The 57,671-nt window shown below is 63.6% G+C and carries 48 protein-coding genes and 2 tRNA genes (2 of these 50 cut by a window edge); 39 read left to right on the forward strand and 11 right to left on the reverse strand.

Annotated features, from left to right (window positions below):
* From O0882_RS03625 to O0882_RS03650, 6 genes are all read left to right on the forward strand, one after another.
* Positions 1–1,596, forward strand: the 3' portion of a protein-coding gene (locus O0882_RS03625; RefSeq protein ID WP_289945415.1) for an Rne/Rng family ribonuclease. The gene continues 1,530 nt to the left of window position 1, outside the view; 1,596 of the gene's 3,126 nt are visible here — the last part of the coding sequence; its start codon lies off the left edge, out of view; its stop codon occupies positions 1,594–1,596.
* An 88-nt stretch (positions 1,597–1,684) separates the two neighbouring features.
* A complete protein-coding gene (gene chrA / locus O0882_RS03630; RefSeq protein ID WP_289945416.1) occupies positions 1,685–3,031 on the forward strand; it encodes a chromate efflux transporter in 1,347 nt (448 codons plus the stop codon).
* A 29-nt stretch (positions 3,032–3,060) separates the two neighbouring features.
* Positions 3,061–4,182, forward strand: coding sequence for a GTP 3',8-cyclase MoaA (gene moaA / locus O0882_RS03635; RefSeq protein WP_289945417.1), 1,122 nt, complete (start codon positions 3,061–3,063; stop codon positions 4,180–4,182).
* Positions 4,183–4,243: 61 nt separating this feature from the next.
* Positions 4,244–6,091, forward strand: coding sequence for a gephyrin-like molybdotransferase Glp (gene glp / locus O0882_RS03640; RefSeq protein WP_289945419.1), 1,848 nt, complete (start codon positions 4,244–4,246; stop codon positions 6,089–6,091).
* On the forward strand, positions 6,091–6,885 hold the full coding sequence (locus tag O0882_RS03645; RefSeq protein ID WP_289945421.1) for a hypothetical protein: 795 nt from the start codon (positions 6,091–6,093) through the stop codon (positions 6,883–6,885). The genes glp and O0882_RS03645 overlap by 1 nt, the downstream gene beginning before the upstream one ends.
* A gap of 292 nt (positions 6,886–7,177) precedes the next feature.
* Complete coding sequence (locus O0882_RS03650) at positions 7,178–8,092, forward strand: MHFG family PEP-CTERM protein (protein WP_289945422.1); 915 nt, start codon at positions 7,178–7,180, stop codon at positions 8,090–8,092.
* A gap of 12 nt (positions 8,093–8,104) precedes the next feature.
* On the opposite strand, the gene rmuC is transcribed toward O0882_RS03650, so the two are convergent.
* The gene (gene rmuC / locus O0882_RS03655) at positions 8,105–9,490 is read right to left on the reverse strand and encodes a DNA recombination protein RmuC (protein ID WP_289945423.1); all 1,386 of its coding nucleotides are present in this window, start codon (positions 9,488–9,490) and stop codon (positions 8,105–8,107) included.
* A gap of 5 nt (positions 9,491–9,495) precedes the next feature.
* The gene (locus tag O0882_RS03660) at positions 9,496–9,891 is read right to left on the reverse strand and encodes a group II truncated hemoglobin (RefSeq protein ID WP_034754244.1); all 396 of its coding nucleotides are present in this window, start codon (positions 9,889–9,891) and stop codon (positions 9,496–9,498) included.
* A 133-nt stretch (positions 9,892–10,024) separates the two neighbouring features.
* On the opposite strand from O0882_RS03660, the gene O0882_RS03665 reads away from it, so the two are divergent.
* The 3 genes from O0882_RS03665 to O0882_RS03675 are packed head-to-tail and all read left to right on the forward strand — an operon-like array spanning position 10,025 to position 12,175.
* Positions 10,025–11,290: an MFS transporter gene (locus tag O0882_RS03665; protein ID WP_289945424.1), complete on the forward strand. Its 1,266-nt coding sequence runs from the start codon at positions 10,025–10,027 to the stop codon at positions 11,288–11,290.
* 12 nt (positions 11,291–11,302) lie between these two features.
* Complete coding sequence (locus O0882_RS03670) at positions 11,303–11,650, forward strand: GIY-YIG nuclease family protein (RefSeq protein ID WP_289945425.1); 348 nt, start codon at positions 11,303–11,305, stop codon at positions 11,648–11,650.
* A 57-nt stretch (positions 11,651–11,707) separates the two neighbouring features.
* Positions 11,708–12,175: a MarR family winged helix-turn-helix transcriptional regulator gene (locus tag O0882_RS03675; protein ID WP_289945427.1), complete on the forward strand. Its 468-nt coding sequence runs from the start codon at positions 11,708–11,710 to the stop codon at positions 12,173–12,175.
* A gap of 10 nt (positions 12,176–12,185) precedes the next feature.
* Here the strand turns inward: O0882_RS03675 and cqsA are convergent, their stop codons facing one another.
* The gene (cqsA, locus tag O0882_RS03680; RefSeq protein ID WP_289945428.1) at positions 12,186–13,430 is read right to left on the reverse strand and encodes an alpha-hydroxyketone-type quorum-sensing autoinducer synthase; all 1,245 of its coding nucleotides are present in this window, start codon (positions 13,428–13,430) and stop codon (positions 12,186–12,188) included.
* A gap of 150 nt (positions 13,431–13,580) precedes the next feature.
* Between cqsA and O0882_RS03685 the strand changes: the two genes are divergently transcribed.
* Together O0882_RS03685 and O0882_RS03690 are read left to right on the forward strand one after the other, a co-directional pair.
* The gene (locus tag O0882_RS03685; RefSeq protein WP_289945430.1) at positions 13,581–14,900 is read left to right on the forward strand and encodes a HAMP domain-containing sensor histidine kinase; all 1,320 of its coding nucleotides are present in this window, start codon (positions 13,581–13,583) and stop codon (positions 14,898–14,900) included.
* A gap of 3 nt (positions 14,901–14,903) precedes the next feature.
* Positions 14,904–15,911, forward strand: coding sequence for a response regulator (locus tag O0882_RS03690; RefSeq protein ID WP_289945432.1), 1,008 nt, complete (start codon positions 14,904–14,906; stop codon positions 15,909–15,911).
* Between the two features lie 8 nt (positions 15,912–15,919).
* On the opposite strand, the gene O0882_RS03695 is transcribed toward O0882_RS03690, so the two are convergent.
* Positions 15,920–18,451: an FtsX-like permease family protein gene (locus tag O0882_RS03695; RefSeq protein ID WP_289945434.1), complete on the reverse strand. Its 2,532-nt coding sequence runs from the start codon at positions 18,449–18,451 to the stop codon at positions 15,920–15,922.
* Positions 18,452–18,474: 23 nt separating this feature from the next.
* Complete coding sequence (locus O0882_RS03700; RefSeq protein WP_289945436.1) at positions 18,475–19,506, reverse strand: adenosine deaminase; 1,032 nt, start codon at positions 19,504–19,506, stop codon at positions 18,475–18,477.
* A gap of 577 nt (positions 19,507–20,083) precedes the next feature.
* Between O0882_RS03700 and O0882_RS03705 the strand changes: the two genes are divergently transcribed.
* From O0882_RS03705 to O0882_RS03770, 14 genes are all read left to right on the forward strand, one after another.
* Positions 20,084–22,006: a PrkA family serine protein kinase gene (locus O0882_RS03705; RefSeq protein WP_071075815.1), complete on the forward strand. Its 1,923-nt coding sequence runs from the start codon at positions 20,084–20,086 to the stop codon at positions 22,004–22,006.
* 72 nt (positions 22,007–22,078) lie between these two features.
* Positions 22,079–23,347: a YeaH/YhbH family protein gene (locus O0882_RS03710; protein ID WP_289945444.1), complete on the forward strand. Its 1,269-nt coding sequence runs from the start codon at positions 22,079–22,081 to the stop codon at positions 23,345–23,347.
* Entirely contained in the window at positions 23,347–24,948 is a 1,602-nt protein-coding gene (locus tag O0882_RS03715) for a SpoVR family protein (protein WP_289945445.1), read from the forward strand. The genes O0882_RS03710 and O0882_RS03715 overlap by 1 nt, the downstream gene beginning before the upstream one ends.
* A 538-nt stretch (positions 24,949–25,486) precedes the next feature.
* Positions 25,487–26,143, forward strand: coding sequence for an energy transducer TonB (locus O0882_RS03720; protein WP_152250312.1), 657 nt, complete (start codon positions 25,487–25,489; stop codon positions 26,141–26,143).
* Between the two features lie 86 nt (positions 26,144–26,229).
* Positions 26,230–27,144, forward strand: coding sequence for a MotA/TolQ/ExbB proton channel family protein (locus O0882_RS03725; RefSeq protein WP_141170456.1), 915 nt, complete (start codon positions 26,230–26,232; stop codon positions 27,142–27,144).
* Between the two features lie 5 nt (positions 27,145–27,149).
* Positions 27,150–27,578 carry a biopolymer transporter ExbD gene (locus O0882_RS03730; protein ID WP_071075811.1) on the forward strand — a complete coding sequence of 143 codons (429 nt, stop codon included), beginning with the start codon at positions 27,150–27,152 and terminating at the stop codon, positions 27,576–27,578.
* A gap of 105 nt (positions 27,579–27,683) precedes the next feature.
* Positions 27,684–28,115 (forward strand): biopolymer transporter ExbD, encoded by a 432-nt coding sequence (locus tag O0882_RS03735; RefSeq protein ID WP_170840419.1) that lies wholly within the window; start codon positions 27,684–27,686, stop codon positions 28,113–28,115.
* Positions 28,116–28,193: 78 nt separating this feature from the next.
* Complete coding sequence (locus tag O0882_RS03740; RefSeq protein ID WP_289945452.1) at positions 28,194–29,405, forward strand: hypothetical protein; 1,212 nt, start codon at positions 28,194–28,196, stop codon at positions 29,403–29,405.
* Positions 29,406–29,646: 241 nt separating this feature from the next.
* A complete protein-coding gene (locus O0882_RS03745) occupies positions 29,647–30,618 on the forward strand; it encodes a bifunctional riboflavin kinase/FAD synthetase (RefSeq protein WP_289945453.1) in 972 nt (323 codons plus the stop codon).
* Between the two features lie 81 nt (positions 30,619–30,699).
* On the forward strand, positions 30,700–33,600 hold the full coding sequence (gene ileS, locus O0882_RS03750) for an isoleucine--tRNA ligase (RefSeq protein ID WP_289945455.1): 2,901 nt from the start codon (positions 30,700–30,702) through the stop codon (positions 33,598–33,600).
* Between the two features lie 84 nt (positions 33,601–33,684).
* Positions 33,685–34,194 (forward strand): signal peptidase II, encoded by a 510-nt coding sequence (gene lspA, locus O0882_RS03755; RefSeq protein WP_289945456.1) that lies wholly within the window; start codon positions 33,685–33,687, stop codon positions 34,192–34,194.
* A gap of 17 nt (positions 34,195–34,211) precedes the next feature.
* Positions 34,212–35,432 (forward strand): bifunctional phosphopantothenoylcysteine decarboxylase/phosphopantothenate--cysteine ligase CoaBC, encoded by a 1,221-nt coding sequence (coaBC, locus tag O0882_RS03760; RefSeq protein ID WP_071075806.1) that lies wholly within the window; start codon positions 34,212–34,214, stop codon positions 35,430–35,432.
* Positions 35,433–35,451: 19 nt separating this feature from the next.
* Positions 35,452–35,901: a dUTP diphosphatase gene (gene dut / locus O0882_RS03765; protein ID WP_289945458.1), complete on the forward strand. Its 450-nt coding sequence runs from the start codon at positions 35,452–35,454 to the stop codon at positions 35,899–35,901.
* A 10-nt stretch (positions 35,902–35,911) separates the two neighbouring features.
* Positions 35,912–37,015, forward strand: coding sequence for a M48 family metallopeptidase (locus O0882_RS03770; RefSeq protein ID WP_289945460.1), 1,104 nt, complete (start codon positions 35,912–35,914; stop codon positions 37,013–37,015).
* Between the two features lie 31 nt (positions 37,016–37,046).
* Here O0882_RS03770 and O0882_RS03775 read toward each other — a convergent pair whose 3' ends face one another.
* Positions 37,047–37,187, reverse strand: a complete 141-nt coding sequence (locus O0882_RS03775; protein ID WP_162835767.1) for a hypothetical protein — start codon at positions 37,185–37,187, stop codon at positions 37,047–37,049.
* A 98-nt stretch (positions 37,188–37,285) separates the two neighbouring features.
* Between O0882_RS03775 and O0882_RS03780 the strand changes: the two genes are divergently transcribed.
* The 5 genes from O0882_RS03780 (at position 37,286) to O0882_RS03800 (ending at position 41,041) form a co-directional block, all read left to right on the forward strand.
* Positions 37,286–38,293 (forward strand): XdhC family protein, encoded by a 1,008-nt coding sequence (locus O0882_RS03780; RefSeq protein WP_289945462.1) that lies wholly within the window; start codon positions 37,286–37,288, stop codon positions 38,291–38,293.
* A gap of 68 nt (positions 38,294–38,361) precedes the next feature.
* Positions 38,362–39,279, forward strand: a complete 918-nt coding sequence (locus tag O0882_RS03785) for a DNA-3-methyladenine glycosylase 2 (RefSeq protein ID WP_289945465.1) — start codon at positions 38,362–38,364, stop codon at positions 39,277–39,279.
* Between the two features lie 58 nt (positions 39,280–39,337).
* Positions 39,338–39,709, forward strand: a complete 372-nt coding sequence (locus O0882_RS03790) for a hypothetical protein (RefSeq protein WP_070289095.1) — start codon at positions 39,338–39,340, stop codon at positions 39,707–39,709.
* A 19-nt stretch (positions 39,710–39,728) separates the two neighbouring features.
* Positions 39,729–40,256: an RNA polymerase sigma factor gene (locus tag O0882_RS03795; protein WP_289945468.1), complete on the forward strand. Its 528-nt coding sequence runs from the start codon at positions 39,729–39,731 to the stop codon at positions 40,254–40,256.
* Positions 40,253–41,041, forward strand: coding sequence for an anti-sigma factor (locus O0882_RS03800; RefSeq protein ID WP_289945469.1), 789 nt, complete (start codon positions 40,253–40,255; stop codon positions 41,039–41,041). The genes O0882_RS03795 and O0882_RS03800 overlap by 4 nt, the downstream gene beginning before the upstream one ends.
* A 43-nt stretch (positions 41,042–41,084) precedes the next feature.
* Here the strand turns inward: O0882_RS03800 and mug are convergent, their stop codons facing one another.
* Positions 41,085–41,606 (reverse strand): G/U mismatch-specific DNA glycosylase, encoded by a 522-nt coding sequence (gene mug / locus O0882_RS03805; RefSeq protein WP_289945471.1) that lies wholly within the window; start codon positions 41,604–41,606, stop codon positions 41,085–41,087.
* 150 nt (positions 41,607–41,756) lie between these two features.
* Here mug and O0882_RS03810 point away from each other — a divergent pair, with 150 nt between their 5' ends.
* Complete coding sequence (locus O0882_RS03810) at positions 41,757–42,233, forward strand: (2Fe-2S)-binding protein (protein WP_099762444.1); 477 nt, start codon at positions 41,757–41,759, stop codon at positions 42,231–42,233.
* The gene (locus O0882_RS03815) at positions 42,230–44,539 is read left to right on the forward strand and encodes a xanthine dehydrogenase family protein molybdopterin-binding subunit (protein WP_289945472.1); all 2,310 of its coding nucleotides are present in this window, start codon (positions 42,230–42,232) and stop codon (positions 44,537–44,539) included. Before O0882_RS03810 ends, O0882_RS03815 begins: the two co-directional genes overlap by 4 nt.
* Here O0882_RS03815 and O0882_RS03820 read toward each other — a convergent pair.
* A complete protein-coding gene (locus O0882_RS03820; protein ID WP_289945473.1) occupies positions 44,536–45,714 on the reverse strand; it encodes an MFS transporter in 1,179 nt (392 codons plus the stop codon). The two genes, O0882_RS03815 and O0882_RS03820, sit on opposite strands and share 4 nt — an antisense overlap.
* A gap of 110 nt (positions 45,715–45,824) precedes the next feature.
* Here O0882_RS03820 and O0882_RS03825 point away from each other — a divergent pair, with 110 nt between their 5' ends.
* Positions 45,825–46,622, forward strand: coding sequence for a helix-turn-helix transcriptional regulator (locus O0882_RS03825; protein WP_289945475.1), 798 nt, complete (start codon positions 45,825–45,827; stop codon positions 46,620–46,622).
* Positions 46,623–46,669: 47 nt separating this feature from the next.
* On the opposite strand, the gene O0882_RS03830 is transcribed toward O0882_RS03825, so the two are convergent.
* Positions 46,670–46,746: transfer RNA gene (locus tag O0882_RS03830), tRNA-Met, on the reverse strand.
* A 142-nt stretch (positions 46,747–46,888) separates the two neighbouring features.
* Positions 46,889–46,965, reverse strand: a tRNA-Met gene (locus O0882_RS03835).
* A gap of 199 nt (positions 46,966–47,164) precedes the next feature.
* Here O0882_RS03835 and O0882_RS03840 point away from each other — a divergent pair.
* From O0882_RS03840 to O0882_RS03850, 3 genes are read left to right on the forward strand one after another with little or no spacing between them, the layout of a single operon-like run.
* On the forward strand, positions 47,165–47,743 hold the full coding sequence (locus tag O0882_RS03840; RefSeq protein ID WP_289945476.1) for an NUDIX hydrolase: 579 nt from the start codon (positions 47,165–47,167) through the stop codon (positions 47,741–47,743).
* A gap of 30 nt (positions 47,744–47,773) precedes the next feature.
* Positions 47,774–48,490 (forward strand): leucyl/phenylalanyl-tRNA--protein transferase, encoded by a 717-nt coding sequence (aat, locus tag O0882_RS03845; RefSeq protein WP_289945477.1) that lies wholly within the window; start codon positions 47,774–47,776, stop codon positions 48,488–48,490.
* Positions 48,491–48,550: 60 nt separating this feature from the next.
* Positions 48,551–49,273 carry an arginyltransferase gene (locus tag O0882_RS03850; protein WP_289945478.1) on the forward strand — a complete coding sequence of 241 codons (723 nt, stop codon included), beginning with the start codon at positions 48,551–48,553 and terminating at the stop codon, positions 49,271–49,273.
* 75 nt (positions 49,274–49,348) lie between these two features.
* Here O0882_RS03850 and O0882_RS03855 read toward each other — a convergent pair whose 3' ends face one another.
* Positions 49,349–52,660: a S41 family peptidase gene (locus tag O0882_RS03855; RefSeq protein ID WP_289945479.1), complete on the reverse strand. Its 3,312-nt coding sequence runs from the start codon at positions 52,658–52,660 to the stop codon at positions 49,349–49,351.
* A gap of 182 nt (positions 52,661–52,842) precedes the next feature.
* On the opposite strand from O0882_RS03855, the gene O0882_RS03860 reads away from it, so the two are divergent.
* The 3 genes from O0882_RS03860 to O0882_RS03870 form a co-directional block, all read left to right on the forward strand.
* Positions 52,843–53,892 carry a quinone-dependent dihydroorotate dehydrogenase gene (locus O0882_RS03860; protein WP_289945480.1) on the forward strand — a complete coding sequence of 350 codons (1,050 nt, stop codon included), beginning with the start codon at positions 52,843–52,845 and terminating at the stop codon, positions 53,890–53,892.
* Complete coding sequence (locus tag O0882_RS03865) at positions 53,892–54,938, forward strand: aldo/keto reductase (protein ID WP_289946816.1); 1,047 nt, start codon at positions 53,892–53,894, stop codon at positions 54,936–54,938. The genes O0882_RS03860 and O0882_RS03865 overlap by 1 nt, the downstream gene beginning before the upstream one ends.
* 295 nt (positions 54,939–55,233) lie before the next feature.
* Positions 55,234–57,671, forward strand: the 5' portion of a protein-coding gene (locus O0882_RS03870) for a TonB-dependent receptor (protein WP_289945481.1). Its footprint extends 10 nt past the window's final position; only the first 2,438 of its 2,448 coding nucleotides appear in the window; its start codon is at positions 55,234–55,236; the stop codon falls past the right edge of the window.

Genomic DNA, 57,671 nt, shown 5'->3' on the forward strand with positions numbered 1-57,671 from the left:
GCTTACAGCAAGCGCCAGAAGGAAGAAGCCAAGCCGCGCCAGGAAGCCGTCGTCAAGACGATCACCCCTGACCAGCCGGCACCGCTGGTCGAGCGCAAGCCTGTCGAAGCGAAACCAGCCCCGGTGGCCGCGCCTGCCGCACCACAAGGCCTGATCGCCAAGATCATCAGCTTCTTCACCGGCGCCCCGGCACCGGTGGCGCCAGCGCCCGCCCCTGTCACACCAGCCAAGCCGGCCGGCACCGACCGCGGCGACCGCAACAGCCGTGGCCCGCGTGGCCGTGGCCGCAACGGCAAGCCTGGCCGCGAAGAACGCGAACCGGGCCAGGGTCGCCCAGCCCAGGACGATGCAGCGAAAGAAGCGGAAGCACTGGAAAAAGCGGCCCGTCCGCCACGCCCACCGCGTCCGCCACGCGAACCGCGTGAAGCGGGCGAGGCAACGGCGGCACCACGCGAACGGGGCGAGCGCCCTGAACGCGCGGAACGTCCTGAGCGCGCAGAGCGCCCGGAACGCGCCGAACGTCCGCCACGCCAGCCACGCGAAGGCCGCGAGCCACGCATCGACAAGGCTGTTGTTGCTGAAGTGAAAGCGGATGAACTGGCCCTGGTTGGCGCTACCGCCAGCGCCGTCAATGTGGTCGTACCGTCAAGCGGTCCGGACGCTGATGCAGCACCAATGAGCTTGCTGAAAGCGCCGGTCAATGCCGGCCCTGAAGGCGAAGAGACGGAAAACGACGTGGAAGGCGAAGAACCGCGCCGCCGCCGTCGTCGTGGTGGCCGCAACCGCAACCGCCGCGACCGCGAAACGGGCGAGCTGATCGAATCGGCAAACGGCGAGAACGAAGGCCAGGACGCGCCAGTGATCAGCTTTACGGTTGCTCCGGCGCCGGAAGCCGCCGCTGATGCTACCCCGGTCGCCGTCGTGGCTGCCGCCGCTGTCGTCGCCGTCGCTGCGCCAGTGGAAGCTGCCGTCGTGGAAGTGGTCGAAGTGGTCGAAGTGGCCAAGGTGGTCGATATCGCCAAGGTCGAAGAAGCCGCTCCTGCCGCTGAAGCCGCGCCAGTTGCTGAAGTCATCGTGCCGCAAGCCCCTGTTGAGGCCGTCGTGGCTGCAGCGCAAGCTGAACCAGCCGCTGCCGAGCCAGCACCAGTTGCCGAGTACAGCTTTGCCGAGAAAGCGGAAGCCGCACCTGCACCTGCACCTGCTGAAATCATCGTCGAAGCCGTGCCAGTGGTGGAAGCCGCGCCTCTGGTCGAAGCCATCGCCGTGATCGAGGAAGCACCAGCAGCTGAAACGGCACCTGCCGTGGTGGAAGCCGCTCCGGTGGTTGCCGAAGTTGCTCCTGCTCCTGCTCCGGCGCCAGCACCTGTCGTCGCTCCAGCGCCGGCTCCTGCCGCGCCAGTCGCCGCGCCGCTGGACTTGAGCGCCGTGCTCGGTTCCGCCGGCCTGACCCTGGCAGCCACCGATCCGGAAAAACTGCGCCTGGCGCAGGAAGCCGCTGCCAAAGCAGTCGCTCCCGTGCGCAAGCCGCGCGAACGCAAGCCATTGCCGCCGCAATCGGATGAGCCGTTGATCCAGGTCAACACGCAACGTCCATAAGCGCGCCGGGTTCGCCCAGCCGCCAATGATGAAAGGGGGAGCTCAGGCTTCCCCTTTTTTATGTCCACTTTTTTGCCAGCCAGCCGCCATGCACGAGAACGCCAACCTGCCCCGTCCCGCCCCCGTCAGCCTGCGCAGCGCCTTCTGGTACTGGCTCAAGCTGGGCTGCGTCAGCTTTGGCGGCCCGGCCGGGCAAATCGCCATGATGCATGCGGAACTGGTGGAAAAGCGGCGCTGGATTTCCGAGCAGCGTTTCTTGCACGCCCTCAATTACTGCATGCTGCTGCCGGGGCCGGAAGCGACCCAATTGGCCATCTACATCGGCTGGCTGATGCACCGCACGCGCGGCGCCCTGGTGGCGGGCCTGCTGTTCCTGCTGCCCTCGCTGGGGGTGCTGATCGTCCTGTCCTGGCTCTACATGGCCTACGGCCACGTGGCCGCCATCGCCGGCATCCTGTACGGCATCAAGCCGGCCGTCGTCGCCATCGTGCTGGCGGCTGCCTGGCGCCTGGGCCGGCGCACCTTGCGCAGCCCCGGCCTGATGGCCATCGCGGCGGGCGCATTTATCGCCATCGCCGTGCTACGGCTGCCATTTCCGCTGATCGTGCTCGCCGCCGCCCTGCTGGGCATGGCGGGCGGGCGCTGGCTGCCGGCCCATTTTCAGGCCGGCGGCACGCAACATGGCGGCGCGGCCCGCTACGGCGCCGCCCTGATCGATGACGACACGCCCACGCCGGAGCACGCGCAGCTCAAATGGCCGCGCCTGCTGGCCACATGCGCACTGGGCCTGGCGCTGGCCTTCTTCGCCTGGCTGGGCCTGGCACTACTGGGCGGACGCGAGCAGCCGCTGGCGCAGATGGGCGTGTTTTTCAGCAAGGCCGCCCTGCTCACGTTCGGCGGCGCATATGCCGTGCTGCCCTACCTGGTGCAGGGCGCCGTCGACCATTACCACTGGATCACCAGCGCGCAGATGATGGATGGCCTGGCGCTGGGCGAAACGACGCCCGGCCCTCTGATCATGATCGTCGCCTTCATCGGTTTTGTGGGCGGCTGGAGCTATGCCGCAGGCATCGCCGGTGAACACCTGTGGCTGGCGGGCGTGTGCGGCGCGCTCGTCGCCAGCTGGTTCACCTTCCTGCCCTCGTTCATCTTCATCCTGGCCGGTGCGCCGCTGGTGGAAGCGTCGCGCGGCAATTTGCGCCTGAGCGCGCCCCTCACGGCCATCTCGGCGGCCGTGGTGGGCGTCATCGCCAGCCTGGCCCTGTTCTTTGGCCGCCATGTCTTCTGGCAAGAAAACCCGCTGCCCCACTGGGACTGGCTGGCGATGTTCATCGCACTGGCGGCCGGCGTGGCGCTGATCAGGTTTCAAATGGGAACCATCAAATTGCTGCTCGCCTGTGCCATCTTCGGCCTCGTGCTATCGTATCTGCCTTGACCGATTTAACGTAAGTGGTATCACCTTTCATGGCTGACAAGATTATCTACCTCGCCGAGGCCCGCAATGGGGCCTTGGTGATCCCCGCGCGGCTGGAAAGTCCCAGCGGTAACGTGGCCGACAGCCTGGGCCGGCCCCTGCACGACTTGCGCATCTCGATTACCGACCGCTGCAATTTCCGTTGCGTGTATTGCATGCCAAAGGACGTGTTCGACAAGAACCACGTGTATCTGCCGCACACGGATTTGCTGTCGTTCGAGGAAATCACGCGCGTGGCGCGCCTGTTCGTTGAACACGGCGTGGAAAAGATCCGCCTGACGGGCGGCGAACCGCTGCTGCGCAAAAATATCGAAAAGCTCATCGCCATGCTGGCCGCGCTGCGCACGCCGTCGGGCCAGCCGCTGGACCTGACCCTGACGACCAACGGTTCCTTGCTCGCCAGAAAGGCGCAAGCCCTGAAGGATGCGGGCCTGAACCGCGTCACCGTCTCGCTCGATTCGCTCGACGACGCCACCTTCAAGCGCATGAACGATGTCGACTTCGCCGTGGCCGACGTGCTGCACGGCATAGATGCGGCGCACCAGGCGGGACTCGGCCCCATCAAGATCAACATGGTCGTCAAGGCCGGCATGAACGAGCAGGAAATCGTGCCCATGGCGCGCCACTTCAAGGGCACGCCCTACATCTTGCGCTTCATCGAATACATGGACGTGGGCGCCTCGAACGGCTGGAACTTGCAGGAAGTCATCCCGTCCGCCGAGGTGGTGCGCCGCATCGGTACACACATGCCCTTGCTGCCCATCAACCCCAACTACACGGGCGAGACGGCGGCGCGCTGGCGCTATGCCGATGGCAGCGGCGAAATCGGCCTCATTTCCAGCGTCACGCAAGCGTTCTGCGCCGATTGCAGCCGCGCCCGCCTCTCGACCGAGGGCAAGCTGTACACCTGCCTGTTCGCCAGCAGCGGCCACGACTTGCGCAGCCTGCTGCGCGGCGGCCGCAGCGACGCGGAAATCTCCTCGGCCGTGGCGCAGCTGTGGCGTGGCCGCGCCGACCGCTATTCGCAATTGCGCACCAGCCAGACGGATTTGACGGGCACCACGCTTGAGCACGGTAAAAAGAAAGTGGAAATGTCGTACATCGGCGGCTGAATCAGGCGCGGCGCGCGCCTGCCGCTGCTACCATGGCGCATGCACCCACTTCCTACCTGACATGATCAACACACACGACATTACCGGCCTGATCCTGGCTGGCGGCCTCGGCACGCGCATGGGCCAGCGCGACAAGGGCATGCTGCACCTGCATGGCCAGCCTCTGGCCCGCCACGTACTGCAGCGCCTGGCGCCGCAAGTGGGCCAGCTGGCCATCAGCGTCCACGCCGATGCCGGCGATTACGCGCGCTTCGGCCTGCCCGTCTGGCCGGACGTACTGCCGGGCCAGCTGGGCCCGCTGGCAGGTCTACACAGCGGCATGCGGCACGCCAGCACGCCCTACCTGCTGAGCGTGCCGTGCGATTCGCCCCTGCTGCCGCCCGACCTGGCGGCGCGCCTGGCCGCCGGTTTGATCGACAACGAGGCCGACCTGGCCATCGCCGTCACCGAAGAGATCGACCCGGCGACGGGATCGACGGTGCGCCGCCCGCATCCCGTCTTCTGCCTCGTCAAAACTTCCGCCCTGCCCCAGCTCGACGCGTATCTGCGCAGCGGCGAGCGCCGCATGCGCACCTGGCATGGCCCCCTGAAGCTGGCCGAAGTAGTGTTCGAGGATGGCGCCGCGTTCGGCAACATCAATACCCCGGACGAGCTGGCCGCCCTGCAGGCGCAGGGCCTGTCCGTGCCGATGGCGCAAGCCATCCTGGCCGACAGCGTCGCGCCCGTCGCCGACATCGAGGAATTGCCGTTGCCGCAAGCGTTCGAGCGCATCCTGGCGGCCGACATCATCTCGCCCATCAGCGTGCCCGCGCACGACAATTCCGCCATGGATGGCTATGCGCTGCATGGGGCGGATCTGGGCGGCAGTGCGCCGCTGACCCTGGCCGTGGTCGACACCATCCTGGCCGGGCGTCCCGGCACGGTCAAAGTTGGCCGCGGCCAATGCGCGCGCATCATGACGGGTGCCGTCATGCCGGACGGCTGCGACAGCGTGGTGCCACAGGAACTGGTGCTGCAAGCCAATGAAACCAGCATCACGCTGGCGCCCGATAGCATCCGCCCCGGCGACAACCGCCGTTTCAAGGGGGAAGACTTGATGCAGGGCAAACCGGCCTTGCTGCAGGGCAAACGCCTGGGTCCGGCCGAACTGGGGCTGCTGGCCTCGCTGGGCATCGCCACCGTGCCCGTGCGCCGGCGCCTGCGCGTGGCCTTCTTTTCCACGGGCGACGAATTGCGCTCGATCGGCGAGCAACTCGACGCGGGCTGCATCTACGACAGCAACCGCTACACCCTGCTGGGCATGCTGAGCCGTTTGGGCTGCGAAGTGCTCGACATGGGCATCGTCAAGGATGATCCGCAAGCGCTGGAAGCGGCACTGCGCAGCGCCTGCGCCTCGGCCGACGTCATCATCACCTCGGGCGGCGTGTCCAGCGGCGCGGCCGATTTTACGCGCGAGATCCTGGCACGCCTCGGTGAAGTGGCCTTCTGGCAAATCAACATGCGCCCGGGCCGCCCCATGGCTTTTGGCCGGATTGCCAGCGAGGGCGACACGGCCTTGCTGCTGGGCCTGCCCGGCAACCCCGTGGCCGTGATGGCGGCGTTTTACTTCCTCGCCCGCCCCACCCTGCTGCGCCTGATGGGTGCCGATGCGGACACGGCCACCCTGCCGCTGCTGCAAGTGGCGGCACAAGCGACTATCCGCAAGAAACGGGGCCGCACCGAATACCAGCGCGGCATCGTCGAGCGGGGTGCGGACGGCCGCCAGCACGTGCGCGTGACGGGGGCGCAGGGCTCCGGCATCCTGCGTTCGATGACGCAAGCCAATTGCATGATCGTGCTGCATGAAGCGCAAGGCCACGTGGCCGCGGGCGACCTGGTCGATATCGTGCTGTTGCATGGATTGACCTGATGAAACCTCTGCTTCTGGCACTGGCCCTGCTGCCAGGCATGGCGGCGTACGCTGGCGAAGTCCACAGCAATGGCTACATGGTGCGCTTCGACGAGCGCATCGAAACGGCGCCGGGCGACTTGCATGGCGCCACCGTGGGCCGCATCAGCATCGTGCGCGCCGCCGATCAAGGTCTCGCGTGGCAGGAAAATACACCCTTGCAACCGGGCTGCGGCGCCATAGCGGCCGTCACCGTCCTCAACGACAGCTATGTGGCCCTGTGCGGCCACTTGGGCGGGCGCCATTACACGCACAAAATCATCTTCATGCAAGGCAACTCGCCCGCCATGGTGAGCGTGGACCAGTTCGATTCGCCCAGTGCCGTGCGCGTGGAGCGCGACGGATCACTGGCCATCGACGTCCTGCGGCGCGACCGCTTCCCTGACGAACTGACGGGTCCGCATTACTTTCCCACCGTGTACCGCATGCACCACGATGACGCCACGTTCGGTTTCGCCCCCAGCTTTGATGGCGATGCCGCCGAGCGCTACTGGCAGCACTATCGCGCCACGCGCCAGGCGGCGCCAGCGGCGGACGTACTGCCGGAACTGCTGGCCTCCCTGCTGGCCGCGCAGGCTGGCAAACAATCCATCTGCGCCGAACTGGCCACGCTCGCCGCGGATCTGCGGCAGGGGCAACAGTACGAACAGTACGATACGCAAGGCGCGTTCACCTTGATGCGCAAGTGGCTGCACAAGCTGCCCGCCATCGGCTATCCCGCCTTCGATACGCAAGCCTGCCCGGGCCGCATCTAGATCGTTTCACCGCCGCCTGCTGGCGGCGCATCCTTCAACACCCCACTCCCCTCTCAACCGGCCCGCCCAGCGCGGGCCGCTCGCATTGCCCCTTCGCAATCAATTGACCTGCACGGCAAGCGTTCGCCTATCGAGATTAAAATATTAATTATTTCTCAAAATAATATATAAATAAACACAACACTAATTGTAATTATTTTATTTATTTGTTGATGCTACAGTTTCTTCGATGATAACATTCGAACTCACATAAAAATTCAATTTTGATATTGTTTTCACGAGGAAACTAATAATGAGACACCATTCATGGATCGCAGGTGCCGGCATGCTGGGAGCGGCTTGCCTGCTTGGCATGTTGTCCCTGGCGTCGCTGCCCGCCTATGCCAAAGGGGCAGCACGGGCCGACGTGCTGGAGCATTGCAGCTGGAACCGCCCGGGCGCCGATCCGTTCATGGGAGATGTCGTTGCCGCAGTGGACAGGTACCCGGACATCGCGCCGCAGGTGCGCGAAGAATTGAAGGCGCGCATGCGCGCACGCCAGTATGATGAAATCGTCGTGATCAGCCGCGACGCCATCCGCGGCAAGGGCAATTACGATGCGCGCATCAGCGACATGCATTTCGGGCCGGGCCGCGTCTGCCGCAATGTCACGCGCTCAGGCTGGAGCGAGCAGATGCAGGAAAGGGGTCTTGTGTACTGCGTGCAGGGCGTTTGCATCCTCGTGCCCACCGTGTGCCGCAATGTCAGCCGCATCACGCGGGTGCCAGCGTCAGCGACGCCAGCCGCCGGAGCCGCTCCCGCTGGCGCCGCTCCCGTTGCCGCCGCGCCCGCCGCCCCGGAAGCAGCTGGCGTGCCCGTGATCGATAATCCCGACGCCTTGCGCGGCGGTTCCTTCACGGGTGCCGGCGCGCCGCTGGCCGTGGCGAGCACGCCCTTCCTGCCCTTCGATTATGTGCGTACCGCCGGCGGTATCACGCCATCAGCCGGCATGGGCGGCGGAGGTGGCGGAGGTGGCGGTGGTGGAAGCCTGCGGCCGGACCAGGGCAGCAGCATCATCGTGCCGCCCACCGTGATCCTGCCGACCCTGCCACCCACCGACCTGTCCGTCCTGCCGGCCGTGCCGGAACCGCACACCTGGGCCATGCTGCTGGCGGGATTGGCGCTGCTGGCCGGCGCCACGCTGCGCCGTCGGCCAGCGGCGACCTGAACGCCGAAGGCGCTATTCGCCGTCGGCCTCGGCGGACAGCCCCGCGTCCGCCGCACCCAGCAGCAAGGCGGCCGCCTCGCCCGGCAAGGCTTCCACGGATTTCAGTTTGCGCGCCATCTGCCGGCTGCGCACTTCCGCGCTTTCGATATTCTTCGCCGCCTTTTCCAGGGTCAGCCGGGTTTGCGACAGCACGTCGCCGAACTTGCCGAATTCCGTCTTGACGGCGCCCAGCACTTGCCACACTTCCGACGAGCGTTTTTCCAGCGCCAGGGTGCGGAAACCCATCTGCAGGCTGTTGAGCAAAGCCGTCAGGGTGGACGGTCCGGCGATGCTGACCCGGTGCAGGCGCTGCAATTCGTCGGCCAGTCCCGGCCGGCGCATCACTTCCGCATACAAGCCTTCCGTGGGCAGGAACAGGATGGCAAAGTCGGTGGTCAGCGGCGGCGCCAGGTATTTCTCGGCGATGGTTTTCGCCTCGCCCCGCACGGCGCGTTCCAGCTCGCGGCCGGCGACGGCCACGCCGTCCGCATCGGCCCGCTCGGCCGCGTCGACCAGGCGCTCGTATTGTTCCTTGGGGAATTTCGCATCGATGGGCATCCACACGGGCGGCCCACCGTCGACCATGCCCGGCAACTTCAGGGCGAATTCCACGCGTGCGCCGCTGCCCGGCAGCGTTTCCACGTTCTTCGCGTACTGGTCGACAGTGAGTACCTGCTCCAGCAGCATTTCCAGCTGCACTTCACCCCAGGTGCCGCGCGTCTTCACATTAGTAAGCACCCGCTTCAGATCGCCCACGCCCAGCGCCAGCTGCTGCATTTCACCGAGGCCCTGGTGGACTTTTTCCAGCCGCTCCGACACTTGCTGGAACGACGCACTAAGGCGCGTTTCCAGCGTGGCATGCAGTTTTTCATCGACCGTCTTGCGCATCTCTTCCAGGCGCGCGCCATTGTCGGCCTGCAAGTCACGGATCTTGTTTTCCAGGGTGGCGCGCACTTCCAGCATGCGCTGCGCATTCGATTCGGTCAGCTGGGCCAGGGTCTGATTCGTGCTCTCGGCAAAACGCGCCAGGCTTTGCGCCTGCTCTTCGCGCCCGACTTTCCCCTGCGCCTGCATCTGCGTGCGCAGGCTGTCGAGCTGCTGCAGAGTCGCCGCCTGGAATTGCGCCAGGCCGGCCGCCAGGTCTTGCCGCGTGGCTTGCGCCGACGCCTGCAGCTGCAGCCGCACTTCGCGCTCGACCCGGTCGATGCGTTCCAGGCTTTGCTGCTGGTGCTGCTGCACCAGCGCCAGCGTGGTGGCGCCATCGCCGGCCGCGCCACGCGGGCGCAGCAACAGCAAGAGCAACAGGACAATGGCGACGATGGCGGCGCCCAGCAGGCTGTAAAACTCGATTGGGCTCATGGGTGTCAGTCAGGTTTGTTGCGCATCCAGTCGGCCGTCTGATAGAACGATTCCATCAGGCGCACGCGCAAGGATTCTTCGATGCCGGTGTCTTCCATGGCCCAGGCCATGGCGCGCAGCCACTGGTCGCGCTCGCTGGTGCCGATGGCGTAAGGCAAGTGGCGCGCACGCAGGCGTGGGTGGCCGAATTTCTCGATATACAAGTCCGGCCCACCCATCCAGCCCGTCAGGAAGAAATACAGCTTGTCGCGCGAACCGTCCGTCGATGGCGGATGCATGACGCGGATGCCAGCGAACTCGGGCTCAAGTTCCATCAGATCATAAAAACGGTCGACCATTTCGCGCAGCACGGGGGCGCCGCCGATGGTCTCGTACAGGGTGGGAGCAGTGGTATCAGTCATGGCCGCCATGATAGCGCAAGCGCCGGCGGCCCACGCGGCGCCCGCTGTCACTGCCACAATAAATGGCAATTTACTTGACCTATCAAGCTTATATCAACTACCATGCAATTTTTAAACCACGGACAAAATGACCATGCCAAGCGCTATCGACACTCCTTTGCTGCGCAATAGCAACTTCCGCTGGCTGCTGGGCGGCGGCCTCATTTCCATGTTGGGCGACCAGTTCAGCATGCTGGCCCTGCCGTGGCTGGTGCTGAGCCTGACGGGCGATAGCCTCAGCCTGGGCATCGCCGTGGCCCTGATGGGCGCACCGCGCGCCGTACTCATCTTGCTGGGCGGCACCGTCGCCGACCGTTATTCGCCCCGGCGCGTGCTACTTCTGAGCAAATATGCGAACGCGGTCATCCTGCTGGCGCTGGCGGGACTGCTGATGCTGGACCAGGCCAGCCTGGCGCTGGCGTATGCGGCCGCGCTGGCGCTGGGCATCGCGTCCGCCTTCGCTATCCCGGCCGGCACGGCCATCCTGCCGCAAGCCGTGCCGCCGCAAGCGCTGCAGAACGCCAATGGCTTGCAGATGGGCGCGCGCCAGTTGTCGCTGCTGGCCGGCCCCCTGCTGGCGGCGCTGGTGCTCGGCACCCACGAGGGCGGGCAGAAAACCCCCATGGCGGCGCTGGCCGCCGCCTTTGCCATCGATGCGCTGACGTTTGTGTTTTCCGCCTGGACCTTGCGGCAAGTCACTTTGCGGCCACTGGCCGTGGCGGCGGCGCAAGGCATGTGGCGCGACATGGCGGCGGGCCTGTCCATGGTATGGCGCGACATGCCCTTGCGCAGCTGCTATATCTACTGGGCGGTGGTGGCCTTCTTCGTCATGGGGCCGCTGCAAGTGGCCTTGCCCGTGCTGGCCAGCGAGCGCCTGCACGGCGCCGCGGCGCTGGGACTGCTGATGGGCGCGCACGGCGCCGGCACCCTGGCCGGCATGCTGGCATCCAGCCTGGGCGGCGCCTGGCTGCGCCGCCGCTTCGGCGCCACCCTGCTGGCCGTTGACGCCATTGTCGCCATCCTGTTGATGGCGCTGGGACAAATCGAAACAGCCTGGCAAGGCGCGGCCTTGCTGGCCGTCACCGGCCTGCTGGGCGGCTATGTGCAGGTGGCCATCTTTACCTGGATACAGCGGCGCGTGGCGCCCGCCATGCTGGGCCGGGCGATGGCCGTGTTCATGGGCATCTTCCTGGGCCTGGCGCCCCTGTCGGCGGCGATCACGGGCGCGTTGCTGCGCCACCTGAGCGTGGGCGAACTGTTCTGCGCCGGCGGCGCCCTGCTGCTGGCCGCCGCCATCGCCGCCGCCCTGCTCACTGACATTGCGCGCATCGCGGCAACCGATTACGTCACCCAACCTTGAGGAAATCACAGCATGGATAAAACACGACAAACGGCCCTGAAAGCGGCCTACCGGCAACAAGCGCCAGCGCTAGGCATCATCGCCCTGCGCCACCTGCCCAGCGGGCACACCCTGCTCGAACGCAGCCGCAACGCGCCCGGCGCGCTGAACCGCCACCGCTTCGAACTCGCGCTGGGCACGCACCGCAACGCCCGCTTGCAGGCGGACTGGCGACGCGATGGCGCGGTGGCCTTCCGCTTCGACATCATCGACAGCGTCAAGGCATCGGGCGATCCCGCCTTCGATGCGGAGGCCGAACTCGACGCCCTGCTGGCCCTGCACCGCGCACAGTGGCTGGAACAGGGGCAGCCACTGTATTGAGCAGGTTTGCTTTACACTTGCGTACTCAAGCACTACGCAGCCAACACCAGGAAAACCATGACCGATCACACATCCCCGCCGCCAGACGGCGCCAGCGCGCTGGACTTTTGCCTGCGCCTGGCGCGTGCCCAGGCGCTCATCGTGCGCCGCTTCGACAGCATCCTGGGCAATCTGCACGGCCTGAGCTTTGGCGATTATCAATTGCTGTACCACTTGCAGCGCGCACCCGGTGCGCGCCTGCGCCGCATCGACCTGGCCGAGCGCCTGGCGCTGACGGCGTCCGGCATTACGCGCTCGCTGATGCCGCTGGAAAAAATCGGCCTGGTGGCGCGCCAGGCCGATGCGCGCGACGCCCGCGTCGGCTATGCCGTCATCACGGAGGCGGGCCAAGCCCTGCTGATCCATGCCGATGCGACGGCGCAGGCGCTGGGTCAGGAATTGCTGGGCAGCGCCAGCGCGCAGCAGCTGGCACCGCTGTCCCTGCTTCTGGCCGGCATCGCCGGCAGCCAGCCCGGCAACGGCTGACGCGCACCCCTTACACCAGCGCCAGCTTGCGCAAACGCCGCGTCGACGGCCAGCGCGCCATGCCCGTCTCGTCGCGGATGGCGGCGCAGGCGGCCAGCACTCTGGCGCACTCGTCCTCGCGCAAGCCCGCATTCAGGGTCAGGCGTACCAGCGAACGGTTCTTCGGCGTGGCCGGCGCGCAGAACACGGCGCCGTAGATGCCGTGCCGCTCCAGCGCCTTGCGCAGGATCAGGGTATCGGGTTCGCTACCCGCTTCCAGCGCGATGATTTGCTCGGTGCCGTCGCTGACGTTGTAGCCGAGATCCATCAAGCCCTGGCGCAGCTGCACGCTGTGGCGGCGCAAGGCGGCGCGGCGGGCATCGGCGGCGCGGATGAAGTCCAGCGCCGCATCGAACCACGCCAGCTCGTGTTCCAGCAGGCAGGAGCTGAAGATGGCTGGCCGCGAGGCGGACAGGAAATAGCCCTTGAAGCGGGCCGAACAGGTGATCAGCCCCGCGCGCCCGGCAAACGCCTTGGCCAGCGACGCCGTGCGGAAATGCACGCGCCCGGCCAGGCCCAGCTCCGCCACCAGGCCTGCGCCCTGCGGGCCGTGCGTGCCCAGCGAGTGCGACTCGTCGACGATCAGCATGCTGCCGCTGCGCTCGGCGATTTCCACCATGTCCAGCAGAGGTGCCACGCTGCCATTCGTGCTGTACAGCGCATCGACGACGATGATGCCGGGGCCATGCTTGTCGATCTGGCGCTGCAGGTGGGCGCCATCGTTGTGCAGGAAGGCCAAGGGCATGGCTTGCGCCGATTGCACCCCTTCCCACAGCGAGGCGTGCGCCTGCATGTCCAGGTAGACGGGGATGCCGGGCCCGGCCAGGCTTTGCAGCAAGCCCACGTTGGCGGCCCAGCCCGACTGCGCCAGCACGCAGGCTTCGCTGCCGAGATAGTCCGCGAATTTTTGTTCGAGCCGGTGCTGGCGGCTGCCTTCCTGCAGGAACACGGACGACATCAGCATGGCGCCGCCTCCCTGCAAGACGCGCGCCTGGGCCGCCAGCAGCACGGTCTCGCCGGCGATATTCAGGTAATCATTACCTGCCAGCATGACCGCACGCGCGGGCATGGCTTGCCATTCGTGCAGGTGTTCGCCACCGAGCAGCTTCTCGATGCGCTCGACGTAATGTTCATCCATGCGTGCGCGCACGAAGGCAGGCATCTGTTGTTCGGCATGGATGGCGGGGGACGACAGGGGGAAAAGGGCGTGTGACATAGGGACTCCTGATTGGTTGCGAGGGAACTACCGCGTCCAACATGCGCGAGCCATCCGGCAAGAGATTGATACAGCTCAACAGTTATGCCGATATTCTGCTGATAAGGAGGGAAGCCGCCGATCATGTTGCATTGACACGCCTCAACGAACATGTCCCTGATCATGATGCACGTGCAGTCCCCTTCCGGAAAATGGTGGCAAGGCAAGCTGCTCCAGCCTTTCCTGCATTTCCACGACGCCATCGAACACACACCCGTGCGACGCGCGCAGGTGCGCACCCTGGCCGTCATCGGCGCGCTGGGCATGCCCCTGTACTACGCGCTGTGGCATTATTTTTTTCCGCAAGAATACGAATCGCCGCTGCTGCGCACGGTGGCGGCACTGCTGTTCCTGCCCGCGCTGTGGCCCGACCGCTTCAGCAATACCTGGTTCAGCGTGTACCTGTTCCTGGGGCTGACCTTCGAACTGCCGTTTTTCTTCACGTACATGTTCCTGATGAACCACGCCTCGTCACTGTGGATGCATTCACTGCTGGTGGCGCTGATCGTGCTGTTTCATTTCGATACGCGCATCGCCGTGCTGGCCTACCTGAGCGGCACCCTGCTGGCCTGCCTGGCGTTTGCCGTGTTTGGTGATCCCGCTTTTTTACTCAGCGGCGACGTCTTGCAGCAATTGCCCGTGCACTGGTTCACGATAGCCGTGCTGTCCGTGGTCAAGGTGGGGCGCCATGTGGGCGCACAAGAGAAACTGGCCGGGCTGGCAGCGGGACTGGGCAGCGTGGCGCACGAATTGCGCACGCCCCTCGTCAGCGTCGAGGCGAACGTGCGCGGGCTGCAGCGCAAGCTGCAAGACCAGCCGCCCGACGCAGCCAGCCTGGAAGCGCTGGCGCGCATCCAGTTCGAAGTGCGCCACATGCACCACATGATCGATCTGTTCCTGCTCAGCGCCAGCGCCGTCAACCGCAAGCTTGAAGCCAACGAAGCTGTGGCCATGCACGACAGCGTGGCGGCCGTGCTGCGCCGCTATCCATTTACCAGCACGGCCCAGCGCGAGATCGTCAAGGTCGAGGTGCGCGCCGATTTCACCTTTCCCGGCCAGTCGGAACTGTGCGTGGTGATCCTGCTGAACCTGCTGCGCAATGCATTGAAAAGCATCCACCGCGCCGGCAAGGGCCGCGTGCGCATCATCATCGATGGCGCCCATCCCGTGCCGCGCCTGCTGTTCATCGACACGGGCTGCGGCATCGCGGCCAACCGCCTGCCGCTGATCTTCGACCGTTTCTATTCGTATCCTGCGCACAACGGCAGCGGCATCGGCCTGACCCTGTGCCGGCAAATCATGCAAGCCTGGCAGGCACGCATCCGCTGCGTGGCGCGCGAAGGCGCCTATGCCATCTTCGTGCTGGAATTTCCCCAGCCCCTGCCCGTGCCCACGCACACCCGTTTTCCATCCATCCACCGCGCGAGGTGACGCATGCAACTGCCCGTCTACACCCATCCGACCCTGACCGTATTGATCGACGACAGCGATTCCTTCCTGAAAAGCCTGGCATTCCAGCTCAACCCTGGCCTGGCGCGCAAGACGTTCCACGACACCAGCAGCGCCTTGCACTGGCTGCGCCACAGCACGCAACTGGGCGAGACACCGCTGCACGTCAATTTCGACACGCAAAACCTGCCGCCCGACCAGTGCAACGTGGCGCTCGACCTCGAACGCATCTGGCGCATCAGCGGCCAGGCGCAGCGCTTTGCCGTGCCCTCCGTGCTGGTGATCGATTATTCGATGCCGCAGATGAATGGCCTGGAATTTTGCCAGGCCGTGCGCGACTTGCCGTGCAAGAAGATTTTATTTACGGGGGCGGCCGATGAAAAAGTAGCCGTCACGGCCTTCAACCGGGGCTTGATCGACCGCTACATCAAGAAGAGCGACGACGATGCGCTCGATATCCTGGAACTGGAAATCGTTGCCCTGCAACGCGAATTCTTCCTGCAGCAATCGGACACCGTACGCGACCTGCTATTACTGCACGACTATGCTTTCCTGCAAGACGAAGCCCTGGCCGCCGTCGTGCACGAGCTGTGCCAGCGCCATGGCTTCGTCGAGTTCTACATCTTTCCCAATCCCTGCGGCATCCTGTTCTTCACGCGCGATGGCCATGCCAGGCTGATGATCATCGAGACGGAGCGCAGCCTGCACACGCAATATGAAATGGCGCGCGACAACGACGCACCGGAATCCCTGCTGTTGGCCCTGCTGGAAATGCGCGTGATCCCGTACTTTTCCGACGCCGACAGCGACGGCATGTATTCCAGCCAGATCGGCGAAAACTGGTTCCGCTATTGCGCCGCCCCCACCATCTGCCTGGGCCGGGTGACATATTTCTGGGCCCTGTTCGACGTCCCGCCGCACCAGCTGGGGCAGCCGGTCATGTCTTACGCGCAATTTTTGCGCGCGGGCGCGGGCGACAGCGTCAGCGCGTAGTTGGCAACTCAGCCTTCCCGTAGCGTTTGCAGCGGCGGATGTTTGAGCACGTTACGCAGTCCCAGCCAGCCGCCAGCGATGGCGCACAGGGCGCCGGCCAGCAGGCCGAAGGCCCACACGCCCGGTGCGAAGCTCCATGCGAACTTGAACTGGTACGTGGCCAGGGCCCAGCCCATGGCCGCCGCGCCCGTGGCCGCCAGCAAGCCGGCCAGCGCGCCCACGAGGGAGAATTCGATCAGCTGCGCCTGCGCCAGCTGGCGCCGCGTGGCGCCCAGCGCGCGCAGCAGGCCCGCTTCGCGCGTGCGCTCGTCCTGCGAACCCATCAGCGCCGCATACAGCACCAGCAAGCCCGATGCCAGCGTAAACGCGAAGAGGAATTCGACGGCCGTGACCACCTGGTCCAGCACGCCCTGGATCTGTTTCAGCACGCCGCCCACGTCGACCACCGTCAAATTCGGATAGTCGCGCAGCAAGGCATTGCCCAGGTCCGCCTGCGCCGGTGGCAGGTGAAACGCCGTGATCCACGTCTGCGGCGTGTCCGCCATGGCGGCCGGGTTGATGATGACAAAGAAATTGACGCGCATCGAACCCCACTCCAGCTTGCGTAGACTCGTGATCGCCGCCTCCACGCTCTGGCCGGCGATGTCGAAGCGCAGCTTGTCGCCCAGTTTCAGTTTCAATGTCTTGGCGATGCCCTCTTCCACCGACGCCTCAGCCGGCGCACCGGGCGCATTGGCGAACCACTTGCCGGCCACGAGCTTGTTTTCTTCCTGCATCGTGGCCATCGTCGACAGGTTGAATTCGCGCTCGGCCAGGCCCTTGGCGCGGTCATCCTCGTAGGTGGTTTCCGTGATGGCGTTGCCATTCACGGCCACCAGGCGCCCGCGTATCATCGGATACAAAGGTGCGTTGGCCACGCCGGCCTGCGCCAGGCGCGCGGCGATCGGGTCTTTTTGCTCGGGCAGGATATTGATCATGAAGCGGTTCGGCGCGTCCGGCGGCGTGGCGTTGCGCCAGGCCACCATCAAGTCGCCACGCACCACCGTCAGCAGCAGCAAGGCCATCAGGCCCAGCGCCAGCGACACCACCTGGATCACGGTGGCGCCCGGACGGCGCTGCAAGGACGTGACGGCGAAGCGCCAGCCCTGGTGATTGAAGGCGCCGCGCAGGGTTTTCAGCGATTTGATGCCCAGCCAGCCGGCCAGGCCGAACAGGGCGAAGCCGCCCAGGAAGCCGGCCGCCGTCAGCAGCGCCAGTTTCACGTCGCCCGCCTGCCACAGCAGCAGCACGACAAAGGCGGCGATGCCCAGGCCATACGTGGCCAGGGCCAGCGCCTGCGGCGGCTCCTGCTCGCGGCGGATCACGCGGTTGTGCGGTACATTGCGCAACTGCAAAATCGGCGGCAGGGCAAAGCCCAGCAGCAACAGCATGCCGGTGGCCACGCCCTGCAGCGCGGGCAGCAGGGAGACGGGCGGCAAGTCGCTCTGCACCAGCTTGCCCAACAGCTCCAGCAGCACCAGGTGGCCGCCGAAGCCCACCATCACGCCGACCACGCTGCCGGCCAGGCCCACCAGTAAAAATTCGATCACGTACATGGCCGTGACCTGGTTTTGCCTCAAGCCCAGGCAGCGCAGCATGGCGCAGGCATCCAGGTGGCGCAGCATGAAGCGGCGCGCCGCCATCGCCACAGCGACGGCGGCCAGCATGGCCGACAGCAAGCCGACCAGCGACAGGAAACGGTCGGCGCGGTCCAAGGTCGATTGCATCTGCGGACTACCCGATTCCAGCGATTCGATGCGCACACCTTTGATGGCCTGCGTCTTGATCTGGCTTTCCAGCCAGGCTTGATATTGCGCAAGCTCGGCTGCCTTGGCGGGCGGCGCCGACAGCAGCAGCCGGTACGATACGCGCGAGCCGTTCTGCACCAGCGCCGTGGCGGCCAGGTCGCTCAAGGGCAGCATCACGCGGGGGGCGAAGTTCAAAAAGGAAGCGCCCCGGTCCGGTTCGCTGGCGATCAGTTGCGTGACCGTAAAGGCCTTGTCGCCCAGGGTCAAGGTGTCGCCCAGCTTGGCGTTCAGGCTGGACAAAATCGCCGCATCGACCCACAGGGTGCCGGACGCCGGCACCTGGTCCGTTGGCCGTCCCACGGCATCCTGCGCTTCGGTGGGGTTGGTGGTGATTTTCAGCTTGCCCCGCTGCGGGTAGCCCGGTGAAACGGCCTTGATGGACGCCAGTTGCGACAGCGACTGCTCGCCTTCTCCCGCCTGCGCCATGCTGGGAAACGTCACCGTATCGGCCAGGATAAAACCGCGCTTCTGCGCTTCGGCGCGCCACGCCGCATTGACGGGCTGGTCGGCGCTGATGACCAGATCGGCCCCCAGCAGCTGGTGCGCGTCGCGGTTCAGGCCCGCGCGCAGGCGGTCGACGAAGAAGCCCACGGCCGACAGGGCCGCCACGGCCACGATCAGGGCGACGAGCAGGAAACGCAGTTGCCCGGCGCGCCAGTCGCGGCCGGTCATTTTCAGGGAGAGGCGGAACATGGGCGGCGGGTCTTTATTAAGATTTACTGCGCGGCGCCGTGGGCGGCGGCGTGCCGGGCGAAATACGCATCGACGGTGGCGAGGAAGGCGTCTTTTTGCGCCTGCGGCAGGAAAGCGGCAATAAAACCGTTGCGCGCCAGGCGCTGCGCGTGGGACAGGCCCAGCGGCAGCGCGTCGAAGATGGCGTCGAAGTTATCGTTCATGTAGCCGCCGAAATACGCGGGGTCGTCCGAGTTCACCGTCACGAGCAGGCCCGCGTCGAGCAATTGCACCAGGTTATGGTCATGCATCTGGTCGAACACGCGCAGCTTGGTGTTCGACAAGGGGCAGACGGTCAGCGCGATCTGTTCGCGCGCCAGGCGGGCCGTCAGTTCCGCGTCTTCCAGGCAGCGCACGCCATGATCGATGCGTTCGACTTTTAAGTCGTCGAGCGCCGTGCGGATGTAGGCTGGCGGACCTTCCTCACCCGCGTGGGCCACCAGGTGCAGACCCAGCTCGCGGCAACGGGCAAACACGCGCGAGAATTTCTCGGGCGGGTTGCCCACTTCCGAGGAATCGAGACCGATGCCGATGAATTTGTCGCGGTGCGGCAGCGCGTCTTCCAGGGTCTCGAACGCTTCTTCCTCGCTCAGGTGGCGCAGGAAACACAGGATCAGGGCCGCGCTGACGGGGCTGTCCTGGCAGGCGCGATGGATGCCGTTGATCACATCGGCGATGGCCACGCCGCGCGCCGTGTGCGTTTGCGGGTCGAAGAAGATTTCCGTGTGCAGCACGTTATCGGCTTCGGCGCGGCGCAGGTAGGCTTGCGTCATGTCATAGAAATCCTGCTCTTTCAAGAGCACGCTTGCGCCAGCGTAATAAATGTCGAGAAAAGACTGTAAATCCGTAAAAGCATAGGCGCTGCGCAAGTGTTCTACCGATTCATAGCCCAGCGGCACGCCATTGCGCTCGGCCAGTGCGAAAATCAGTTCTGGTTCCAGCGAGCCTTCGATATGGATATGCAACTCGGCCTTCGGCATGCCGCGGACGATCGCGCGCAATTGGGGGTTCATCATGGGGGTTCCTCATAGGGTGACGATAACAATGCTGGCTCGCGCACGCGCACGCGCGGCGCGCAGGGCCATCAGACATGCAGGCATCTTAGCGCAAGATGGCCGGCCGCACCGGCGAGCGGCCGCCGTGGCGCCGGCGACAGCAGCGCCATGGCTGGCACCGGCACGCGCTGGCGAATTGTCGTATGATGGTTTAAAAGGTACAAAAAGGTTCATTGAAATCGATGAAAAATTTGATGATTTATCCAATTAAATCAACAATTTACAAACAAGTATTAAGGATATGCTGACATATCTTTTGACTTCCTGATCCTTTAGAGCAATAATAAATTTCATGGGGTAATGGTAGGTGCAACAAGCGCTATCAACAGTGAAAAAAAGCCGGCTGGCCACGTCAGCGCACGGCATCAAGCGCCAGTTTTTTGGTCCGGGCAATCCGGACTCGCAAAGACAGCCGGGCTTGAAACAACAATAAAAATCGGTATGGGGTACAGGAAAAGTTCAGACGGCAAGCCCAGGCGAGTGCCAGGCGGGCGGCCATGGTGACTGGCAGTACAGGTTTACATTAAAGGACATTGACATGACCATTTTTGATAACTATGCAGCACGCTACGAGCGCACCCGCGAAGAGGAAATGTCGCTCACCGAATACCTGGCCCTGTGCAAGAAGGACAAGCTGACGTATGCCAGCGCGCCCGAACGCATGCTGGCCGCCATCGGCGAGCCGCAACTGGTCGACACGCGCAACGACACGCGCCTGTCGCGTATCTTCGCCAACAAGGTGATCAAGATCTATCCCGCCTTCCGCGAGTTCTACGGCACCGAGGAAGTGATCGAGCAAGTCGTCTCGTATTTCCGCCACGCGGCGCAAGGCCTGGAAGAACGCAAGCAGATCCTGTATCTGCTGGGGCCTGTCGGCGGCGGCAAGTCGTCGATCGCGGAAAAACTCAAGTCGCTGATGGAACACGTGCCCTTCTATTGCCTGAAAGGCTCGCCCGTCAACGAATCGCCTCTAGGCCTGTTCAACGAGCAAGAAGACGGCACCATCCTGGAAGAGGATTACGGCATCCCGCGCCGCTACCTGCGCAACATCCCCAGCCCGTGGGCCGTGAAGCGCCTGCATGAATACAATGGCGACATCAACCAGTTCCGCGTCGTCAAGCGCTATCCGTCCGTGCTGAAACAGATCGCCATCTCGAAAACGGAACCGGGCGACGAGAACAACCAGGATATTTCCTCGCTGGTGGGCAAGGTCGACATCCGCAAGCTGGAAGACTATGCGCAGGACGACCCGGACGCCTACAGCTATTCGGGCGGCCTGTGCCTGGCCAACCAGGGCTTGATGGAATTCGTGGAAATGTTCAAGGCGCCGATCAAGGTGCTGCATCCGCTGCTGACGGCCACGCAAGAAGGCAATTACAAGGGCACGGAAGGTTTTGGCGCGATTCCGTTCGACGGCATCATCCTGGCCCACTCGAACGAGTCGGAATGGAAGACCTTTAAAAACAACCGCAACAACGAGGCCTTCCTTGACCGTATCTATATCGTCAAGGTGCCGTACTGCCTGCGCGTGACCGATGAAATCAAGATCTACGACAAGCTGGTGGCCAATTCCTCGCTCGTCAAGGCCCCGTGCGCGCCCGGCACCCTGCGCATGATGGCGCAGTTCGCCATCCTGTCACGCCTGAAAGACCCGGAAAATTCCAGCATTTTCTCGAAGATGCTCGTCTACGATGGCGAAAACCTCAAGGATACGGACCCGAAAGCCAAATCCATGCACGAATACGTCGATTACGCGGGCGTGGACGAGGGCATGAACGGCCTGTCGACGCGCTTTGCCTTCAAGATCCTGTCGAAAGTGTTCAACTTTGACAATTCCGAAGTGGCCGCCAATCCCGTGCACTTATTATATGTACTGGAACAGCAGGTCGAGCGCGAGCAGTTCGCGCCGGAACTCGAGCAGCGCTACTTCTCCTATATTAAGGAGCACCTGGCGCAGCGCTATGTGGAATTCATCGGCAAGGAGATCCAGACGGCTTACCTGGAAAGCTATTCGGAATACGGCCAGAACATTTTCGACCGCTACGTGACGTTTGCCGATTTCTGGATACAGGACCAGGAATACCGCGATCCGGACACGGGCGAGAGCTTCGACCGCGAATCGCTGAACAATGAGCTGGAAAAGATCGAGAAACCGGCGGGCATTTCCAATCCGAAGGATTTCCGCAATGAAATCGTGAACTTCGGGCTGCGCGCGCGGGCCTCGAACGGCGGCAAGAATCCCGCCTGGACCAGCTATGAAAAGTTCCGCACCGTGATCGAAAAGAAAATGTTCTCGAATACGGAGGAATTGCTGCCCGTGATTTCCTTCAATGCCAAGGCCAGCGCCGACGATGCCAACAAGCACGCCGACTTCGTGGCCCGCATGGTGGAAAAAGGCTATACGGCCAAGCAGGTACGCCTGTTATGCGAATGGTACTTGCGCGTACGCAAGTCATCCTAGCGCGGACAGCGGAGGCGCGCTCCCGCCCGGCGACTGGCGGGGCGCGCAAGACGAGAGGCAAGGAGGCACCCTTTGACATACCTCATCGACAGGCGCTTGCAAAGCAAGAATAAATCCGCCGTCAACCGCGAGCGTTTCCTGCGGCGTTACAAGGGCCAGATCAAGGATGCCGTGGGGCGCGCCATCAAGGGGCGCTCGATCACGGACGTCGAGAATGGCGAGAAGGTCAGCATCCCCGTCAAGGACGTGGGCGAACCGTCGTTCGGCCACGCGCATGGGGGCGTATGGGAAGTGGTTAATCCCGGCAACAAGGAATACCTGAAAGGCGACCAGATCGCCCGGCCGAAAGGCGGCGGTGGCAGTGGGCGGGGCAAGGCGGGCAATAGCGACGAGACGACGGAAGACGACTTCATCTTCGAATTGTCGCGCGAAGAATTCATGAATTATTTCTTCGAGGACCTGGAATTGCCGCACATGGTGAAAACCCAGTTGACGGCCACCACGGAATTCAAGAACCAGCGCGCCGGCTACAATATGTCGGGCACGCCATCGAACATCCATGTGCTGCGTTCCCTGCGCGGCGCGCTGGGCCGGCGCATCGCCGTCGGCGGCGGCGCCCGCAAGCAGCTGGCGCAGGCCGAGGAAGACCTGGCCGAACTGCTGCACGAAGGCGCACCCGACAGCGACCCGCTGGTGGTGGAGCTGCGCCGCGTGATCCACCACCTGCACACGCGCCTGCTGGCGATTCCCTTCATCGATCCGTTCGACTTGCGCTACAGCAACCGCATCAAGGTGCCCAAGCCGATGACGCAAGCCGTCATGTTCTGCATCATGGACGTCTCCGGTTCCATGGACGAATCGCGCAAGGACACGGCCAAGCGCTTCTTCATCCTCCTGTATCTGTTCCTCAAGCGCGCCTACGACAAGATCGAGGTGGTCTTCATCCGCCACCATACGGCGGCGGCGGAAGTGGACGAGCATGAATTCTTCAATTCGCGCGAGTCGGGCGGCACCGTGGTGTCGTCCGCCCTGCACTTGCTCAATACCATCATCGACGAACGCTATGGCGCCGGGCAATGGAACAGCTATGTGGCGCAGGCGTCCGACGGCGATAACTGGGACAACGATTCCGTGCTGTGCCGCCAGTTGCTGATCAACACCATCCTGCCCAAGGTGCAGTACTACACCTATGTCGAGATCACCGACGGCCCGCAGCAAAACCTGTGGGAGCAATACGCGGGCGTGCTCGACCATCACGCCCATTTCGCCATGCAAAAGATCGTCACGCCGGCCGATATCTACCCGGTCTTCCGCGAACTGTTCAAGAAACAGGTGAAATGATGAGTGCAGCCTTTGACCGCGCCAGCAACACTCCGGGCGAACCGTTCGTGCGCCTGCGCCACCCGAACGCCCTGCCCGAGCAGTCGGAATGGACGTTCGAACTGATCGAGCAAATCCACGAGGAAATTCGCCGTGTGGCGAAACAGTTCGGCCTGGACACCTATCCGAACCAGCTGGAAATCATCACGGCCGAGCAGATGATGGATGCCTACACCTCGGTCGGCATGCCCGTCTCCTACAACCACTGGTCGTTCGGCAAACATTTTCTTTCCACCGAGAAAAGCTACAAGCGGGGCCAGATGGGCCTGGCCTACGAGATCGTCATCAACTCGAACCCGTGCATCGCCTATTTAATGGAGGAAAACAGCCTGACCATGCAGTCGCTGGTGATCGCGCATGCGGCCTACGGCCACAACTCCTTCTTCAAGGGCAACTATCTGTTCCGCGCCTGGACGGATGCGGACGCCATCATCGACTATATGGTGTTTGCCAAGAATTACATCGCCGAATGCGAGCAGCGCCATGGCGTCGATGCGGTGGAATTGCTGCTCGACTCGTGCCACGCCATCCAGAACTATGGCGTGGACCGCTACAAGCGCCCGGCGAAACTGTCGATGGCGAAGGAATATGCGCGCCAGAAAGAGCGCGAAGCCTATGTGCAGTCGCAGATCAACCAGTTGTGGCGCACCCTGCCCCGGCGCGAGGATGACGAGGACGAGGATGAGCAGCACAAGGCCGCCCCCCGCTTTCCGCCCGAAGCCGAGGAAAACCTGCTGTACTTTATAGAGAAGTACGCGCCGCTACTGGAACCGTGGCAGCGCGAGATGGTGCGCATCGTGCGCAAGATTTCCCAGTATTTCTATCCGCAGCGGCAAACCCAGGTCATGAACGAAGGCTGGGCCACCTTCTGGCACTACACGATATTGAACCAGCTGTACGACGAAGGCGTGGTGGGCGACGGCTTCATGATGGAATTCCTGAAAAGCCATACCAACGTGGTCTACCAGCCGCCCATCGACAGCCCGTATTACAACGGCATCAACCCGTATGCGCTGGGTTTTGCCATGATGAGCGACATCCGCCGCATCTGCGAGCATCCGACGGACGAAGACCGCGCCTGGTTCCCCGACATTGCCGGCAGCGACTGGCGCAAGAGCCTGGACTTTGCCATGCGCAATTTCAAGGATGAAAGCTTCATCGCCCAGTATCTGTCGCCGCGGCTGATCCGGGAATTCCATTTCTTTGCCGTCCTCGACGATGACAAGAATGAAAAACTGGCCATTTCCGCCATCCACGACGATGCCGGCTACCGCTACGTGCGCCAGCAGCTGGCCGAGCAGTACAACCTGGGCAACCGCGAGCCGAACATCCAGGTCTGGTCCGTGAACACGCGCGACGACAGGGCGCTGACCCTGCGCCACACGCAATTCCAGCGCCGCCCGCTGAACCAGCAGGCAGCCGAAGTGCTCAAGCACGTGGCTCGGCTGTGGGGCTTCGATGTGCACCTCGATACGGTTGATCCGCAAGGCGTCGTCCTGGGCACCCTGAATTGCCGGCGCGAGAAGCGCAACCGGCGCGACGATGCGCCGGCACGGCCATAAGTAATCTTCTTGGCAATTATTTTAGCAAGAATATAAGCACATCCTATGCCTATATAGGAATTCCGTATGGCCTGGCGACGTCGAAACGGCCGCCGGGAGCGTCTTTTTTGACCTGGGTGAAGTTCCTTTCGCACCCGATTGGTGCGCACGACTGGCCAAGTGGTCTGGTTCAGAGGCAAAACATTTCTCTCAAGAAATATTTTTCTCCAAATTTAGCGGTTTCCATATTGATTATCACGAAATATAATTCCGCCATATGGGCACATCGGAGAACTTAGCAGTGGTCACCCAAAACGGCTGTAAAAAACCGATAAGACCGCCTTTTTTTATGTCCGAAAGCGTGCAAAGATGACATAAGCAAGTACGTTTTCAGGGCGCAAAAGCGCCAAAAATTTAACCGGTTTTAGGCGTTAAAAATCTGTGTAAAATAAAGAATTCGTATGTATAATTCGGCGACGTCCCGGATACGGCTGGAGCTTTGTGTCGTCATTTTGGGGTTCAGTTGCAAGACAAGAGATGGTATTTGGAGAAAGCAGGCATGAATTTTTCGAACGAGAAAAGTCCCAAGAACTACACAGGCATAACCGTCGTTGTCCTGCTGCACGTTCTCGCGGCTTACGGGATCGCGACGGGCTTGGGCAAGCGGTTGGTCACCAAAATGATGGAACCGGTTGAAACCAAGATTATCGAGGAAGTCAAACCGCCTCCACCGAAGGATCTTCCACCGCCACCACCGCCGCCAGAAATGAAAGCGCCACCACCGCCATTCATTCCGCCAGTCGAGGTGAACGTGCAGCAGCCGCCACCACAGCAGAACGTGATCGCAAATACGACTGCCGTGAAGCCAGCCACGAATGTATTGGCACCGCCATCGCCGCCTGCACAGCCTGCGCCAACTCCTGGACCAGCCAAATCGGTGCGTACACCGGCCGTGGTTGACTTCAGTGTCTGCGAAAAACCGGCTTATCCAAAGTCGTCGCAGCGCAACGAGGAAACCGGTGTGGTGACACTGTCGTTCCTGATCGGTGTGGACGGCAAGGTCGCTGATTCGAAGATCGTGAAGTCCAGCGGCTTCAGAGACCTGGACAAAGCTGCGGTGCAAGGCATCAGCCGCTGTACATTTAAGCCGGCAACAGTTGACGGCAAGCCGGAACAAGGCTGGCAGCAAATGCAATACGTTTGGTCGCTGGATTAACACCCGAGACAGTTATCCCCTGTCTCACACCATGATTTCGTTGTCATTACGTTCAGCGATCTGTTATTTTTAATTTTGGAGGAAGCATGTTTAAGAATACCCGTTTGTCCGCATTTTTTGCCGCGGTTCTGTTGTCCGTCACCGCTACTACCGCTCTGGTAGCAGCTCCGGCATTCGCTGACGCGCCAGCATCGGCTGCCGCTTCGGCTCCTGCGGCAGACGCTGCACCAGCACCGGCACCAGTTGCCGCAGATGCAGCCGCTCCAGCAGCAGACGCAGCAGCTCCAGCCAAAACCGAAGAAGTGCACAACCCGTTCGGCCTGTCCGCAGTCTGGGACGGCGGCTTCGTGCCACGCGCTACCCTGATCATCCTGTCCATCATGTCGATCGGCAGCTGGTACATCATCATCACCAAGCTGCTGGATCAAATGAAGATCTTCAAGCAAGCCAAAGAAGCCGCTTCCAAATTCTGGAAAGCTCCTTCGATCGCTGCTGGTTCGGCAACCTTGAGCGAAGGCTCGCCATTCCGCTTCATCGCTGAATCGGGCACCAAGGCAACCGCACACCATGACGGCGCCCTGCTGGAACAAATCGATCTGTCGACCTGGGTGACGATGTCGATCCAGCGCGCTTCGGACAAAGTCCAATCGCGTCTGCAAGATGGCCTGTCGTTCCTGGCAACCGTTGGTTCGACCGCACCGTTTATCGGTCTGTTCGGTACCGTCTGGGGTATTTACGGCGCGCTGACCGCTATCGGCATGACCGGTAACGCATCGATCGATAAAGTGGCAGGCCCAGTTGGTGAAGCACTGATCATGACCGCTTTCGGTCTGCTGGTCGCCGTTCCTGCCGTTCTGGGTTACAACTGGCTGGTGCGTCGTAACAAATCCGCAATGGAAGACATCCGCTCGTTCAGCGCCGACGTTCACTCGGTACTGATCTCCGGCGCCATGTCGACCAGCGAAGCTGGCCGTGCTGCCGGCGCTAAAAAGATCGGATAAGAATCATGTCGATGTCCGTCGGCTCCGACAGCGGAGATGAAGATCAAGTAATGTCAGAAATCAACACGACGCCGCTCGTCGACATCATGTTGGTTTTGCTGATCATTTTCTTGATTACGAGTCCAGTTGTCCTCAAGCTGCAGAAAATCGATCTGCCGATTGAGGCCAATCAAGCCCTGCAAACCAAGCCAGAGAACGTTAACATCGTTGTTAACAAGGATGGCGAGATTTACCTGGGCCAGACCAGACTGAAAGACACGAACGAACTGTTCGATTATCTTAAAGTTGAAGCAGTGAAAGTACCGCAGCCGGAAGTACACGTTCGTGGCGACCAAGAAACACGCTACGAATCGATCGGCCGGGTTATTTACACGACCCAACGTGCCGGGATCCAGAAGGTCGGCTTCATCACCGAACCACCTGACAAGGGCTGATAGCGGCTGGCAGCGGCGTCCCGGCAACAAGGGGACGCCACTGCCGGAAGCTGACCGGGCGGCAGTTTCGCCCGGTGCTTCGTTGGACTTCTTAAAGGAAACACTATGAGTATGAATGTCGGTTCGGGAAGCGCAGCAGGCGCGGATCCGGAACCAATGATGGAACTGAACATGACGCCCCTCATCGACGTGATGCTGGTGCTGATTATCATGTTGATCATCACGATTCCTAAGCAAAACCACTCGGTGAACCTGAACATGCCGGTCGGCACCCCGCCGCCACCGACAACCGAACCAGTGGTCGTCACGATCGATGTCGATTTTGATGGCACTATCTTGTGGGACAATCAGGTCGTACCTGATCGTAATACGCTGGAAGCCAAGCTGAGCAACGTTGCTGCGCAAGCAGACCAGCCAGAAGTGCATCTGCGTCCTAACAAGCTGGTGGAATACAAAGTCGTCGCCGGTGTGATGGCGTCGGCGCAGCGTCTGGGCGTGACCAAAATCGGTCTGGTCGGCAACGAGCAATTCCAGTAAGCTGTAGCAATCAGGTTATCTTTACATCCGAATAGGCAGGACTTCCTGCCTATTCGCTTTTTACTGAAAGACTTTCTTATGTCCAAGTTTCGTCTCGCTCATCTCGGCCTCGTCATGGCCGCTATCGGTTTTACCGCAGCAACTCCCGTAATCGGCCTGGGCTCGCTGGCATACGCCGCGGACACCGTGCGCGCCGAAGTGGGCAAGCCATTGCAAGAAGCACAAAAACTCGCTAGCAGCGGCAAAAACAAGGAAGCGCTGGCCAAACTGCGTGAAGCAGACAGCGTCGGCGGCAAGACCGCCTTTGAAAGCTACCAGATCGAGCGCGTGCGCGCCTCGGCCGCTGCCGCCGCCGGCGATAACGGCACCGCCATCAAGGCTTTCGAAGCCGTCATCAATTCCGGCCGCCTGAGCGCCGCCGAAGCCCCCAAATTCACGCAAGCGCTGGCAGGCATGTACTACCGCGCCAAGGACTGGCCGAACACCATCACCTGGATCAAACGCTCGCTGAAAGACCGCGAAGATCCACAAATGCGCGAACTGCTGATCCAGACCTACTACGTCAGCGGCAACTTCGCCGAAGCGGCCAAGGAACTGCAAGCGCGCGGCGGCAACTCGGAAGCGAGCCTGCAAATGCTGGCCAACATCCAGATGAAGCAGAACGACAAGGGCGGCTATGTGGCCACCCTGGAAAAACTGGCATCGAGCTATCCGAAGACCAGCTACTGGGCCGACCTGCTGAACCGCGTTTCGGGCAAACCTGGCTTCTCGCAACGCCTGAGCCTGGACGTCCAGCGCCTGCGCCTGGCCAACGGCCTGTTCACCAAGCCGTCCGAATACATGGAAATCAGCCAGCTGGCCCTGCAAGCAGGCAATCCGGGTGAAGCATTGAGCATCATCGAGCAGGGCTACAAAAAAGGCGTGCTGGGTACCGGCACCGATGCCCCGCGTCACCAGCGCCTGAAAGACCTGGCCCTGAAAACCCAGGCCGACCTGAAAGCCAGCGCCGCCAAGTCGGAAGCGGAATACGTCAAGAACAAGGACGCCGACAGCTTGAGCAAGCTGGGCTTTGCCCTGGTCTACGATGGCCAGGCCGACAAAGGCCTGGGCTTGATGAACGACGCCGTGAAACTGGGCACCGCCAAGTACGCGGAAGAAGCCAAGCTGCATCTGGGCATCGCCTACATGCACGCCGGCAAGAAGTCCAATGCCACGACGGCGTTCAAGGCCGTCAAGGGCACGGATGGCGCGGCTGACCTGGCCCGCTACTGGACGTTAATGAATAAATAAGACAACACGTCCAGGGCGTTGTTGCCGCGTCTCGCCGTACATTCGTACTGTCTTCGACGCGGCGCCTAGCCCTGAACATGTTGTCAAGCCGTTAGTTCCCGAAAAGCGTTGCCAGCACACCCGCCGGCAACGCTTTTTGTTATTTCAGCAGTGAAATTCGCCCTGCGCCAGCCCTGCCGGGTGTGCATCCCTGAAACAGTCCGTATAATCCCCCTTTTGGCACAGTTTTCATCAGATTCCTATGAAGGTATTCCGCGGACTTCCCAATGCCCAGGCACGAGCGCCTTGCGCTCTGACCATCGGCAATTTTGACGGTGTCCACATCGGCCATCAAGCCTTGCTGGCGCGCGTGCGCGGCGCGGCGACCGAACTCGGCATTGAAGCGGCCGTGATGACGTTCGAACCGCACCCGCGCGAATTCTTCGCGCAGCGCGCGGGCGACCTGTCGAAGGCGCCGCAGCGCATCGCCAATCTGCGCGACAAGCTGCAATCGCTGGACGACGCCGGCATCGACAGAGTCGTCGTCGAGCACTTCAGCGCGCAATTTGCCGCCTTGACGCCGCAGGAATTCACGCAAAAAGTCCTCGTCGACGGCTTGCACGTGAAATGGCTGATGGTCGGCGACGATTTCTGCTATGGCGCCCGGCGCGCCGGCGACGTCGCCATGCTGCAGGAAGCGGGCCGCGAATACGGTTTCCATGTAGAAACATTGCCGACGGTGATGAATGGCAGCACGCGCATCTCGTCGTCCGCCGTGCGCCTGGCCCTGGCCGCCGGTGATTTCCCCCTGGCCACGCAGTTGCTGGGCCACCCGTACGCCATTTCCGGCCATGTGATCCACGGCCAGAAGCTGGGCCGCACGCTGGGTTTCCCCACCTTGAACCTGCGCGTGGCGCACCGCCCGGCCCTGTCCGGCGTCTTCATCGTGCAAGTGCACGGCCTGGCGTCGCAAGCGCTGCCTGCCGTGGCCAGCCTGGGCGTGCGCCCTACCGTCGACGATAGCGGCCGCGTCTTGCTGGAAGTACATCTGTTTAATTTCAATCAATCCTGTTACGGCAAGCTGGTACGCGTGGAGTTCTTGCAAAAGCTGCGCGACGAAGAAAAGTATGACGACTTGCCCACCCTGACGGCCGCCATCGAGCGCGACTCGAACCAGGCGCGCGCCTATTTTGAGCAACGCAGCGGCGCCATTACCGCTACCGACCGAATTTGACGCTGGCCAACTCCGCCGCCTGGCGGCGCCTGCCGCCGCAAACCCGCTACAAAAATAGACTCCATACCATTAAAGAAGATTATGTCCGATCAAAACAAGCCAGCCACGCCCAAGCAGAACAAGAAGCCTGAAAGCAAATACCCGGTCAACATGACGGAAACCCCGTTCCCGATGCGCGGCGACATGGCCAAGCGCGAGCCGCAATGGGTACAGCAATGGCAAGACAAGAAGATTTACGAGCGCGTGCGCAAGGCCGCTGCCGGCCGTCCGAAATTCATCCTGCATGACGGTCCGCCGTACGCGAATGGCGACATCCACCTGGGCCACGCCGTCAACAAGATCCTCAAAGACATGGTCGTCAAGTCGCGCTCGCTGGCCGGCTTCGACGCGCCGTATGTACCGGGCTGGGATTGCCACGGCATGCCGATCGAGATCCAGATCGAAAAACTGCACGGCAAGAACCTGCCGACGGCCGAGGTGCTGGAAAAGGCCCGCGCCTACGCCAACGTGCAGGTCGAGCGCCAGAAGAAAGATTTCATCCGCCTGGGCGTGCTGGGCGAGTGGGATAATCCGTACCTGACCATGGCGCACGGCAATGAAGCCGACGAATTGCGCGCGCTGGGCAAACTGCTGGAAAAAGGCTATGTCTACCGCGGCCTGAAACCGGTCAACTGGTGTTTTGATTGCCAGTCGGCGCTGGCGGAAGCTGAAATCGAATACGAAAACAAACGCGACCCGGCCATCGATGTCGGCTTCAAGTTCGCCGAATTCGACAAGCTGGCCAAGGCCTTCAATCTGCCGAAACTGCCGACCGAAAACGGCTTCGTCGTCATCTGGACCACCACGCCTTGGACCATCCCGTCGAACCAGGCGCTGAACGTCCATCCTGAATTGAAATACGCGCTGGTCGAAACCACGCGCGACGGCCAGCCTTTGCTGCTGATCCTGGCGCAAGACCTGGTCGAATCCTGCCTGGCGCGCTACAAGCTCGATGGCACGACGATCGCCACCTGCGACGGCGCCGCGCTGGAAGGCATCAGCTTCCGCCATCCGCTGCACGCATCGGATCCTTTCTACGACCGCCTGTCGCCGATGTACCTGGCCGATTACGTGACCGCCGAAAGCGGCACCGGCGTGGTGCACTCGGCGCCCGCGTATGGCGTGGACGACTTTATCTCGTGCAAGGCGCACGGCATGAAGGACGACGACATCATCAAGCCCGTCATGGGCGACGGCAATTACGTTTCGACCTTGCCGCTGTTCGGTGGCATGAGCATCTGGGACGCTTCCAAGCCGATCTGCGCCGCCCTGAAAGAAGCGGGCGCCCTGTTCGAAGTCAAGATGTTCGACCACAGCTACATGCACTGCTGGCGTCATAAAAAGCCTGTCATCTACCGCGCCACCTCGCAGTGGTTCGCCGGCATGGACGTGACGCCGAAAGACGGCGGCCCGACCCTGCGCGAGACGGCCTTGAAAGGCATCGCCGACACCGAGTTCTTCCCGGACTGGGGCCAGGCGCGCCTGCACGGCATGATCGCCAACCGTCCCGACTGGACCCTGTCGCGCCAGCGCCAGTGGGGTGTGCCGATGGCTTTCATCGTGCACAAGGAAACGGGCGACCTGCATCCGCGCACGCCGGAACTGCTGGAGCAAGTGGCCAAGCTGATCGAAAAAGACGGCATCGAGGCATGGCAGTCGCTGGACTTGAAGGACCTGATCGGCGACGAAGCGGCCATCTACGCCAAGAACAAGGACACGCTGGACGTATGGTTCGATTCCGGCGCCACGCACCAAACGGTGCTGGGCGGCCCGCAAGGCCATGGCTCGCACTCGACGCAGCTGCAATTCCCGGCCGACCTGTACCTGGAAGGCTCTGACCAGCATCGCGGCTGGTTCCACTCGTCCCTGCTCGTGTCATCGATGCTGAATGGCCATCCGCCGTATAAAGCCCTGCTGACGCACGGCTTCACGGTCGATGGCGAAGGCAAGAAGATGTCCAAATCGTTAGGCAACACGCTGGCGCCGCAAAAGATCTCGGACACCCTGGGCGCCGACATCCTGCGCCTGTGGATCGCCTCGACCGACTACACGGGCGAGCTGTCGATCTCCGACGAGATCCTGAAACGCGTGACGGAAGCGTACCGCCGCATCCGCAACACCCTGCGCTTCCTGCTGGCCAATACCTCGGACTTCAACCCGGTCACGGACGCCGTGCCGGTGGCGGAGATGTTCGAAATCGACCGCTATGCGCTGGCCAACATGGCCTCGCTGCAGCAGCAGATCGAAAACAACTACGCGCGCTACGAGTTCCACCCCGTCGTGTCGAAGCTGCAGACGTACTGCTCGGAAGACCTGGGTGGCTTCTACCTGGACATCCTGAAGGACCGCCTGTACACCTCCGGCTTGACGTCGCACGCACGCCGCTCGGCGCAGACGGCCCTGTGGCACATCACGCAAAGCCTGCTGCGCCTGATGGCCCCGGCCCTGTCGTTCACGGCCGAAGAGGCATGGGCCGTCTTCGCAGGAAGCGAAGCGTATGCCGCCAGCGATGAAACCATCTTCACGCAAACCTGGTGGCAGCTGCCTGAAGTGTCGGACGCCGCCGACCTGCTGCAGAAATACACGGCCTTGCGCGCCGTGCGCACGGACGTCACAAAACAGCTGGAAGACTTGCGCACCTCGGGCGCCATCGGCTCCTCGCTGCAGGCGGAACTGACGATCAAGGCCGCGCCGATGAAGTACAAGCTGTTGACCACCCTGGGCGACGACTTGAAATTCGTCTTCATCACCTCGCAGGCCACCGTGGCCGAAGTAGCCGACGAAGCAGCCGAGGAAGTGGTCGTGGCCGCGTCGACGGCGCCGAAGTGCGAGCGCTGCTGGCACTACCGTGCGGACGTGGGCACGGACGCCGCGCATGCTACCCTGTGCGGCCGCTGCGTCAGCAACCTGTTTGGAAAAGGCGAAGTTCGCCGCTTCGCATAAAAACGGCGCGGGACAGGTTCCCGCACTGCTTCCCACCGCCGCTGCCCGCAAGGGTGGCGGCGGCTTTATCTTCCCTGGAAAAATATGGCCACTAAAAACCGTTTTTCATCGAAATCGTCCTCCTCATCGTCGCTGGTACCCTGGCTGGGCATTGCCGCCATCGTCATCCTGTTCGACCAGATCACCAAGATCACGATCCTGAAGACCTTCCGCTATGCGCAGGAAATGGTCATCACCTCGTATTTCAACCTGGTGCTCGCGTATAACAAGGGCGCCGCATTCAGCTTCCTGTCCGACCAGGGCGGCTGGCAGCGCTATTTCCTCAGCGCCATCGCCCTCGTGGCAGCCGTCTACATCATTTATCTGCTGAAAAAGCACGCCGGCCAGCGCATGTTCTGCTGGGCCCTGGCGCTGATCTTGGGCGGCGCGCTGGGCAACGTCATCGATCGCCTGATGTACGGCCACGTGGTCGACTTCCTCGACTTCCACTGGAAAAGCTGGGGCCACTTCCCCGCCTTCAACATCGCCGACAGCGCCATCTGCATCGGCGTGGCCCTGTTCATCATCGATGAACTGCGCCGGGTAAACAAATAAACGCGCAGGAGAACGGCATGGAATTGTCCGGCAAAAAAATCGTCCTGGGACTCTCGGGCGGTGTCGCCTGCTACAAGGCGGCGGAGCTGTGCCGCGCCCTGACCAAGTCTGGCGCCTCGGTGCAGGTGGTGATGACGGATGCGGCCAGCCACTTCATCACGGCCGTAACGATGCAGGCCCTCTCCGGCCACCCCGTGCACACCAGCCAGTGGGATGCGCGCATCGATAACAACATGGCGCATATCGATTTGACGCGCCATGCGGATGCCATCCTGATCGCGCCGTGTTCGGCCGATTTTCTGCGTAAACTCGCGCACGGCGTGTGCGACGACCTGCTGTCGACCCTGTGCCTGGCCCGCCCGGCCCACCTGCCCCTGCTGGTGGCGCCGGCCATGAACGTGGAAATGTGGCAGAACCCCGCCACGCAGCGCAATGTGCAGCAGCTGCGCGACGACGGCATCAAGCTGTTCGGCCCTGCGGCCGGCGAACAGGCATGCGGAGAAACGGGACTGGGCCGCATGCTGGAACCGGAACAGCTGTTGACGGAGCTGATCGCCGCCTTCCAGCCGAAAGTCCTGGCGGGCAGGCGCGTGCTGGTCACGGCCGGTCCGACTTTTGAAGCCATCGACCCCGTACGCGGCATCACCAATCTGTCTTCGGGCAAGATGGGCTATGCGGTGGCGCGCGCGGCGCGCGAAGCCGGCGCCGAAGTGCTGCTCATTTCCGGCCCCACGGCACTGGACGCGCCCTTCGGCGTGCGCCGCATCGACGTGCAAAGCGCGCAGCAGATGCACGATGCGGTACTGGCCCACGTCGACGGCCAGCATGTCTTCGTCGCCGTGGCCGCCGTGGCCGACTGGAGAGTCGCCAACGCCAGCGACCAGAAAATGAAAAAGCAGGCCGACGGCTCCGTGCCCGAACTGCAGTTCGTGCAAAATCCCGACATCCTCGCCACCGTGGCGGCACGCACCAACCTGGCCGGCTATCCCTACTGCGTGGGCTTTGCCGCCGAATCGGAAAACCTGGTGGAATTCGGCTCGACCAAGCGCGAGAAAAAAGGCATTCCTCTCCTGGTCGGCAATATCGGCCAGAACACGTTTGGCCAGGACGACAACACCATCATCCTGTTCGATGAAGAAGGCCATACCGTGCTGCCGCGCGCCTCGAAACTGAACCTGGCGCGCCAGCTGATTTCGGAAATCTCGAAACGCCTGGCAAAAAATTCACTGCTCAAATAACCCTTTACGTTTTAAATTAATGAAAAATATCGACATCAAGATCCTCGACGCCCGCATGCAAGAACTGTTGCCGGCCTACGCCACCCCGGGCAGCGCCGGCCTCGATTTGCGCGCCTGTATCGACGAAGCCATCACCATCGAAGCGGGTCAGACGGTGCTCATTCCCACCGGCCTGGCCATCCACCTCGGCGACCCGTCGTATGCGGCCATGATTTTGCCGCGCAGCGGCATGGGTCATAAAAACGGCATCGTCCTGGGGAATCTGGTAGGCTTGATCGATTCCGATTACCAGGGCCAGCTGATGGTATCGACCTGGAACCGGGGCCAGAGCGCTTTCACGCTCAATCCCATGGAACGCCTGGCGCAACTGATTATCGTGCCGGTGCTGCAAGTGGGCTTTAACGTCGTCGAGGAATTCGGCGACAGCGAACGCGGTGTTGGCGGTTTCGGCAGCACCGGCAAACATTAAGGATTGTCTTATGCCAGGTTTCCGCCATCTGATCCCAGCCACGACTTCGCTGCGCCGATTGGCCACGCCCCTCCTGCTGGCCAGTGCGGCTTTCCTCGCCGGCTGCACCACGCCGGCAACGAATGTCAGCGGCCCGTTCAACGTGGTGCCGGCGCCCGATGCGCCCGCGCCGACGGCGCAACAGAAGGCGGCGCAGGAAGAGCTGGTGAAGATGGTGGCGCTGCAGGACCGCCTGTCGAAAGTCTCGGCGCCCCTGCTGATCAACAATGCGGACCTGTGCAAGACGTATGCACGCAACCTGCTGGGCTTCACGGCGCAGAACAAGTATTCCTACCCTGGCATCTATGCCGATGCGGCGCAGGCGGCCCTCGGCTATGGCGAACAGATGCAGGTCTCGGGCGTGCTGCCTGGCAGCGGCGCCGCGCGCGCCGGCTTGCGCAAGGGCGACGGCTTGCTGGCCGCGGAAGGCAAGCCGCTGCCGGCCGGTCCCAAGGCGGAAGGCCCGTTCGCCGCCATCGTCGGCCCGCTGGCCTCCAAGAGCGCCAGCCTGAACATGACCATCGCCCGCGACGGCCAGCAACAGGATTTAAAGATCCCCGTCACGCGCGCCTGCGCCTTCCGCGTCGCCCTGGGCAATGCGGACAATATCAACGCGTATTCGGACGGCGCGCGCATCATGCTCACGCGCGGCATGGTGAATGCGGCGCAAAACGACGAAGGCATCGCCTTCGTCATCGCCCGCGAAATGGCGCACAACATCCTCGATCACGCGCGCAGCCAGCGCTCCGCCGGCACGGCCGGCAGCATCATCGACAGCCTCGGCGCAGTGCAGCCCGACGTATCGATGCTGACGGGCGCCGCCGGCATCAAGGCCATGCCGCAGGAACTCGACGTACAAGCCGATACCCTGGCCATCTACCTGCTGGCGCGCGCCGGCTACAACGTCGACAACGCCGCCCGCTTCTGGCAGCGCCTGGCCACGCAAGTGCCGGCGACAGTCGCCAACGGCTACACGGCCCTGCATCCGGGTACCAACTCACGCATGGCGGCCATCAACCGCGCCGTCACCGACGTGCGCGCCAAGCAGGCGGCAAAGAAGCCGCTCAAGCCTTAAGTACAGAGGCGCCTGACAAAACCGGGTTTGCTCAGGCGCCGGGGAAGTTCGGGAAGTAGGTGCCCATGATCCATGTGAGCGCACCGCAGAACACCACGGCCAGAAACAGGACGATGAGCAGCTTGCCGAACTTGGGAATACCCTCTTCTTGCGTCTTGACTTCATTTGACATGAAAATTCTCCGCAGGGTGGTGGAGCAGGTAGTATATCCACAATCTTGAATACTTTTCCATACTTTGCCGCAAACATGCGGCATCACTCCCGCCCCCCATGGACAGCATCGACCTTGAAGTTCTGAAAACCAGCGCCGCCTGGCTCGCTGCCGGGCACCGCTGCGAACTCGTCACCGTCATCAAGACCTGGGGCTCCAGCCCCCGCCCCGTGGGCGCCACGCTGGCCATCTGCGACGATGGCACGGTGGTCGGTTCCGTCTCCGGCGGCTGTATCGAGGATGACCTGATCGACGCCGTCCGCACACACGGCATCGTGCGCACGCTGCCCGACATCGTCAGCTACGGCATCAGCGCCGACGAGGCGCACCGCTTCGGCCTGCCCTGCGGCGGCACCATCGAACTGGCCATCGAGCCGCTGCATGCGGGCAGCCGCGTGGCCGAACTGCTGGCGCGCCTGGAAGCGCATGAACTGGTCGAACGCCGCCTGGACTTGCACAGCGGCGCCGTCACCCTGCGCACCGCCGTACCGGGCGCCGTGCTGGCCCTGGAAAACGCCGTGCTCACCACGCAGCACGGCCCGCGCTGGCGCTTGCTGATCATCGGCGCCAGCCAGCTGTCGCGCTTCGTGGCGCAAATCGCCATGGCCATGGATTACCACGTCATCGTCTGCGACCCGCGCGAGGAATACCGGGGCGGCTGGAATGTGCCCGGCGTGCCCCTGCTGCACGCCATGCCCGACGACCTCGTGCTGGATTTAAAGCTCGACAGCCGCAGCGCCGTCGTCGCCCTCACGCACGATCCCAAGCTCGACGACCTGGCCCTGATGGAAGCATTGAAATCCCCGGCTTTTTATGTCGGCGCCATCGGTTCGCGCGCCAACAATGCCAAGCGCCGCGAACGGCTGCTGCAGTTCGACGTCAGCGCCGAACAGCTGGCGCGCCTGCACGGCCCCATCGGCCTGTACATCGGCAGCAAGACGCCGGCAGAAATCGCCATTTCCATCCTGGCCGAACTGACTGCCGTCAAAAATGGCGTGCCCGACGCGCTGCAGATCCAGCACGCGGCCGCCTTGACGCCGCCCAACCCGGACCTCTGCATGCGCTGAAGCCTGAAAGCAAGAAACAAGATGCGCCAGCGGCGCGCCCCTGCTACCTTCCCTGATTTTTGACCACCATGACCCTGCTGCACTGGACCCTGCCCCTGCCCGCCGGCTACCGCCGCGACGATGTCATCGCCTTCCACAGCCGCGATGGCGAAGCCGTGGCGGAGCAAGTCACGCCGACGGGGCTGCGCAAGGGCATCCTGCTGCGTGGCAGTGCCGTGGTGCTGGACGTGGCCTTCACGGACGATGCCGCCGTCTGCCGCGCCGAGATCGACGGCAGCGCCAATGGCGATCTGCAAACCCCGCTGCACGGCGCCCTGCTCAACATCCTCGGCCTGCGCATCGACCCGCAGCCATTCGCGCAACTGGCCGCCGGCGACCCGCTGCTGGCGCCTTTGATCCGCGTCAATCCGGGCTTGCGCATCGTGCAATCGGCCAGCCCCTTCGAGGCACTGACCTGGGCCATCATCGGCCAGCAGATCAACCTGTCGTTCGCCATTTCCCTGCGCCGTACGTTTATTCTGCAGGCGGGACGCCGGCACGGCAGCGGCTTATGGTGCTACCCGGAGGCGCGTGACGTGGCGCGCCTGTCCGTCGAGGATTTGACCAGCCGCAAATTCTCGCGCGCCAAGGCGGACACCGTGCTGCGCCTGGCGCGCCTGGTCGACGAGGGAGCATTGTCGCTGGAGCTGCCCCCCTCCGGTGACGTGGCGGCCATTTCACAGGCACTGCTGGCCGTGAAGGGCATCGGCCCGTGGACCGTCAACTACGCGCTGCTGCGCGGCTATGGCTATGCCGACTGCTCGCTGCACGGCGACGTGGCCATCCGCGCCGCCCTGCAAAAGCTGCTCGGCGAAGTAACGAAACCTGACATGGCGCGCACCGAGCAGTGGCTGCGCCAGTACGCGCCGCACCGCACCATGGCGGCCGCCCACCTGTGGGCCAGCCTGCATGCGCCGGCAAAAAATATTTTGCCTGTGCGGGAATAAACGGCAGGCGGCACGCGTCTATCCCTTGCAAGCCCCCCAAAACCTCAAGGAGACCATCATGCGCTTTACTACTTTTGCCGCCACCGCCCTTTTCACCGCCTTGTCCGCCCCGCTGGCCTTCGCCGCCGACGTCATGCCCGCCAACGGCATGCTGGTCAACGCCAGCGGCATGACCGTGTATGTGTTCGACAAGGATGTCGCCGACAGCGGCAAGAGCGCCTGCAGCGGCGGCTGTCTGGTGGCCTGGCCCGCCGTCATCGCCACCGACGCGGCGCCCGCCGCCCCGTATGGCAGCATCAAGCGCGAAGACAACGGCGCCATGCAGCTGACCTACAAGGGCAAGCCCCTGTACCTGTACAAGGAAGACAAGAAGCCGGGCGACGTCGCCGGCGACAATTTCAAGAACGTGTGGCACGTCGTCAAGCCCTAAGCCCCTTCCCGCCGCCACGATGACCACGCCAGAGGACAGCTGCCAGCTGCAAGCCTGCCTGCCGGGCCTGCGCCGCTATGCGCGTGCGCTGGCCGGTCCCCTGCATGCGGACGACCTGGTGCAGGATACCGTGGAGCGGGCCTGGCGCAGGCTGGCCCAATGGCAGCGCGGCGGCGAGATGCGGCCCTGGCTGTTTTCCATCATGCATAACCTGCACTTGGACCAGCTGCGCCGCCCTGGCCTGGCGCTGCAGGAGCTGGACGACGACAGCGTGCTGCCCGCCGCGGAGCGGGCGCCGGGGCAAGCCATCGCCATCGGCGAAATGGATGCGGCGCTGGCCCGCTTGCCGCTGGGGCAGCGCGAAGTGATCCTGCTGGTCGCGCTCGAGCAAATGCCGTACGAGCAGGTGGCGGCCACCCTGGACATCCCCGTCGGCACCGTCATGTCGCGCCTGTCGCGCGGACGCGACAAACTGCGCACCCTGCTCGATGGCCGCCCTGCCGGCAGCCAGGGCAGCGGCCCACCCACCCTGAAAGTCGTGAAATGACAACGCAAGCCATCAGCGAAGCGCAATTGCATGCCCTGGCCGACGGCATCCTGCCGGAAGAGCTGCGCGCGGCAGTCGACGCCCACCTGCGCGCGCATCCGCAGGACGCCGCCAGGGTCGATGCGTGGCGCGAACAGAACCGGCAATTGCGCGCCCTGTTCGATCCCGTGCTGGACGAAACCGTGCCGCCGGCGCTGCGGCAGGCAGCGGCCGCCCCGTCGGCAGCCAACCATGCGTGGTACCGCCCCGCCATGCAGGCGGCGGCAGCCGTCGTGCTGCTCATAGCGGGTGGCGCGGGAGGCTGGCTGCTGCGTGGCGGCGACAGCGTGACCGCCAGCGCCAGCCCGATCTCCCTGGCGCGCAGCGCCGCCATCGCCCATGCCGTCTACACGCCCGAGGTGCGCCACCCCGTGGAAGTGGGCGTGGAACAAGAGGCGCACCTGGTGCAATGGCTGTCGAAACGCCTGGGCAGCACCTTGCAGCCGCCCGTGCTGTCGCCGCTCGGCTATCACTTGATCGGCGGACGCCTGCTGCCCGGCGATGGCGACGGCCCCGTGGCGCAATTCATGTACGAAGAGGACACTGGCAAGCGCCTGACCCTGTACGTGGCCAGGGAGCGGGCCGGCAAGCAGGAAACGGCGTTCCGCTACACGCAGGAAAAGGACCTGGGCGTGTTTTACTGGATCGATGGCCAGATGGGCTACGCCCTCTCGGCCAGGCTGCCGAAAGCCGAGTTGGGCAAGATCGCCGACGCCGTGTATGCGCAGCTGGAGGTACATCGCTGAGCCACGGATAGCCGCTATTGCCGCGTCGGCACGCGTCTGGACGTCAGCTGAGCGCGCGCCTCAGTTCCGCATAGGCGTCGACCAGCCGCTGCTTCGAATAGCCGCGATTGAGTCCACTGGGATTGGGCAGTATCCATACGCGCGCGCCGCCGAACCGTTCTGGCTGTTCGCCCCAGTCCACCTGACGTTGTCCCGTCATCGCCGCGTAGGCGGCCTTGCCCAGGAAGGCGATCCACTGCGGCTGCATCAATGCCAGTTTGTGCTGCAGGCCCGCCGCCGCCTGCGCGAACTCGTCTGTCCCCACCTGGTCCGCGCGGCTGGTCGGGCGCCCGACGGCCGCCGTCAAACCCAGCCCGAAACCGAGCACGCTGGCATCGTCTTGCGGCGCCACCAAATGCGGCGTAAAGCCGGCCAGATGCAATACAGGCCAGAAGCGGTTGCCGCGGCCGAGAAAATGGTGGCCGGCGTCCGCCGCGTCCACACCGGGATTGAGGCCGCAAAAGACCACCTGCAAGCCGGGAGCCAGGATGTCGGGCAAGCCCGGAGCCGTTGTGAGGTATGTCATGAAAACTCCGCTATCAGAAGCCGCAGTATGCCACCTGCCCCATGTCCTGCAGCGCAGGGCGGGCGGTGCTACCATCCCGTACTGATGCGCTCATCCGTATGGTGGATGGCCATCGCGCTTTCCCGCGCCATCCCCCACAGAGGAATAAACATGACGACCCTGACCATCAATGGCAAGCAGCACGACCTTGCACTGCCTGAAGACACTCCCCTGCTGTGGGCCTTGCGCGACGAACTGGGCATGACCGGCACCAAATTCGGTTGCGGCATGGCCCTGTGCGGCGCCTGCACCGTGCACCTCGATGGCGAGGCCATCCGCTCCTGCGTGACGCCCGTGTCGGCCGCCGCCGGCAAGCGCATCACCACCATCGAAGCGGTGGGCGAAGACAAGGTCGGCTTTGCGCTACAGCAAGCCTGGCAGGAACACGGCGTACCACAATGCGGCTATTGCCAGGCTGGCCAGATCATGTCGGCCACGGCCCTGCTGCACAAAACGCCGGCGCCGAACGACAAGCAAATCCGCGAAGCGATGAGCGGCAATATCTGCCGCTGCGGCACCTATACGCGCATCCATGCAGCCATCAAGCAGGCCGCGACCAGCATCAACGCGAAAGGAGCGGCCAAATGAGCATCCTTGAAAACATCCCCGCCCCCACTTCGCCTGCGCGGCGCAACTGGCTCAAGGCCGCCGGCGCGCTGGCCGGCCTGACCCTGGTGGCCGCCCCTTCCGGCCTGGTGATGGCGGCCGACGCCGTCAAATACGGCGGCGACAGTATGGCTGGCGGCGTGGTCGACGACACCCTGGTCTTCCTGTCGATTGCCGCCGACGGCATCGTCACCATCGTGGCGCACCGCTCCGAAATGGGCCAGGGCATCCGCACCAGCCTGCCCATGGTGGCGGCCGATGAACTGGGCGCTGACTGGGCGCAGGTGCGCGTGCAGCAGGCGCCCGCCGACGAAGCGCGCTACGGCAGCCAGGATACGGACGGTTCGCGCAGCATGCGCCACTCGTTCCGCGCCATGCGCCACGTGGGCGCCACGGCGCGCCTGATGCTGGAAACGGCGGCCGCCGTGCGCTGGGACGTGCCCGTGACGGAAGTCAAGGCCGCCAACCATGCGGTCGTGCATGCTGCCAGCGGGCGCTCGCTGTCCTTCGGCGCGCTGGCCGGGGAAGCGGCCAGATTGCCGGTGCCGCCACGCGCGCGCATCAGCCTCAAAACGGCCGGCGAGCTGCGCTACATCGGCCAAAGCAGCACGCGCGGCATCGACCTGCACGATATCGTCACGGGCAACACCCACTTCGGCATCGACACGCGCCTCGATGGCATGGCGTATGCCGTCATCGCCCGCCCGCCCGTCTTTGGCGGCAAGCTGAAAAGCGTGGACAAGACGGCGGCCCTGAAGGTGCCGGGCGTGCTGCGCATCGTCGAACTGGCGGGCAGTCCGCCGCCGGCCATGTTCAATCCGCTGGGCGGCGTGGCCGTCATCGCCAGCAACACCTGGGCTGCCATCAAGGGTCGCGAAGCGCTGGTGCTGGAATGGGAGGATGGCCCGAACGGCGGCTACGATTCGAAGGCTTTCCGCAAGACGCTGGAAGCGGCCGTGCGCCAGCCGGCCAGCCCGGCGCGCGACCAGGGCAAGACGGTGGCCACCCTGGCCGCCGCTCCCGCCGCGCGCAAATTCAGTGCAGAATATTATCTGCCCCACCTGGCCCACGCCACCATGGAGCCGCCCGCCGCCACCGTGCGCATCGCCGATGGCAAGGCCGAAGTATGGGCCTGCGTGCAGGCGCCGCAAGCGACGCGCAGCAACGTGGCCAAGGCCCTGGGTCTGGCGTATGACGACGTGACCGTCCACGTGACCCTGCTCGGCGGCGGCTTCGGGCGCAAATCGAAACCCGATTTCGCCGTCGAGGCGGCGCTGCTGTCGAAGGCCATGGATGGCGCGCCCGTCAAGCTGACGTGGACGCGCGACGACGACCTGCAGCACGACTACCTGCACACGGTGTCCGTCGAGCGGCTGGAAGCATCGCTCGACGCCAAAGGCCATCCCACCGCCTGGCTGCACCGCACGGCTGCACCCACCATCACCTCGACCTTTGCCTCCGGCGCGAACAAGCAGGCGCCGTTCGAGCTGGGCATGTCGGCCATCAACGTGCCGTATGCGATTGCGAACATCCGCGTCGAAGTGCCGGAAGTACCAGCCCACACGCGCATCGGCTGGTTCCGTTCCGTCTCGAACATCCCGCACGCGTTTGCCATCCAGTCGTTCACGGCCGAACTGGCGCATGCGGCAAAGCGCGACCACCGCGACTACCTGCTGGCACTGCTGGGTCCTGCGCGCAAGATCAACCCGGCCGACTTGTCCGATGGCTGGAACTATGGCGAAGACCCGGCGAAGTATCCGGTCGACATCGGCCGCATGCGCCACGTGATCGAGCTGGCGACAGCCAAGGCGGGCTGGGGCCGCAAGCTGCCCAAGGGCCGGGGACTGGGCCTGGCCGTGTCCTACAGCTTTGTCACCTATGTGGCGGCCGTGATCGAGGTGGAGATCAACGCGGCCGGTGAAGTCATCGTGCCCAGGGTCGATATCGCCATGGATTGCGGACCGCAGATCAACCCGGACCGCGTGCGCTCGCAGATCGAGGGCGCCTGCATCATGGGCCTGTCCCTGGCCATGAGCGGCGAAATCAGTTTCAAGAATGGCCGGGTCGAGCAAAGCAATTTCCACGACTACGCCGTGCTGCGCGCCGCCGACGCGCCGCGCGTGATCCACACGCACCTGGTGCCGGGCACCCTGGACATGGAGCTGGGCGGCGTGGGCGAGCCGGCCACGCCGCCCATCGCGCCGGCCCTGTGCAACGCCATCTTCGCCGCCACGGGCAAGCGCATCCGCGCCCTGCCCGTCGGCATGCAACTGGCGAAAAAGGCTTAAGTCCGCCGCGCGGCGGGCAACTGCAGCAGCAGGGCCACGGCGGCGACCAAGGCGGCACCAGCCGCCAGCAGCCACATGGGCCAGTCGAGCAGGAGCAGCAACCCGCCCGTGGCGGCGCCGATGGCGCTGCCCAGGTACAGCGCCGATTCGTTGAGGGCGATGGCCAGGTTGCCGTCGCCCTGCCGCGCGCGCACGGCCAGCAACTGCTGGTTCTGCGGCACTTGCAGGGCCCAGCCAGCCGCGCCCCACAACGCAATCGGCGCCAGCATCAGCCAGGCCGACCAGCCGGCCGCCAGCGGCAGCACGCACAGGGCAAGCGCCAGCAGCAGCAAGATGCACCAGGTCAGTTTCGGCGCCGCCACCTTGTCCGCCCATGGCCCCACCAGCATGCTGCCCGTGATCCCTCCCACGCCCCACGCCCACAGGAACGGCGTGCTGGAAACCGCTGCGCCGTGCGCGGACCATGCCAGCAGCGGCGCGATAAACGTGTACATGCCCAGGCTGGCGACGGCCGCCAGCAAGGATACCAGCAGAATGAGCAGCACCCGCCCATCGGCCAGCAAGGCCAGCTTGCCGCGCAGTGACATGGCCGGCGCCACTGGCAGCGCGGGCAGCTTCCACAGCAAGCCGGCCAGCGCCAGCGCGCCAAGGACGGCGACCAGCCACAGGGCCGCAGTCCAGCCCAGCTGCTGCGCCAGTAACAGGCTCAATGGCACGCCCAGCACCGTGCCGCCCGCCATGCCGCCCATGATCACGCCGATGGCCTTGCCCCGCTGCTGCGGCGCCGACACGCCCGCCGCCGCCGCGATACCCAGCGCCAGGTAGACACCGGCCCCGATGCCGGCCATGGCCCGCCAGGCCAGCAAACTGGCAAATCCGGGTGCCAGCGCGCTGGCCCCGTTCGCCAGCACGAACACGCCCAGGGCGAGCAACAGGCCGGAGCGCTGCGCGCGCGCCGGCAGCAAAGCCACGACCAGCGGCGAGCCGAGGCCATAGGCCAGGGTAAATGCCGTCACCAGTTGCGCGGCCATCGCCAGCGAGATGGAAAAGGCACTGGCGATCAGCGGCATCAAGCCCGCCGTCACATACGAGGCCATGCCCAGCGCGAACGCGCCCACGGCGATCAGGTAGACGGTGAGGGGAAGAACGGCACGGGAGGAAGAAGAGTCAGACATGGGCCAGCTTTCGGGAAGAAAACGGGCATTCTGGAATACAATATAAACAATTACAATTTAACTGTTTATGCTATTACTGATAGCAACAGGTTCACAGGAGAGACCGCAGCATGCGCACTTTGACCCGCACCCGCCACGAACTGGCCGCCTACCTGCAGGCGCGGCGCGCGCGGCTGTCGCCGGAAGACGTGGGCTTGCCCGGCGGTGGAAGGCGGCGTACGCCGGGCTTGCGCCGCGAAGAAGTGGCGGCGCTGGCCGGCGTGGGGCTGACCTGGTACACCTGGCTGGAGCAGGGGCGCGACATCGGCGTCTCCAGCGCCTTTCTCGACAAACTGGCCGAAGTGCTGAAACTGGACGGGGGCGAGCGCCGCCACCTGTTCCTGCTGGCGCATGCGCGTCCGCCGGCCGAAGAGGGCAAGACGTATTGCGTGGTGCCGCCGCTGGTGCGCCGCCTGATGCACGAGCTGGCGCATCCGGCCTATGTGCTCAATCTGCGCTGGGACGTGCTGGCGTTCAATGCGGGCGCGGACGCCCTGTTTGGCTTCGGCGCGCATGCCGCCTCGCGCCGCAACCTGCTGTGGCTATTGTTTACCGACCCGCCGCTGCGCTCGCGCTTCGTGGCCTGGGAAGAGCAGGCGCCGCTGATGCTGTCGAGCTTTCGCCGCGATTACGCGCGCGCCACGCAGGAAGCCGATATCCACGCGCTGGTGGAAGAACTGGAAAAAGTCTCGCCCGAGTTCAAGCGATGGTGGCGCCGCCACGACGTGCATGCGCCGTGCGACGGCGTGCGCCGCCTGACATTCGACGGCGAGCAGGTCGCGTATGAACACACCTCGCTGACCATCGATGCGGACCGCCATTTGCGGCTGGTCGTGTATGCGCGCCAGCTGGAAGAAGAAACGCCGTAGAACGAAAAAACCGCCGGCCCTCTTGCGAGGAACCAGCGGCTTCGAAATGGTTGCGGGGACAGGATTTGAACCTGTGACCTTCGGGTTATGAGCCCGACGAGCTGCCAGACTGCTCCACCCCGCACTCGAATTATATACCAGATTGTTGCGCGGCGTAAAGGGAGAGAATTGACAATCTCATTCCTGCCCCGCCTGCCGGAGTTTGCCGCTGGCCGGCAATGGAAAAAGCCGCTGATCTTTTGCAAGAGTCAGCGGCTTTCCGGTATTGGTTGCGGGGACAGGATTTGAACCTGTGACCTTCGGGTTATGAGCCCGACGAGCTGCCAGACTGCTCCACCCCGCACTCGAATTATAAGGGCAAACGGGTGGCTTAGGCAATAGCTATCTCAACTTAGACTGCAATAGAACTATTTAATTAAAAAGGGTCGACCAATTGCTGCTTGGCATGTTGTCCGCCCGTCACGCCACGCCGCACGCAATCGGTGTACAGTAAGCGTTACACTATCGACTTACCCGATGCCATCCCTACTCCAAGCCTGCCCATGAAATTCTGCTCCGAATGCGCCCATCCTGTCAGCCTGTCCATTCCGGAAGGCGACAACCGTCCGCGCTATGTCTGCGCCAACTGCGACGCCATCCATTACCAGAACCCGAAAATGGTCGTCGGTTCCATTCCCGTCTGGGAAGAGGATGGCCAGCTGCAGGTCTTGCTGTGCAAGCGCGCCATCGAGCCGCGCCTGGGCTACTGGACCCTGCCGGCCGGCTTCATGGAAAACGACGAGACCACGTCGGACGCGGCCGAGCGCGAAACGGTGGAAGAAGCGGGCGCCAATATCGAGCTGGGGCCCCTGTTTTCGCTGCTCAACGTGCAGCGCGTGCACCAGGTGCACCTGTTCTACCTGGCGCGTTTGCGCGACCTCGATTTCGCACCGGGTATCGAAAGCCTGGAGGTGCGGCTGTTTACGGAAGCGCAGATTCCCTGGGATGACCTGGCCTTTCCCACCATCCGCGCCACCCTGGAACTGTTCTTTGCCGACCGCGTGAAAATCCGCGAAGGCGGCAGCTATGGTTTCCATACGGGCGACATCACGCGCCCGATGGCGCGCACGGATGCCGAGTAAGCCCATCCACCCCATTACCATTGCGATGGCATGATTCCCTGGCTCGATATCCACACCCCCTTTCCCGACGTTTCGCGCGCCCTCACCGATGAAGCGCCCGGCCTGCTGGCGGCCGGCGCCGACCTGTCGCCCGCACGCCTGCTCGACGCCTACCGGCACGGCATCTTCCCCTGGTTTTCCGAGGGCCAGCCCATACTCTGGTGGAGCACCGATCCGCGCATGGTGCTGATGACGGAGGACTTCAAGGTCTCCGACAGCCTGGCCAAGGCCATCCGCAAGGTCGAACGCGGCGCCGCCACGGACGGGCGCTGGCAGCTGCGCTTCGACGGCGATTTCGAGGCCGTCATGCGCGCCTGCGCCGCGCCGCGCAAGGATGGCCCGGGCACCTGGATTTCCGACGAAATCATCGCCGGCTACACGGGCTTGCACAAGCTGGGCTACGCGCACTCGTCGGAACTGTGGCTGGACGGCGAACTGGTGGGCGGCGCGTATGGCGTGTCGATCGGGCGCATGTTCTATGGCGAATCGATGTTTGCGCGCGTCTCGGATGGTTCGAAGATCGCGCTGGCGCAGCTGGTGCGCTTTTTGCAGGCGCGCGGCGTGACCATGATTGACTGCCAGCAAGAAACAAAACACCTGGCCTCGCTGGGCGCGGCGCCCATTTCGCGCGCGCGCTTCCTGGCCCACGTGCGCGTCGCCATTGAAGCCGAGCAAATCACCGATTGGCATGCTGCGCCAGCGGCGTAAAAAAGCTATGATAGCTTCACACAGACATCCATTGCTGCGGCCAGACCAGACAGGATCAGCATGACGCACCTGAACGAACTACCGTTTGCCACCCTGCAGTTCTACACGACGGCGCCCTACCCATGCAGCTACCTGGACGACCGCCAGGCCCGCTCGCAGGTGGCCACGCCTTCGCACCTGATCAACAGCGACGTGTATTCGGAACTGGTGCGCAACGGCTTTCGTCGCAGCGGCATCTTCACCTACCGGCCGTACTGCGACGGCTGCCAGGCCTGCATCCCCGTGCGCGTGGTGGCGCAATCGTTCACGCCCAACCGCAACCAGCGCCGCGCCTGGAACCGGCACGCCGACCTGCAGGCGGGCGTGGCCACCCTGTCCTTCCTCGACGAGCATTACGAGCTGTATCTGCGCTACCAGAGCACGCGCCACGCGGGCGGCGGCATGGACCAGGACAGCCGCGACCAGTACGCGCAATTTTTGCTGCAAAGCCGGGTCAACACGCGCCTGGTGGAGTTTCGCGATGCCGACGGCATCCTGCGCATGGTCAGCATCATCGACGTGCTGGCCGATGGCCTGTCGTCCGTCTACACGTTTTTCGATCCCGACGTGCCGGGCGCCTCGTACGGCACCTACAACGTGCTGTGGCAAATCGCCCAGGCGCGCGAACTGGGCCTGCCCTACATCTATCTGGGCTACTGGATAGAACAAAGCCCGAAGATGGCATATAAAACCAACTTCAAGCCGCTGGAAGCGCGCATCAAGGGGCAGTGGGTGGTGATGTAAATCAAACCCGACGGCGAAGGGCCGGGGTCGGACCCTCAGGGTCCGACCCCAGTCTTTGCAACGGGGGTTTCCGTTTTATTTGCTCTTGTCCGGAAACGCCGGACGCGGCGGCCGCGCGGGCGGGTTCTTCGCCAGCTCGGCCTGAATCACTTCAATCGCCTTTTCCAGCTGCGGATCGCGGCCGGCGATGACGTCGGCCGGCGTTTGCTCGACTTCGATATCGGGCGGCACGCCTTCGTTTTCCACGCCCCAGCCGTTTTCGCGCGTCCAGAACGCCAGGTTCGGCGCCGTGATGAAGCCGCCATCCATCAGCACGGGGAAGCCGAGGATGCCCACCAGGCCACCCCACGTCGCCTTGCCGATCAGCGGACCCATGTTGTTTTTGCGAAACATCCACGGCAGCAGGTCGCCGCCCGAACCAGCCGTCTCGTCGATCAGCATGGCGCGCGGCCCCTGGATCGAGGCGGACGGCGTCTTCATGTCGGCGCCATAGCGCATGGTCCACCAGGCGATTTCCTTCTTCTGCAGGATCTCGATGTAGTAATCGGCCACGCTGCCGCCGCCATTGAAACGCTCGTCGACGATGATGGCCTGCTTGTCCGCCTGCGGGAAGAAATAGCGCTTGAAGTAGGTGTGGCCCAGCCCCGCCGTATTGGGCACGTACACGTACGCCACCTTGCCATTGGTGGCCGCATTGACCTTGCGCATATTACCCTCGATCCAGTCGCGGTTGCGCAGGGCATCCTCGGTCGGCACGGGCACCACGGTGATCGTGCGCGCGCCCTTGCCGTCGGCCGATGGCCCCACGGTCAGGTCGATGGCCTTGCCGGCCGTGTTCTCGAAGGCGCTGTAGATATTCGTCGGCGGCAGCAAAGGACGGCTGTCGACGGCCAGCAGGTATTCGCCCGCCTTGACGTTCAGGCCCGGCTCCGTCAGCGGCGCGCGCAGGGCCGGATTCCAGTTCAAGCCACCATACACCTTCTTGAAGCGGTAATGGCCATCGCGCACCTCGTAGTCAGCGCCCAGCAGCCCGCCCGGGACCTTCTTCGCCTCGACAAAATCATCGCCACCGCCACCGCGGTGGTGGCCCACGGCCAGTTCGCTGCACATCCATTGAATCAACCGGTTCAGGTCCGCGCGGCTCGACAGCTCGGGCAGGAACACGGCGTACTTGTCGCGCATGGCCTTCCAGTCCACGCCATGCATGCCCGGATCATAGAAATAGTCGCGGTTGATGCGCCACACCTCATTGAAAATCTGCGTCCACTCGGCGCGCGGATCGGCTTTCACTTCGATGGCGTCGACCTTGATCTTGCCCTCGCCCGGCGCCAGCAGCTTGCCCGTGGCGGAGCCCATGGCCCAGTTGTCCTTCTGCCGGTACAGCAGCTTCTTGCCATCGGCCGACACTTCGAAATCATCGGCTTCCGCCACCACGGTTTCCGCCTTGCGCTCTTTCAGATCGAAGCGCTGCACGGCCTTCTTGCCGTCGCTTTCGCGCAGCAGGAAGATCTGCCCCGCGGCGCCAGCCGTCAGGCTGGAGAACTGCGCGGCCGGCAGCGGCAGGTCGACGATGCGCGTGGCGATGCCGTCGAAATCGATGGCAATCGGCGCCACGGGCGCCACCACCACTTTCGGATCGTCGCGGCCCGTCTTCGGATCGACCTTCGCTTCGCTCTTCGGCTCGGATTCCGCCTTGGCCGTGTCTTTCTTGCTCTCCGCGCTGGCGGCTTTCTCCTCGTCGCTTTCCTTGATCAGGGGCGACGGCAAGTCGCGCCGCAGCACGGCCATCCACACGGTGCGCGTCACCAGGTTGTCTTCGTTCTGCTGCGAGAACCAGTTGTTGCTGGGGCCTGCGTTGGTCGACGCGAAGAAGTACAGGTATTTGCCGCTCTTGTCGAACACAGGCTGGGCCACGTCGGACAGACCATCGGTGACGGGCATCGACTTGTTCTGCTCCACGGAATAGATATAGGCGCTGCGCGTGTAGGTGGGCGAATTGAGCGTGTAGGCCAGCCAGCGCGAATCGGGCGCCCACGAGGCGCGCATGCTCTTGTCGACGCCATACATCGGCTCCGTGGCGATTTTTTGCACCTTGCCCGTGCCGACGTCGATCACATACATGCTCCAGCCATTGTCGGCAAACGCGATCTTCCTGCTGTCGGGCGACCAGACGGCGTTGTCATAGAAGCCGCTGCCATTCAACTTGAGCTTTTTCACGGCGCCCTTGCCGTCCTGCGCGCGCACATGCAGTTCATATTCGCCCGACTCGTCCGAGAAATATGCGACCGAGCGGCCATCGGGCGACCAGATGGGCGTGCGCTCGTGGGCACCGGCCGTCTGCGTCAGGTTGCGTACGTCGCCCTTGTCGGCGGGGATGGTGACGATCTCGCCCCGGTATTCGAAGGCGACGCGCGCGCCCGACGGTGAAATCGACGCGTCGCGGATGTATTTGGCGTTCTTCACCCAGCGCGGGCGCGTCTGTCCCAGGTCGCTGGCCACGCCGATGGTCAGCTTGTGCGTCTGGCCGCTGGCGATGTCGAAAGAATGCAAATAGCCGGCCTGCTCGTAGACGATGGTGCCATTCGCCGCCGAAGCGTTCAGCACGGGGAAATCCGCGTGCCGCGTCAACTGGCGCACGGCCTTGGTCTTGACGTCATACGCGAACAGGTTGAATTCGCCGTTGCGGTCCGAGCGGAAGTACACGGTGTCCTTGATCCACATGGGATCGACGTCGTTCGAGCGCGTGGTGGGCTGGGGGATTTTTTCGATGGATTTATCGGCCGAGGAGAATAACCACAGCCAGGAATTGGTGCCGCCCCGGTAGCGCTTCCACTGCTTGAAGGCCGGCATCAGCGGGTTGTAGGCGATGCGCTTGCCGTCCGGCGAATACGCGGCGCGCGAGGCGTTGGGGATCTCCAGCTGGGTTTCCACGCCGCCCGCCACGGGCACCGTGAACAGCTTCTGGAAGCGGTTATTGAAGGCGGCGCGGGGCGAGGTGAACATCACGGCCTGGCCATCGGGCGTGAACGACTGCGCCAGGTCCGCGCCCGGGTGGAAGGTCAGGCGGCGTGGCACGCCGCCCGCCGCCGCGATCACATACACGTCGACATTGCCGTCGATGTTGGCGCTATACGCGATCAGGCTGCCGTCGGGCGAGAAGACGGGATTGGACTTGTCGCCGAGGTCCGACGTCAATCGCCGCGCGCCGCCGCCGTCCAGGTTCGACAGCCACAGGTCGCCCGCATAGATGAAGGCGATATGGCGGCTGGAGATGGCCGGTTCGCTCAGCATGCGGGTGTCTTGGGTATTGGGCAGGGCCAGGGCCGGGTGGCTTAGCAGCAGTGCGCTGGCGGCCGCGATGGCCGTCAAGATGCGTGTCTTTTTCAATCGATGTCTCGCTTATTGTGTAAGAAAACAGAGGATGTCAACAGTCTGGGCTGGACTCAATGTTGCTTGAGGCCAATGACAACTATACACCGGAGCCGGCGCGGAACACGGTAAAATACCGGCAATTACATAGCCGGCCGCCAGCCCTTCCGGGTGGCCCGCACACCTACTCAAAGCGCCCCATGTCCGAAAAATTCCTGTACTCCCTCGCCCGCCCGCTGCTGTTTTCAATGGATGCCGAAGCGGCCCACCACCTCACCCTGCCCGCCCTGAAACGCGCCAGCGCCCTGGGCCTGACCAAGCTGGCTGGCAAACCGGCGCTTGATCCGCGCACCGTGATGGGCATTACCTTCCCCAATCCCGTGGGCCTGGCCGCCGGCCTGGACAAGGATGGCGCCTACATCGACGCGCTGGCCGACCTGGGTTTTGGTTCCATCGAAGTGGGCACCGTCACGCCGCGCGCGCAGGCGGGCAATCCGAAACCGCGCATGTTCCGCCTGCCGCAGGCGCAGGGCATCATCAACCGCATGGGTTTCAACAATGGCGGCGTGGACGCCTTCGTGGCCAACGTGCAGGCGTCGAAGTTTTACCAGAACCGCGCCGGCGTGCTGGGCCTGAACATCGGCAAGAACGCCGACACGCCCATCGAACGGGCGGCCGACGACTACCTGCTGTGCCTGGAAAAAGTCTACCCCTACGCCAGCTATGTGACGGTGAACATCTCCTCGCCGAACACGAAAAACCTGCGCCAGCTGCAGGGCGCGTCCGAACTCGACGCCCTGCTGTCGCAGCTCAAGGACGCCCAGGCGCGCCTGGCGGACAAGCACAAACGCTACGTGCCGCTGGCCCTGAAAATCGCGCCCGACATGGATGGTGAACAGGTCAAAAGCATCGCCGATTCGCTCACGCGCCACCGGATCGACGGCGTCATCGCCACCAACACGACCCTGTCGCGCAGCGCCGTCGAAGGCATGCCGCATGGCGCCGAAGCGGGCGGCCTGTCGGGCGCGCCCGTGTTCGAACTGTCGAACAATGTCATCCGTTTGCTGAAGTCGGAACTGGGCGACGCCCTGCCCATCATCGGCGTGGGCGGCATCATGCAGGGCAAGGATGCCTTGGCCAAGTTCGAGGCGGGCGCGCAGCTGGTGCAGCTGTACAGCGGCCTGATTTACGCCGGTCCGGCCTTGATCAAGGATTGCGCACGCGCACTGCGCGGCAAACAGGCGCGATGATCAACAAGATCAAGCTAGGCGCCAGCAGCCTGGAAGTGAGCCGGATCTGCCTGGGCACGATGACCTTCGGCGAACAGAATTCGGAAGCCGAAGCGCACAGCCAGCTCGATTACGCGCTGGAACGGGGCATCAACTTCATCGACACGGCGGAGATGTATCCGGTGATGGCCAGCGCGCAGACGCAGGGCAGCACCGAGCGCTACATCGGCAGCTGGCTGAAGAAAAGCGGCCGGCGCGGCGACATCGTGCTGGCCAGCAAGATAGCCGGGCCAAACTCGCGCATGCACTGGATACGCAAGGGCAGGACGGACCACGACGCGGCCAACATCCGCGCCGCCGTCGAGGACAGCCTGCGCCGGCTGCAGACGGAGCACATCGACCTGTATCAGCTGCACTGGCCCAGCCGCAACCTGCCCATCTTCGGCGCCAGCGTCTACAACCCGCGCAAGGAACACGCCTCGGTGGCGATCGAGGATACCCTGGCCGTGCTGGGCAAGCTGGTCGACGAAGGCAAGATCGGCCACATCGGCGTGTCGAACGAATCGTCGTGGGGCGTGTGCGAATTCATCAAGCAGGCCGAGCTGAAAGGCTTGCCGCGCATCGCATCCATCCAGAACCTGTACAACCTGACGGCGCGCCACTTTGAAACCAGCCTGCTCGACGAAACCTGCCACAGGGAAAACGTCAGCTTGCTGGCCTACAGCCCGCTGGCCTTCGGCCAGCTGACGGCGAAATATATCGACGATCCGCAAGCCAAGGGCCGCCTGACGCGCTTCCCGGCCGGCTGGAGTCCCCGCTACGTGCGCCCGGCCACCATCGCGGCAGCCAGCCAGTATGCGGCGCTGGCCCGCGCGCACGGCATGACGCCGGCGCAACTGGCGCTGGCCTGGTGCTATACGCGCTGGTTCGTGGCCTCGACCATCATCGGCGCCACCAGCGTGGCGCAACTGCAGCAAAATATCGACGCGCATGAAGTCAGCTTGTCGCCGGAACTGCTGGCGGCCGTCGACGCCATCCACGCCAGCGCGCCCAATCCGGGCCAGTAGGCGCCACCGTCTGGCGGCGCATGCCGCCGCCAGGCGAGCCACTCCCCTCGCAGATAGTCGTATTTATACAACAGCTGTTAATTTACTGCTGTGCAGCATTGCAGCCTTGCCGTGCCCGGTCGTATGCTGGAAACGAGGCCTTATGCACTACTCGCGCCATTTTGACGAGTATCAGATATTTATTGCATATCGATAGACAGAACAATTCGTAAGCACGCCGTTCGCCCGCTGCTAAGCTGATTTCGTCATCGGACCGCCATGGTCCGCGCAACCACTAACCGAAGAGATATTGTCGATGAGTTCAAGCACCGCCCGCTCCCAGCTTCCCGCCCTCCCCGTGAAAACCGTCCTCGCCGCCAGCCTGATCGCCTGCTTCAGCCTGCCAATGCATGTGCAAGCGCAGCAAGAGCTGCCAGCTGAGGGGGAATTGCAATCGGTGGTGGTCACCGGTACCTTCGCCAAGAACCGCCGCACCATCGATTCCGAATCGCCGATCGACATCCTCACCTCGCGCGACCTGCAAAGCACGGGTTCGGGCGAACTGGCCACCGTGCTGGCGCGCCTGCTGCCATCGCTGAACTTTGCCCGCGCCACGGGCGCCGACGCCAGCGACGCCGTGCGTCCGGCGCAATTGCGCGGCCTGTCGCCCGACCAGACCCTGGTACTGGTGAACGGCAAGCGCCGCTATACCTCGGCCGTGGTCAACGTCAACGGCTCGCTGGGCCGCGGCTCGGCGCCCGTCGACCTGAACGCCATTCCCCTGGCCGCCATCGACCATGTGGAAGTACTGCGCGATGGCGCGGCGGCCCAGTACGGCTCCGACGCGATTGCCGGCGTGATCAACATCATCCTGAAAAAAGGCGCGGCCGGCGGCGACATCGAAGTAGGCTATGGCCAGACGCAGGAGCGCGACGGCAAGCAAAAATCCATCAAGGGTTCGGCCGGCTTCGCCCTGGGCGACGACGGCTGGGTGCGTGTCTCGGCGGAAGTGGCCGAACGCGATCCGACCAACCGCGCCGGCGCCGATTTCCGCAATCCGCTGGAACCGCGCTACGGCAAGGTCAACCAGCGTTACGGCGACCCCGAAAGCAAGCCGGCAACGATTTTCCTCAACAGCGAATACCATATCAATGACAATGTGGACTGGTATGCCTTCGGCAACTATGGCAAGCGTGATACGTCGGCCGCCGCCACCTGGCGCACGTCGCTGATCACGGACCCGAATAATTCGAAGCTGTTCATCCAGCGCACACCGCTCTTCCCGGAAGGCTTCCTGCCGCTGCAAAACAGCACCCTGACCGACCAGTCCATCGTCACGGGCCTACGCGGTGAAGCGGCCGGTTGGCGCTGGGATGCCAGCATCAATTACGGCAGCAACAAGTTCGAACTGGACCTGGACAACACGGTCAACCAGTCGCTGGGTGCGAACAGCCCCACGCACTTTTATGCCGGCTCACTGAAAAACGAACAGACCGTATTGAACCTGGACGCGGCGCGCGAATTTCCCGTGTCTTACTTTACGGGACCACTGACGGTGGCCGTGGGCGCGGAAGCGCGCCATGAAAAGTACAGCATCGGCGCCGGCGACGAAGCGTCCTACATCACTGTCGTCACCACTCCCGCTACGGCTGGCGGCTCGCAAGGATTTGCCGGCTTCCGTCCTGCCAATGCGGGCAGCCATTCGCGCCACAACGAATCGGTCTATGTGAACCTGGAAGCGGAAGCGACGAAAAACCTGTCCGGTGGCGTGGCCCTGCGCCATGAGCGCTACAGCGATTTCGGCAGCACCACCTCGGCCAAGGGTTCGGCCCGCTATTCATTCAGCGATGCGCTGTCCCTGCGCGGCACCGTGTCGAGCGGCTTCCGCGCACCGTCGCTGGCGCAGCAGTACTACACCATCACCACCACCAACTTCCAGGTCATCAAGGACACGAATACGGCCATCGAGACGGGCACCTTCGCCGTCAACACGCCGCAAGCGCGCGCCCTGGGCGCACAAGACTTAAAAGCGGAGAAGGCCCGCAACTACAGCCTGGGCCTGCAATTCCAGCCCAGCCGCAACTTCACCACGACAGTGGACGCTTACCGCATCGACATCGACAACCGCATCCTGCTCTCGGCCAATCTGATACTCAGCAATGATTTGAAGAACATCCTGGCCGCCCAGGGCACGCCGGTGGGCTCGGGACGCTACTTCACCAACGCCGTCGATACGCGCACGGAAGGCGTGGACATCGTCAGCACCTACCGCATCGACCTGCAGGACAAGGACCGCCTGGACCTCACCGTGGCGTACAACCATAACAAGAGCACGGTACGGAAAATCGCCGACAATCCGGCCATCCTGACGGCCAACAACCTGAAACTGATCGACCGCCAGAGCATCGACCGCATCACGGTGGCGTCGCCGAAGGACAAGTTCAGCCTGGCCGCCGATTACGGCTTCGGCATCTGGAACGTGCACGGATTGGTGACGCGCTACGGCAGCTTCACCGTGCCGCAGAACGATGCCAAGCTGGACCAGACATATGATCCGCAATGGGTGCTGGACGTGTCCGGTTCCGTGAAACTGGGCAAGAACTGGCGCCTGGTAGCCGGCATCGACAACGTCACCAACCGCTACCCGGCGCAAGTGACCAGCAACGGCAACCTGAACGTCAACGGCACGCAGCCTTACAGCATCTTCGCGCCGAACGGCTTTAATGGCCGCTATTACTACGCCAAGGCTGGCTA

Origin of the sequence: Janthinobacterium sp. SUN073 (genome assembly GCF_030397665.1) — a bacterium.
Lineage (GTDB): Bacteria > Pseudomonadota > Gammaproteobacteria > Burkholderiales > Burkholderiaceae_D > Janthinobacterium.

Coding starts and splice junctions, on each gene's coding strand:
- chrA (WP_289945416.1), top strand. CDS start 1,685: ATGCACGAGAACGCCAACCTGCCCCGTCCCGCCCCCGTCAGCCTGCGC.
- O0882_RS03735 (WP_170840419.1), top strand. CDS start 27,684: ATGAGTATGAATGTCGGTTCGGGAAGCGCAGCAGGCGCGGATCCGGAA.
- O0882_RS03840 (WP_289945476.1), top strand. CDS start 47,165: ATGAAATTCTGCTCCGAATGCGCCCATCCTGTCAGCCTGTCCATTCCG.
- O0882_RS03740 (WP_289945452.1), top strand. CDS start 28,194: ATGTCCAAGTTTCGTCTCGCTCATCTCGGCCTCGTCATGGCCGCTATC.
- glp (WP_289945419.1), top strand. CDS start 4,244: ATGATCAACACACACGACATTACCGGCCTGATCCTGGCTGGCGGCCTC.
- aat (WP_289945477.1), top strand. CDS start 47,774: ATGATTCCCTGGCTCGATATCCACACCCCCTTTCCCGACGTTTCGCGC.
- O0882_RS03745 (WP_289945453.1), top strand. CDS start 29,647: ATGAAGGTATTCCGCGGACTTCCCAATGCCCAGGCACGAGCGCCTTGC.
- O0882_RS03685 (WP_289945430.1), top strand. CDS start 13,581: ATGTCCCTGATCATGATGCACGTGCAGTCCCCTTCCGGAAAATGGTGG.
- O0882_RS03645 (WP_289945421.1), top strand. CDS start 6,091: ATGAAACCTCTGCTTCTGGCACTGGCCCTGCTGCCAGGCATGGCGGCG.
- O0882_RS03720 (WP_152250312.1), top strand. CDS start 25,487: ATGAATTTTTCGAACGAGAAAAGTCCCAAGAACTACACAGGCATAACC.
- moaA (WP_289945417.1), top strand. CDS start 3,061: ATGGCTGACAAGATTATCTACCTCGCCGAGGCCCGCAATGGGGCCTTG.
- O0882_RS03670 (WP_289945425.1), top strand. CDS start 11,303: ATGGATAAAACACGACAAACGGCCCTGAAAGCGGCCTACCGGCAACAA.
- cqsA (WP_289945428.1), bottom strand. CDS start 13,430: ATGTCACACGCCCTTTTCCCCCTGTCGTCCCCCGCCATCCATGCCGAA.
- O0882_RS03715 (WP_289945445.1), top strand. CDS start 23,347: ATGAGTGCAGCCTTTGACCGCGCCAGCAACACTCCGGGCGAACCGTTC.
- mug (WP_289945471.1), bottom strand. CDS start 41,606: ATGACATACCTCACAACGGCTCCGGGCTTGCCCGACATCCTGGCTCCC.
- O0882_RS03775 (WP_162835767.1), bottom strand. CDS start 37,187: ATGTCAAATGAAGTCAAGACGCAAGAAGAGGGTATTCCCAAGTTCGGC.
- O0882_RS03665 (WP_289945424.1), top strand. CDS start 10,025: ATGCCAAGCGCTATCGACACTCCTTTGCTGCGCAATAGCAACTTCCGC.
- O0882_RS03810 (WP_099762444.1), top strand. CDS start 41,757: ATGACGACCCTGACCATCAATGGCAAGCAGCACGACCTTGCACTGCCT.
- O0882_RS03700 (WP_289945436.1), bottom strand. CDS start 19,506: ATGATGAACCCCCAATTGCGCGCGATCGTCCGCGGCATGCCGAAGGCC.
- O0882_RS03705 (WP_071075815.1), top strand. CDS start 20,084: ATGACCATTTTTGATAACTATGCAGCACGCTACGAGCGCACCCGCGAA.
- dut (WP_289945458.1), top strand. CDS start 35,452: ATGAAAAATATCGACATCAAGATCCTCGACGCCCGCATGCAAGAACTG.
- O0882_RS03660 (WP_034754244.1), bottom strand. CDS start 9,891: ATGACTGATACCACTGCTCCCACCCTGTACGAGACCATCGGCGGCGCC.
- O0882_RS03800 (WP_289945469.1), top strand. CDS start 40,253: ATGACAACGCAAGCCATCAGCGAAGCGCAATTGCATGCCCTGGCCGAC.
- O0882_RS03790 (WP_070289095.1), top strand. CDS start 39,338: ATGCGCTTTACTACTTTTGCCGCCACCGCCCTTTTCACCGCCTTGTCC.
- O0882_RS03650 (WP_289945422.1), top strand. CDS start 7,178: ATGAGACACCATTCATGGATCGCAGGTGCCGGCATGCTGGGAGCGGCT.
- O0882_RS03730 (WP_071075811.1), top strand. CDS start 27,150: ATGTCGATGTCCGTCGGCTCCGACAGCGGAGATGAAGATCAAGTAATG.
- O0882_RS03780 (WP_289945462.1), top strand. CDS start 37,286: ATGGACAGCATCGACCTTGAAGTTCTGAAAACCAGCGCCGCCTGGCTC.
- coaBC (WP_071075806.1), top strand. CDS start 34,212: ATGGAATTGTCCGGCAAAAAAATCGTCCTGGGACTCTCGGGCGGTGTC.
- lspA (WP_289945456.1), top strand. CDS start 33,685: ATGGCCACTAAAAACCGTTTTTCATCGAAATCGTCCTCCTCATCGTCG.
- O0882_RS03820 (WP_289945473.1), bottom strand. CDS start 45,714: ATGTCTGACTCTTCTTCCTCCCGTGCCGTTCTTCCCCTCACCGTCTAC.
- O0882_RS03860 (WP_289945480.1), top strand. CDS start 52,843: ATGTCCGAAAAATTCCTGTACTCCCTCGCCCGCCCGCTGCTGTTTTCA.
- O0882_RS03770 (WP_289945460.1), top strand. CDS start 35,912: ATGCCAGGTTTCCGCCATCTGATCCCAGCCACGACTTCGCTGCGCCGA.
- O0882_RS03825 (WP_289945475.1), top strand. CDS start 45,825: ATGCGCACTTTGACCCGCACCCGCCACGAACTGGCCGCCTACCTGCAG.
- O0882_RS03850 (WP_289945478.1), top strand. CDS start 48,551: ATGACGCACCTGAACGAACTACCGTTTGCCACCCTGCAGTTCTACACG.
- O0882_RS03785 (WP_289945465.1), top strand. CDS start 38,362: ATGACCCTGCTGCACTGGACCCTGCCCCTGCCCGCCGGCTACCGCCGC.
- O0882_RS03690 (WP_289945432.1), top strand. CDS start 14,904: ATGCAACTGCCCGTCTACACCCATCCGACCCTGACCGTATTGATCGAC.
- ileS (WP_289945455.1), top strand. CDS start 30,700: ATGTCCGATCAAAACAAGCCAGCCACGCCCAAGCAGAACAAGAAGCCT.
- O0882_RS03675 (WP_289945427.1), top strand. CDS start 11,708: ATGACCGATCACACATCCCCGCCGCCAGACGGCGCCAGCGCGCTGGAC.
- O0882_RS03695 (WP_289945434.1), bottom strand. CDS start 18,451: ATGTTCCGCCTCTCCCTGAAAATGACCGGCCGCGACTGGCGCGCCGGG.
- O0882_RS03815 (WP_289945472.1), top strand. CDS start 42,230: ATGAGCATCCTTGAAAACATCCCCGCCCCCACTTCGCCTGCGCGGCGC.
- O0882_RS03795 (WP_289945468.1), top strand. CDS start 39,729: ATGACCACGCCAGAGGACAGCTGCCAGCTGCAAGCCTGCCTGCCGGGC.
- O0882_RS03725 (WP_141170456.1), top strand. CDS start 26,230: ATGTTTAAGAATACCCGTTTGTCCGCATTTTTTGCCGCGGTTCTGTTG.
- rmuC (WP_289945423.1), bottom strand. CDS start 9,490: ATGAGCCCAATCGAGTTTTACAGCCTGCTGGGCGCCGCCATCGTCGCC.